Source organism: Pseudomonas sp. GCEP-101, assembly GCF_025133575.1.
GTDB lineage: Bacteria > Pseudomonadota > Gammaproteobacteria > Pseudomonadales > Pseudomonadaceae > Pseudomonas > Pseudomonas nitroreducens_B.
Genome location: NZ_CP104011.1, coordinates 5,550,033 through 5,606,146, shown reverse-complemented (window position 1 = coordinate 5,606,146; position 56,114 = coordinate 5,550,033). Strand labels below are relative to the sequence as shown.

Annotated in this window: 48 protein-coding genes and 2 pseudogenes (2 of these 50 cut by a window edge); 23 read left to right on the top strand and 27 right to left on the bottom strand. The window is 66.3% G+C overall.

Annotated elements, in window-relative coordinates; all coding sequences use genetic code 11:
* From N0B71_RS25255 to N0B71_RS25245, 3 genes are all read right to left on the bottom strand, one after another.
* On the bottom strand, window positions 1-737 hold the 5' portion of the coding sequence (locus N0B71_RS25255) for a carboxymuconolactone decarboxylase family protein (protein WP_121372510.1). 61 nt of this gene lie to the left of the window's left edge; 737 of the gene's 798 nt are visible here — the first part of the coding sequence; its start codon is at window positions 735-737; its stop codon lies beyond the left edge, outside the window.
* 38 nt (window positions 738-775) lie between these two features.
* Window positions 776-1,762: an aldo/keto reductase gene (locus N0B71_RS25250; protein WP_259759678.1), complete on the bottom strand. Its 987-nt coding sequence runs from the start codon at window positions 1,760-1,762 to the stop codon at window positions 776-778.
* A 235-nt stretch (window positions 1,763-1,997) separates the two neighbouring features.
* Window positions 1,998-2,984, bottom strand: coding sequence for an aldo/keto reductase (locus N0B71_RS25245; RefSeq protein WP_259755670.1), 987 nt, complete (start codon window positions 2,982-2,984; stop codon window positions 1,998-2,000).
* 267 nt (window positions 2,985-3,251) lie between these two features.
* Between N0B71_RS25245 and N0B71_RS25240 the strand changes: the two genes are divergently transcribed.
* Both N0B71_RS25240 and N0B71_RS25235 read left to right on the top strand, forming a co-directional pair.
* On the top strand, window positions 3,252-4,160 hold the full coding sequence (locus N0B71_RS25240) for a LysR family transcriptional regulator (RefSeq protein ID WP_259755668.1): 909 nt from the start codon (window positions 3,252-3,254) through the stop codon (window positions 4,158-4,160).
* Window positions 4,161-4,208: 48 nt separating this feature from the next.
* Complete coding sequence (locus N0B71_RS25235) at window positions 4,209-4,712, top strand: putative quinol monooxygenase (protein WP_259755667.1); 504 nt, start codon at window positions 4,209-4,211, stop codon at window positions 4,710-4,712.
* A 208-nt stretch (window positions 4,713-4,920) separates the two neighbouring features.
* Here the strand turns inward: N0B71_RS25235 and N0B71_RS25230 are convergent.
* The 6 genes and pseudogenes from N0B71_RS25230 to N0B71_RS25205 form a co-directional block, all read right to left on the bottom strand.
* Window positions 4,921-5,162 (bottom strand): annotated as a pseudogene (locus N0B71_RS25230) (antibiotic biosynthesis monooxygenase family protein); the annotation flags it as partial.
* Window positions 5,163-5,269: 107 nt separating this feature from the next.
* Window positions 5,270-5,881: a TetR/AcrR family transcriptional regulator gene (locus N0B71_RS25225; RefSeq protein WP_259755666.1), complete on the bottom strand. Its 612-nt coding sequence runs from the start codon at window positions 5,879-5,881 to the stop codon at window positions 5,270-5,272.
* Between the two features lie 23 nt (window positions 5,882-5,904).
* Window positions 5,905-6,501: an NAD(P)H-dependent oxidoreductase gene (locus tag N0B71_RS25220; RefSeq protein WP_259755665.1), complete on the bottom strand. Its 597-nt coding sequence runs from the start codon at window positions 6,499-6,501 to the stop codon at window positions 5,905-5,907.
* A gap of 143 nt (window positions 6,502-6,644) precedes the next feature.
* Window positions 6,645-8,318 (bottom strand): arylsulfatase, encoded by a 1,674-nt coding sequence (locus N0B71_RS25215; protein WP_259755664.1) that lies wholly within the window; start codon window positions 8,316-8,318, stop codon window positions 6,645-6,647.
* A 439-nt stretch (window positions 8,319-8,757) separates the two neighbouring features.
* Window positions 8,758-9,735, bottom strand: coding sequence for a polysaccharide deacetylase family protein (locus N0B71_RS25210; RefSeq protein WP_442964695.1), 978 nt, complete (start codon window positions 9,733-9,735; stop codon window positions 8,758-8,760).
* Between the two features lie 18 nt (window positions 9,736-9,753).
* Window positions 9,754-10,290 carry an ester cyclase gene (locus N0B71_RS25205; RefSeq protein WP_259755662.1) on the bottom strand — a complete coding sequence of 179 codons (537 nt, stop codon included), beginning with the start codon at window positions 10,288-10,290 and terminating at the stop codon, window positions 9,754-9,756.
* 106 nt (window positions 10,291-10,396) lie between these two features.
* Here N0B71_RS25205 and N0B71_RS25200 point away from each other — a divergent pair, with 106 nt between their 5' ends.
* Complete coding sequence (locus N0B71_RS25200; RefSeq protein ID WP_259755661.1) at window positions 10,397-11,311, top strand: LysR family transcriptional regulator; 915 nt, start codon at window positions 10,397-10,399, stop codon at window positions 11,309-11,311.
* Window positions 11,312-11,474: 163 nt separating this feature from the next.
* Here the strand turns inward: N0B71_RS25200 and grxC are convergent, their stop codons facing one another.
* Together grxC and N0B71_RS25190 are read right to left on the bottom strand one after the other, a co-directional pair.
* Window positions 11,475-11,729, bottom strand: a complete 255-nt coding sequence (gene grxC, locus N0B71_RS25195; protein ID WP_259755659.1) for a glutaredoxin 3 — start codon at window positions 11,727-11,729, stop codon at window positions 11,475-11,477.
* Between the two features lie 13 nt (window positions 11,730-11,742).
* Entirely contained in the window at window positions 11,743-12,261 is a 519-nt protein-coding gene (locus tag N0B71_RS25190; protein WP_259755657.1) for a carboxymuconolactone decarboxylase family protein, read from the bottom strand.
* A 129-nt stretch (window positions 12,262-12,390) separates the two neighbouring features.
* Here N0B71_RS25190 and N0B71_RS25185 point away from each other — a divergent pair, with 129 nt between their 5' ends.
* Together N0B71_RS25185 and N0B71_RS25180 are read left to right on the top strand one after the other, a co-directional pair.
* A complete protein-coding gene (locus tag N0B71_RS25185; protein WP_259755656.1) occupies window positions 12,391-13,215 on the top strand; it encodes an AraC family transcriptional regulator in 825 nt (274 codons plus the stop codon).
* A gap of 269 nt (window positions 13,216-13,484) precedes the next feature.
* A complete protein-coding gene (locus N0B71_RS25180) occupies window positions 13,485-15,761 on the top strand; it encodes a tetratricopeptide repeat protein (RefSeq protein ID WP_259759676.1) in 2,277 nt (758 codons plus the stop codon).
* 4 nt (window positions 15,762-15,765) lie between these two features.
* On the opposite strand, the gene N0B71_RS25175 is transcribed toward N0B71_RS25180, so the two are convergent.
* The 3 genes from N0B71_RS25175 to N0B71_RS25165 all read right to left on the bottom strand — a co-directional run bounded on the left by N0B71_RS25175 (window position 15,766) and on the right by N0B71_RS25165 (window position 18,873).
* Window positions 15,766-16,782: an AraC family transcriptional regulator gene (locus N0B71_RS25175; protein ID WP_259755654.1), complete on the bottom strand. Its 1,017-nt coding sequence runs from the start codon at window positions 16,780-16,782 to the stop codon at window positions 15,766-15,768.
* A gap of 56 nt (window positions 16,783-16,838) precedes the next feature.
* Entirely contained in the window at window positions 16,839-17,510 is a 672-nt protein-coding gene (locus N0B71_RS25170) for a DUF3313 domain-containing protein (RefSeq protein ID WP_259755652.1), read from the bottom strand.
* Window positions 17,511-17,571: 61 nt separating this feature from the next.
* Window positions 17,572-18,873 (bottom strand): OmpP1/FadL family transporter, encoded by a 1,302-nt coding sequence (locus N0B71_RS25165; RefSeq protein ID WP_259755650.1) that lies wholly within the window; start codon window positions 18,871-18,873, stop codon window positions 17,572-17,574.
* Between the two features lie 308 nt (window positions 18,874-19,181).
* Here N0B71_RS25165 and N0B71_RS25160 point away from each other — a divergent pair, with 308 nt between their 5' ends.
* The 9 genes from N0B71_RS25160 (at window position 19,182) to N0B71_RS25120 (ending at window position 30,828) form a co-directional block, all read left to right on the top strand.
* On the top strand, window positions 19,182-20,162 hold the full coding sequence (locus N0B71_RS25160) for an AAA family ATPase (protein WP_259755648.1): 981 nt from the start codon (window positions 19,182-19,184) through the stop codon (window positions 20,160-20,162).
* A gap of 10 nt (window positions 20,163-20,172) precedes the next feature.
* Entirely contained in the window at window positions 20,173-21,114 is a 942-nt protein-coding gene (locus N0B71_RS25155) for a DUF58 domain-containing protein (RefSeq protein ID WP_259755647.1), read from the top strand.
* Window positions 21,111-21,608 (top strand): DUF4381 domain-containing protein, encoded by a 498-nt coding sequence (locus tag N0B71_RS25150; protein WP_259755645.1) that lies wholly within the window; start codon window positions 21,111-21,113, stop codon window positions 21,606-21,608. The genes N0B71_RS25155 and N0B71_RS25150 overlap by 4 nt, the downstream gene beginning before the upstream one ends.
* On the top strand, window positions 21,595-22,605 hold the full coding sequence (locus N0B71_RS25145; protein WP_259755644.1) for a VWA domain-containing protein: 1,011 nt from the start codon (window positions 21,595-21,597) through the stop codon (window positions 22,603-22,605). The genes N0B71_RS25150 and N0B71_RS25145 overlap by 14 nt, the downstream gene beginning before the upstream one ends.
* Entirely contained in the window at window positions 22,602-24,176 is a 1,575-nt protein-coding gene (locus tag N0B71_RS25140; RefSeq protein ID WP_259755643.1) for a VWA domain-containing protein, read from the top strand. Before N0B71_RS25145 ends, N0B71_RS25140 begins: the two co-directional genes overlap by 4 nt.
* Complete coding sequence (locus N0B71_RS25135; protein WP_259755642.1) at window positions 24,173-25,495, top strand: hypothetical protein; 1,323 nt, start codon at window positions 24,173-24,175, stop codon at window positions 25,493-25,495. Before N0B71_RS25140 ends, N0B71_RS25135 begins: the two co-directional genes overlap by 4 nt.
* A gap of 14 nt (window positions 25,496-25,509) precedes the next feature.
* The gene (locus N0B71_RS25130) at window positions 25,510-26,508 is read left to right on the top strand and encodes an HAD family hydrolase (RefSeq protein WP_259755641.1); all 999 of its coding nucleotides are present in this window, start codon (window positions 25,510-25,512) and stop codon (window positions 26,506-26,508) included.
* Window positions 26,509-26,618: 110 nt separating this feature from the next.
* Complete coding sequence (locus N0B71_RS25125; RefSeq protein ID WP_259755640.1) at window positions 26,619-28,193, top strand: arylsulfatase; 1,575 nt, start codon at window positions 26,619-26,621, stop codon at window positions 28,191-28,193.
* A gap of 124 nt (window positions 28,194-28,317) precedes the next feature.
* Window positions 28,318-30,828, top strand: a complete 2,511-nt coding sequence (locus N0B71_RS25120) for a fused MFS/spermidine synthase (RefSeq protein WP_259755639.1) — start codon at window positions 28,318-28,320, stop codon at window positions 30,826-30,828.
* 98 nt (window positions 30,829-30,926) lie between these two features.
* Here the strand turns inward: N0B71_RS25120 and N0B71_RS25115 are convergent, their stop codons facing one another.
* The 3 genes and pseudogenes from N0B71_RS25115 to N0B71_RS25105 all read right to left on the bottom strand — a co-directional run bounded on the left by N0B71_RS25115 (window position 30,927) and on the right by N0B71_RS25105 (window position 34,790).
* Window positions 30,927-33,053 carry a NosR/NirI family protein gene (locus tag N0B71_RS25115; protein ID WP_259755637.1) on the bottom strand — a complete coding sequence of 709 codons (2,127 nt, stop codon included), beginning with the start codon at window positions 33,051-33,053 and terminating at the stop codon, window positions 30,927-30,929.
* Window positions 33,054-33,238: 185 nt separating this feature from the next.
* Window positions 33,239-33,337, bottom strand: a pseudogene (locus N0B71_RS25110) (SDR family oxidoreductase); the annotation flags it as partial.
* A 16-nt stretch (window positions 33,338-33,353) separates the two neighbouring features.
* The gene (locus tag N0B71_RS25105; protein WP_259755636.1) at window positions 33,354-34,790 is read right to left on the bottom strand and encodes an MFS transporter; all 1,437 of its coding nucleotides are present in this window, start codon (window positions 34,788-34,790) and stop codon (window positions 33,354-33,356) included.
* A 207-nt stretch (window positions 34,791-34,997) separates the two neighbouring features.
* Between N0B71_RS25105 and N0B71_RS25100 the strand changes: the two genes are divergently transcribed.
* The 4 genes from N0B71_RS25100 to N0B71_RS25085 all read left to right on the top strand — a co-directional run bounded on the left by N0B71_RS25100 (window position 34,998) and on the right by N0B71_RS25085 (window position 38,731).
* The gene (locus tag N0B71_RS25100; RefSeq protein ID WP_259755635.1) at window positions 34,998-35,849 is read left to right on the top strand and encodes a LysR family transcriptional regulator; all 852 of its coding nucleotides are present in this window, start codon (window positions 34,998-35,000) and stop codon (window positions 35,847-35,849) included.
* 203 nt (window positions 35,850-36,052) lie between these two features.
* Window positions 36,053-37,057, top strand: coding sequence for an acetoacetate decarboxylase (ADC) (locus N0B71_RS25095; protein WP_259755634.1), 1,005 nt, complete (start codon window positions 36,053-36,055; stop codon window positions 37,055-37,057).
* 32 nt (window positions 37,058-37,089) lie between these two features.
* Window positions 37,090-38,028 (top strand): NAD-dependent epimerase/dehydratase family protein, encoded by a 939-nt coding sequence (locus tag N0B71_RS25090; RefSeq protein ID WP_259755633.1) that lies wholly within the window; start codon window positions 37,090-37,092, stop codon window positions 38,026-38,028.
* 13 nt (window positions 38,029-38,041) lie between these two features.
* Window positions 38,042-38,731: a type 1 glutamine amidotransferase domain-containing protein gene (locus tag N0B71_RS25085; protein WP_259755632.1), complete on the top strand. Its 690-nt coding sequence runs from the start codon at window positions 38,042-38,044 to the stop codon at window positions 38,729-38,731.
* A 131-nt stretch (window positions 38,732-38,862) separates the two neighbouring features.
* On the opposite strand, the gene N0B71_RS25080 is transcribed toward N0B71_RS25085, so the two are convergent.
* The 8 genes from N0B71_RS25080 to N0B71_RS25045 form a co-directional block, all read right to left on the bottom strand.
* Window positions 38,863-39,093: a hypothetical protein gene (locus N0B71_RS25080; protein ID WP_259755630.1), complete on the bottom strand. Its 231-nt coding sequence runs from the start codon at window positions 39,091-39,093 to the stop codon at window positions 38,863-38,865.
* 91 nt (window positions 39,094-39,184) lie between these two features.
* A complete protein-coding gene (locus tag N0B71_RS25075; protein WP_259755628.1) occupies window positions 39,185-40,540 on the bottom strand; it encodes a DUF1329 domain-containing protein in 1,356 nt (451 codons plus the stop codon).
* 13 nt (window positions 40,541-40,553) lie between these two features.
* Entirely contained in the window at window positions 40,554-42,404 is a 1,851-nt protein-coding gene (locus tag N0B71_RS25070) for a DUF1302 domain-containing protein (RefSeq protein ID WP_259755627.1), read from the bottom strand.
* A gap of 114 nt (window positions 42,405-42,518) precedes the next feature.
* Entirely contained in the window at window positions 42,519-43,535 is a 1,017-nt protein-coding gene (locus N0B71_RS25065) for an MBL fold metallo-hydrolase (protein ID WP_259755625.1), read from the bottom strand.
* Between the two features lie 60 nt (window positions 43,536-43,595).
* On the bottom strand, window positions 43,596-45,497 hold the full coding sequence (locus N0B71_RS25060; protein ID WP_259755624.1) for an acyl-CoA synthetase: 1,902 nt from the start codon (window positions 45,495-45,497) through the stop codon (window positions 43,596-43,598).
* Window positions 45,497-46,450, bottom strand: a complete 954-nt coding sequence (locus N0B71_RS25055; RefSeq protein ID WP_259755622.1) for a fumarylacetoacetate hydrolase family protein — start codon at window positions 46,448-46,450, stop codon at window positions 45,497-45,499. The genes N0B71_RS25060 and N0B71_RS25055 overlap by 1 nt, the downstream gene beginning before the upstream one ends.
* A 145-nt stretch (window positions 46,451-46,595) precedes the next feature.
* Entirely contained in the window at window positions 46,596-47,699 is a 1,104-nt protein-coding gene (locus N0B71_RS25050) for a VOC family protein (protein ID WP_259755621.1), read from the bottom strand.
* A 79-nt stretch (window positions 47,700-47,778) separates the two neighbouring features.
* Window positions 47,779-48,393, bottom strand: a complete 615-nt coding sequence (locus N0B71_RS25045; protein ID WP_259755620.1) for a TetR/AcrR family transcriptional regulator — start codon at window positions 48,391-48,393, stop codon at window positions 47,779-47,781.
* A gap of 263 nt (window positions 48,394-48,656) precedes the next feature.
* Between N0B71_RS25045 and N0B71_RS25040 the strand changes: the two genes are divergently transcribed.
* Genes N0B71_RS25040 through N0B71_RS25020 form a run of 5 tightly spaced genes read left to right on the top strand, consistent with a single transcriptional unit; the run spans window position 48,657 to window position 54,701 of the window.
* On the top strand, window positions 48,657-50,285 hold the full coding sequence (locus N0B71_RS25040) for a bifunctional 3-(3-hydroxy-phenyl)propionate/3-hydroxycinnamic acid hydroxylase (RefSeq protein ID WP_259755618.1): 1,629 nt from the start codon (window positions 48,657-48,659) through the stop codon (window positions 50,283-50,285).
* Entirely contained in the window at window positions 50,282-51,928 is a 1,647-nt protein-coding gene (locus N0B71_RS25035) for an FAD-dependent monooxygenase (protein WP_259755615.1), read from the top strand. Before N0B71_RS25040 ends, N0B71_RS25035 begins: the two co-directional genes overlap by 4 nt.
* Window position 51,929: 1 nt before the next feature.
* A complete protein-coding gene (locus N0B71_RS25030) occupies window positions 51,930-52,310 on the top strand; it encodes a hypothetical protein (RefSeq protein ID WP_259755614.1) in 381 nt (126 codons plus the stop codon).
* A gap of 33 nt (window positions 52,311-52,343) precedes the next feature.
* Complete coding sequence (locus tag N0B71_RS25025) at window positions 52,344-53,417, top strand: amidohydrolase family protein (RefSeq protein WP_259755613.1); 1,074 nt, start codon at window positions 52,344-52,346, stop codon at window positions 53,415-53,417.
* Between the two features lie 54 nt (window positions 53,418-53,471).
* Window positions 53,472-54,701 carry an NADH:flavin oxidoreductase/NADH oxidase family protein gene (locus N0B71_RS25020; RefSeq protein WP_259755612.1) on the top strand — a complete coding sequence of 410 codons (1,230 nt, stop codon included), beginning with the start codon at window positions 53,472-53,474 and terminating at the stop codon, window positions 54,699-54,701.
* A 4-nt stretch (window positions 54,702-54,705) separates the two neighbouring features.
* Here the strand turns inward: N0B71_RS25020 and N0B71_RS25015 are convergent, their stop codons facing one another.
* Entirely contained in the window at window positions 54,706-55,362 is a 657-nt protein-coding gene (locus tag N0B71_RS25015) for a TetR/AcrR family transcriptional regulator (protein ID WP_259755611.1), read from the bottom strand.
* 64 nt (window positions 55,363-55,426) lie between these two features.
* On the bottom strand, window positions 55,427-56,114 hold the final stretch of the coding sequence (locus tag N0B71_RS25010) for a bifunctional 3-(3-hydroxy-phenyl)propionate/3-hydroxycinnamic acid hydroxylase (protein WP_259755610.1). It continues 893 nt past the right edge of the window; the window shows 688 of its 1,581 coding nt (coding positions 894-1,581); its start codon lies beyond the right edge, outside the window — the gene reads right to left on this strand; it ends in the stop codon at window positions 55,427-55,429.

Genomic DNA, 56,114 nt, shown 5'->3' with positions numbered 1-56,114 from the left:
ACGTGTTCGCCCAGCACTTGGCCCAGCTGGCGAAGTTGCTGTGGCGTAACACCCGTGTTCAGCGCGATGCGTATATGCGCCTGCAGTTGCGGCGTCACGCCTTCCAGCGCAGAAAGCATCGCGACAGTGGCGATTTCCCGGCTTTGCCAATCCAGATTGTCGCGTTCGAAGATGTCGCCAAAGAGGTGAGCGCGCAGGTATTGATTGGCGACCGGAGCAAAGTCGAATAACGCCCCCTCGACAGGTCCACCGGACAATCTGGTTTGGTTTGCAGTGCCCACCGCCAGCAACTCATCCCCTTTGGGAATCGATTTGCTGGGTTCGCGCCCCGGTTGGTCCACGATTCCTTGTTGCTTGCGAGCCTGTACCACCTTCATCAACTCGCCCAGGGCATTCAGGCTGCGGGGGAAACCCGCGTAGGCGTACAACTGCACCAGTACCTCGCGTGCTTCGCTGATGGTCAGTCCGGCATCCAGTCCCCGATTAATCGCACGGTTCAGGCCTGGGATATCGCCCGCTGCCGCGAGGGCTGCGATGGGAATGATGCTTTCCTGGCGATTGTCGAGCGTCTCGCCAGGGAGGGTTGGTTGGTCGTGCTCAGCCATGTAGTGGTTCTCCTGTACTGCTAATGTCGGTGTCGTGACGCCCAGCGCGGCAGCCAGGCCCAGAGCAATCCCAAGAATGCGGGCAGTCCCGCGCAGATTAGTCAGCCCGCTCAGCGTCGTATCACTGCTCATCGGTGACCTTCTCCATCCGTTCCAGATTCTTTCCACGCCTAGCTACGATCAAACTGGCTTTCGGTGAACGGGTCGGCGCGGCCACCGTGCAGGGCGATCCGAGCCAGGCCTGCATCGATCTCCTGCAACTCGTCGGCGGTCAGTTGGACACTTGATGCCCCGACGTTTTCGATCAGGTGCGGGTATTGCGTGGTGCCAGGGATCGGTACGATCCACGGTCGCTGCGCCATGACCCAGGCGAGGGCGAACTGAGCGGAGGTAGTGTTCTTGCGCCGAGCCCAGTCCCGTGCGAAATATAGAAGCGGCATGTTGGCTGCCAGGGCGTCGGGCTGGAAACGCGGCAGGTTATGCCGGCGATCAGTCTTGTCGAAACGCTGGCTTGGGTTGACTGCACCGGCAAGAAAGCTCCGAGCAGTTGGACAGTAGGGAACAAAGCCAATTCCCAGCTCCTCCAGCGTCGGGAAAATCCGACTTTCCGGCTCCCGCCACCACATGGCGTATTCGCTCTGAACGGCAGTGACAGGGAGCACTGCGTGGGCTCGGCGGATGGTAGTGGCACTGGCCTCTGAAAGGCCCCAGTGCGTAACCTTGCCCGCTTGGATCAGCTCCTTCACCGTACCCGCTACGTCCTCGATCGGCACGCTGGGATCGGGGCGATGCTGGTATAGAAGATCGATTCGGTCCGTCTTCAGGCGTTTCAACGAACCGTCTACGGCACGGCGGATATGCTCAGGGCGGCTATTGAGTGTTGTGGGTCGACCTTCCTCGACGCCGAAGCCGAACTTGGTAGCGATCACCACCTGGTCGCGGATGGGGCCCAAGGCTTCGCCGACGAACTCTTCACTCAGGTAGGGGCCGTAGACCTCGGCGGTATCGAAGAACGTGACCCCCTGTTCAAAAGCGGCGCGGATGAGCGAAACCATCGCTTTGCGGTCGCGCGGACCTCCGCCGTAGTAGCCCACCATCGGCAGGCATCCAAGCCCCATGCTGGAGACTTCCAGCGAGCCGAGTCTGCGCGTGCCCATGATTTGCTCCTCAACGGGAACTCCAACTGATGGCGCGCTGCCGCCCCCGGAACTTATCGTTTGTGCTAAGGCATTTTCAGGCCTCCAGAGCGCGCTTGCCGCCAGCAGCAAGCTGGTTCCAGTAACGATGAAATGGCGACGATCCATGGACACCGAATCGTCAGAGGAGTACGTGCCGGAAATGTTTTCACTCATAAGCTGAAAGGTTCCAGTGGCATGTGGGATGGAAAAAGGGCTACCAGGCGTACGCCTGGGGCGCCTCTCCGCCGGGGCCCGGCCAGATTTCTTCCAGGCAACGCACGGTGTCTTCTGACAGCGTGATCGTCGTCGCACGCAGCGCGTCCTGAAGTTGCTCCACGGTGCGGGGGCCGATCAGCGGGGCGGTGACGACGGGGTTGCGCAGCAGCCAGGCCAGTGCGATATCCGCGGGAGCCTCGCCCAGGTCCTCACAGAGGCTTTCGAAGGCTTCCAACTGCCCCCGATGTTGTTCGATGAGGCTCATGAATGCGGGTCTTGCGCGCCGGCCGCCGGTGGCCTTTTTCAGAACACCGCCCAGCAGGCCGCCGGCAAGAGGGCTCCACGGAATTAGGCCGAGCCCGAAATGTCTGCAGGCGGGAATCACCTCCAGCTCCACCGTCCGGGCTGCCAGGTTGTAGAGGCTTTGCTCTGCCACCAGCCCAAGGAAGTTGCGGGCACTAGCCATCGACTGCGCTGTCGCAATATCCCAGCCAGCAAAATTGCTGCTGCCGACATAGAGGACCTTGCCCTGCTGGACGAGAATCTCCATGGCCTGCCAGATCTCTTCCCAGGGCGTGTGACGGTCGATGTGGTGCATCTGGTAAACATCGATGTGGTCCGTCTTCAGCCGACGTAGGCTGTCCTCGCATGCTTTACGGATGTGGTAGGCCGACAACCGCCGATCGTTCGGCCCCGGCCCCATGGGCTGATAGAGCTTGGTGGCCAGGACGATGCGATCACGTCGGCCTTCCTGTTCAAGCCAGCGGCCGATGATCTTTTCGGAAAGGCCAGAGCCTTGCGGGATGTTCGGTGATTGTTCCGTCCCGTAGACGTCTGCCGTATCGATGAAGTTGATGCCTGCCGCGACCGCTTCGTCGAGGATGAGATGGCTCGTCGTCTCGTCGGTGACGTCGCCGAAATTCATGGTGCCCAGGCACAGGCGGCTGACCTTGAGACCTGTTCGGCCGAGATGCGTGTAGTCCATGCACTTGCTCCGTGACGTGATGGCGCCTGTCGGGCGGATTGCTCCGTTCGGCGCAGGTGACCAACGATAGCGCGCATCAGGGGGCTGAATTAGCGGGTTGCTCTTGCACGGACTTGTGAGAAATTCTCATGAGCAGACGTTGAAATGAGGCGGTTTAATGGTCACCGACTCACGGGCTTTGCCCGGCTGGATCCGGACCGAAAAATTGTCAGAGCGAATATCCTGATTGGAGCGCCAAGCTAGACACCCTCGATTTGGAAGGCCTTTATGCAAACCCATCGTGCTGATGTTGCCGATCTGATCTACTTCCGGGCCATTGCCCGCCACCGCAGCTTCAGCCGCGCGGCTATCGAGATTGGCGTCAGCGCATCGGCACTGAGCCACGCGTTGAAGGGGCTGGAAAGCAGGCTTGGGGTCCGACTGCTCAACCGGACGACCAAGAGCGTTACGCTGACAACGGCAGGGGAGGCGCTCATCGAAGCGATCGGTCAGCCGCTCGAAGCTATCGATGAAGCGTTGGAAACGCTCAACCGGTTTCGCGACACCCCTAGCGGACGGATTCGAATCAATGCAGCTGTCGAGGCGGCCAATCTGCTCCTTGCGCCGATCCTGCCCGGCTTCATGGACCGCTACCCCGACGTCGAACTCGATATCGTGGCCAGCAATCGCCTGGTTGACGTGACCGACGCGGGTTTTGATGCTGGCATTCGGTATGGCGGCACGGTGCCTGAGGATATGGTGGCGCGGAGGCTGTCGGCCGACATCCGTTGGGTGATTGCGGCTTCTCCCGAATATCTGGAGCGCAATGGCTCCCCTGAGCACCCGGACGATCTGCTCAACCATCGCTGCATCAGCAACCGTCTGGGCGATGACCGGGTTTATCGATGGGAGTTGGAGCGCGATGGAGAGGCGCTGCAGATCGCCGTGCCGACCTCCGTGACAGTCGATCATGCGGAGACCGGGTTGGTCGCCGTGCTGGGTGGTGCAGGCTTGATGTATTTCCCGGAGCCTTTGGTTGCGCCCTATGTGAACGCTGGGCGGCTTCGTCTGGTGCTGACTGAATGGGCCCCGCAAGAAGAGGGATTCCACATCTATTATTCAAGTCGCCGGCAACTGCCGACGGGGCTGAAGCTTCTGATCGAATACATTCGGGAAATCAAGCCGCTTGGCTATTAAATGCGCGCCTGCGCGACCCATCCTCCGTTGTAGACGGAAGATTCAAGCATGACCCGTTGTCCTCGTTGGGAAAAACGAGGCTGGAAGCAGATTATGTCGAGTCTATTCTTCGAGCGCCGCAGCGCAGCCATCTTTTTACTCGTCGTTTTGGTCGCGCTGCTACCGTTGGGTGATCTTTATGCGCAGGAGCCAAAAATGCTCGTCAGGATCTCTGAAATCGAGATATTCAATCAGCATCTGGAAGAATATCAGCGCATCTTGAACGAAGAGGCCGAAGCCTCCATGCGCCTAGAGCCCGGGGTTCTTTGCATTTTTCCGACCGCACAAAAGGACAATCCGACGCTCATCAGGATTCTGGAAGTTTATGCGAGCCACGATGCTTACGATGCGCATATAAAATCGCCCCATTTCCAGAAATATAAGAGCTCGACGTTGGCGATGGTGAAGTCGTTACGTCTGGTGGACATGGAAGCTATGAATGCAGAAGCGATGCCGCTGATCTTCAAGAAAATGAGCGAACGACCGTCCGCGCCGAACACTGTCCAGCCTTGAAGAGTTAATTGCTTTGCGTTTGATCGGTGCCTCAGGCAAGGGGCCGCCGAGTGGACTCCGAGCTCGTAATTGCCTGAAGAATAGACGTCCGCTTCTGGCCGATTGCAGCCCAAGAAAAGACTGCAATCCGCCGGGTACTGCAGCAGCCAAGCCGAGAAGATGGGAGCACCGTGGGTGAATCCCGCTCCCACGATGTGATGGAGCTCCCCGAGAAGTCGGCCTGCAGACCTTCCATGAACAGGTGATGGTCGTCACTCGCTCCGAAGCCGGGCGTGTGGTCCGCGAGTGATTGCCAGCGCACGATCAGGGTGAAGTGCCGTGGCGTTTCGATTCCCTGGCCAGCAGGTGCCCGCTAGCCTTTGCTCGGCGGAGCAGAGAGGCGACCTCGGCGAAGGCCTGCTTGAGGCGATCGATGTGCTGCGCATGAACGGCGCCCACGTGCGGTCGCAGTTGCCTCGGTATTTACCGATGTGGCAATGCGCGCAAGCTCGCAGCCAGCGTGGAAAAAACGTCATGGTTGGGGGAGGGCAGAAGGGAACGATCGAGCCAACCGCCGTTCAGCCCGAGCTGAGCTTGCTGCGTTTGACCATCCCCAGGAGGGTGTGCCGCAGCTCTTCTTTTGCATGCTCCGCCGTGATGTCTCCCACCACCGCGGCATCCGACAACGCGTCGGCGGCGCCCAGCAGCGCCCAGAGACTGGCGCTCGATAGACCCGGCGCCCCGGTGAAGGGTGCAAATATCTCCGCACATTTTTTGATGAGCGCCTTCTGGTACTGGCGCTTGACGACCGCCAGCTCCGGCGAGCCGCTCAGGGCAGCCAGGACGCCCTGGATCTCGCGACCCTGCGTCAGCACGCAGTCGACATACGCAGCGGCGAAGACGCGCGCCTTGTCCGCCAGGGTCTGCTTGGCGCCTTCGATGGCGGCATCGAACAGCGCTGTTTGCCGGATGTCGTAGTCTTCGTACAAGGCCGCGAGCAGGCCGTTGCGCGTGCCGAAGTGGTCGTATACGACGGGCTTGGTGATGCCGGCGACATCGGCCAGGCGCCCCAGCGTGAGGGCGTCCGTCCCCTCATCGCTGATCAGCGCCCAGGACGCATCCAGCAATTGGCGAGTGCGTGCCTCTCGGGTCAGGCGTCGACGCGAAGGCACAGGCGTAGGTGAGGTCATGCAGGGGATTGTCCCACTCTGCCTCAGTGCTGGGAAGCCGACACGTTAGCGCCTATTCCGAATGCGGTGTCCAGGTGAGCGGCCGGATAGCCTTCATCCGATGCGAGGAGAAACGTGGAGCTGTGCACGCGGGCGCCGCAGTAATCGAATATCCCGTGGTCGATCTGGGTCTTCATGGCAGGCGCGTAGCCGTGGCGCGTGAAGGTGCCTTCATCGGCTCCCCCCACCGCAACCAGGTGGACATTCAGACGTTGCAGCTTCTTCACCACCTTGCCGTTGCCGCTGTCCTCGTAGGCCCAGCCGATCGAAAACACACGATCGATCCAGCCCTTGAGCAGGGCAGGGAATGACCACCAGTAGATCGGGTAGACGATCACCAAGGCATCAGCGCGATCCAGGCGCTCCTGTTCGAACGCCACATCGGCGGGAACGCCTCCCTGGCCGGTGAAGAGCGCCTGATCCGCCTGGTTGAAGCGCGGATCGAAGCCTTCGGCCGCCAGGTCGGCGATCTCCGTGGTGTGCTGCGAGTTCGCAGCGGCGATGCCCTGCGCGACGTGTTGGGCGATGGCGTGCGTCAAGGAATGGGGGTTGGGGTGGGCGACGACAATCAGGCTGTGCATGGTGGAAGCTCCAGTGACGTGGCGAGCGGCCGTGAGGCCTCAGGTGAGAGCGAGTTGCTACTTACCGAAAGTAACTTACCATTGGTAACTTGTCGAGCGTCACGGAAAGCGGCTCAGCACGAAGTGATGTCGCCCAAGGGCAATCAGAGTGTTCTCGGCTGCCGGGTGACGAGGCGCACCAGCGCGCGTGCCACCTCACGGAATAGTCGGCCGGCGAAACTGAAATCACGCACACCGGTTTCATCGACATAGTCTTGCCAGTGTTGCTTCAGCGCTTGCAGCCGTGCGGGTTCCGCTTGCGCCAGATCGTGGATCTCGCCGGGGTCGCGGGTCAGGTCGTAGAGCTGCCAGCGCCCGGGGCCATCCGGCTTGGGGATGTACAACGCCTTCCAGTTGCCCTGGCGAATGGCGCGGGCGCGGAACAGTTCCCAGCCGGTGGTTTCGTCGGCGGCGTGCGGCGCCTGCGACTTGCCCTGGAGATAGCTCAGCAGCGAGCGGCCACGGATCGGCAGTATTTCGCGGCCCTGATAGTGGCTGACTGGGTGGGCGGTTCCGGCCAGCTCCAGCAGTGTCGGTACGATGTCCATCACGGTGGCGAAGTCGTGGCTGATGTCGCCTTGCCGATGCAAGCCTGGCCAGGTGATGAATGCGGGTACGCGAATCCCTCCCTGGCTGGTGAACAGCTTGTACTGGCGCGACGGCGCAGTGGCCGCCTGCGCCCAGCGCGGCCCGTACCAGACATAGGAGTTGGCGCGGCCGATATTCTCGACACGGTTGTCGTAGTGCTTGCCAATGAAGCGCTGGGCGCGTTTGCCGACGATGGGCAGCGCTTCGAGCGCGGCGCCCTCGGCACCGTTGTCCGAAAGAAAGATGACCAGGGTGTTTTCCAGCTCGCCCGTCGCGCGCAGATGGCTGACGACGCGGCCGACGTTCCAGTCCAGTCGTTCCACCATCGCCGCGTAGACTTCCATCGCTTTTGCGGATTGCCGCCTGCCGTCGTCGTCCAGCTCCTGCCAGTTCGGGGTGTCGGCGATGACAGGATGGGCCTCGACGTCCTCGCCGATCAGGCCCAGTTCCTTCAGGCGTCGCAGGCGCTGCTCGCGCAACGCATCCGGGCCGCTGTCGTAGCGCCCCTGGTATCGGTCGATCAGTTCGTCCGGCGCCTGCAGCGGGAAATGCGGAGCGGAGAAGGGCAGGTAGGCGAAGAAGGGGCAGTTGTCGTCCGGCTGGCGTTCGCGCAGATAGTCGAGCAGGCGGTCGGTGAAGGCATCGGACGAGTAGAAGCCCTCGGGCAGCGCCGTCAGCGGCTCGAGCCCCTCCCGGTAGGTGCCTTCTACGGTGTGCAGCAGGCGCGGCATCTTGTGCGCGGGCACCTCGGGCGACCAGCCATAGTGGTTGTGCGCGGCGCCTTCCAGGATGAAGGACCGCTCGAAGCCACGGGCCGCCGCCGAGGTCTCTGCGGTGCGCCCCAGGTGCCACTTCCCCGAGATCAGCGTGCGGTAGCCGGCGTCGCGCAACAGTTCGGCGAGGGTGACCACCCGCTGGTTCAGGTGACCTTCGTAGCCTGGGTGCTGGCGGATGGTTTCGTCGCTGAACTCCGCCATGGCCCCGATGCCGGCCAGGTGATGATCCGTGCCGGTGAGCAACATCGCGCGGGTGGGTGAGCAGGCGGATGCGGCGTGGAAATCGGTCAGGCGCAGGCCGGCGAAGGCCAGTTCGTCGAGGTGGGGCGTGTGGATCTCGCCGCCGAAGGCGCCGAGGTCGGAAAACCCCAGGTCATCGGCAACGATCAGCAGGAAGTTCGGGCGTTTGCTCATGGCGACTCGCGAAGAAAAGGGGATGGCCGGTGCTGGTGGGAAGCACATTAAGACCATTGCCGTACCGGCATGCCATTGCCTTCGGAGAATACTTTTCATGCCTTTGCGGCATGGCAACTGCGCTCAAACCGGGGGCCTGCCGATGGTTTTCTTCGGAGGGCGAAAGCCGATTCGCGGCGCGCGGCGGATCACCTTGTGCTGCAGCGCAACCGAAGGTGTCGCGATGGGTTGGACGTTGACCGCCGTTGCGACTACTCGACCTTCTGACACGCCCCGAGCGCCATGCCCTTGTGCTGAGCGGCGTGTTTAAGACAGGGTGACGGCGAGCGCGGTGCGCCCACCGTGACTTCTTCGCGAGATGGCGGTGGCGGGAAAGGACGCAGCCTCAGGAGCCTGCCACTAACGTCGCACTTGCGTCCTATGGCGCTCATCGCCCAGGTCAGATGACCTCCTGCTCCCGCAGGCTTGTGGCGCTCGACAGTGTGAAGCGGGCGATGTCGTCCTTGCGCAGGAATGCCACGCCCGGGTGCTGCTTGGCGTAGCCCAGGAACTCGTCCCACACCCGCGCCATCTGCGGCGTACCGCTGATACGGTCGTGTGCACTCAAGGACATCATCCGGCGACGGTTGCCCGCTTCCTCGTAGAGCTGGTCGAATTCCCCACGGATCTGTGCGAGGAACTGCTGCGGCGAGTAGTTGCGCCCCTCGACGAGGAGGATATCGTTATTGCGTAGGGTATAGGGCACCACCACGAAATCCTTGCCGTTGACCGACTCGATGAAGGGTTCGTCACGGCTGAGGTCGTCGATGTGATAGAGGTAGCCCAGCTCCTGCAACAACGACAAGGTGTTCGGCCCGCGCCGCAGCCAGTTGCAGTTGTAGCCCAGCGGACGTTGGCCAGTGACCTCTTCCACCATGTCCCGCGCGGCGATCAGGAAGGCGCGTTCTTCCTCCCGCGCCATGCCGTACTGCGCGCTCCAGCGCGGGCCATGGCCGGACGCTTCGTGCCCACGGCGGACGATCTCCCGCGCCAGTTCCGGGTGCTTTCGCGCCGCCTCGCCAATCATGTGTGAGGTGACCTTCACGCCGTGCTTGTCCCACACATCCAGCAGGCGTGGGATGCCCTCGCGGTAGCCATAGGCGAACCAGCTGTTCGCCGCCGCGTCGGCCTGCACGCTGGCGGGTAACTCGACCGCCGGGAACGGGCTGTCGGTGCCCTTGAGCGGCTGGCCGCCCGCCTCGAACTGCATCGAGATGGAAATCACCAAGCGGATATCGTCGGGCCAGAAGCCGCTCCTGCCCGACCGGGCCGAAGTGCCCCGCGGCGTGGCCGCACCCGCCACCGGAATTAGCGCAGCGCCTGCTGCCAGGGCGCCGACGCCGCCCAGGAAGGTGCGCCGGTTGAGGCCGGAAGTCATATCGTCCATACGTTCTCCTCAGCCCTTGATGGCGCCAAGCTGGCGCAGCAGGGTCAGGTTGTCTTCGAGGTGCCAGTTGTCGGCGATGCGGCCATCGACCACGCGGTAGATGTCGGTGGCGATGAAGTCCACCGCCTGGCCGTGGCCCTGGAGCTGCTCGAACCTGCCGCTGAAATGGCCACGGAAGCGCAGGTGCACGACCACGCGATCGCCGGCGACGAGCAACTGCTCGATGCGGCAATCAAGATCGGGAATTGCCGTGCGCATGACCTGGGAAGCCTGCAGCGGACCATCGAGACCTTGCTGGCGCCCCGCCGGCAGGGTGCGGTCGGTGAAGTTCCGGGCCAGCGCGGCGCGCGCCAGGGCAGGCTCCGAGGTACTCCAGAACGTGGCGTAGCGCCGCGCTGCCAACACCTGCGCGTCGCGCTGGGCGGCCGGCAGCGACGTGTCGGCGATGATCTGGGCGGGCTCGACGAGAGCGGTTTCAGCCTGCGCGTGCAGGACAGGTCCGCAAAGCAGGGCGAGGCTGGCGACGGCGAGACAGGGGATTTTCATGGCGGCTTCTCAAGGGTGGTTGGGACGCGGCCATTCTCTGTTGCCAGGATCATTGGAAATAGGCTATCTGGGTCGATGCATTCTTTCTGAAAAGCGAATAATCATCATGCTGGATAACCTCCCCGCCTTGGTCGCCTTCGACAGCATCGTTCGCACTGGCAGCCTCAGCGCGGCTGCCCGCGAGCTCGATCTGTCGCTCGCCGTGGTGAGCAAGCGCCTCGCGCAACTGGAGGCCAGCCTCGACGTGCGCTTGCTGCAACGCACCACCCGGCGGCAGACGCTGACCGACGAAGGCGTGCTGTTCCATGCCAGCGTGGTGCGCATCCTCGCCGAGCTGGAAAGCGCCGAGGCAACGCTCGGCCAACGCCGGCGGGTAGTCGGCGGGTTGTTACGCCTGGGTGCGCCGGTGGACTTCGGACGGCGCTGGATTGCGCCGATCGCCGCGGATTTCCAGCGCCTGCATCCGCAGCTTGAGGTGCAACTGGAGCTCAGCGACTCGGTGGCGAACCTGTTGCACGAGGGCCTCGACCTCGCCATTCGCGTGGGCAGCCTGCCTGACTCGTCGCTGATCGCCCGGCCACTGGCCGACAACTACCGGGTGCTCTGCGCCGCCCCGCGCTACTTGCACGAACACGGCGAGCCGCGCCATCCGGCCGAACTGGCCAGCCACCGGTGCCTGCTCAACAGCGGCCAAGCGGGCGGCGAATGGCGATTCAGCGGGCCGGATGGCGAAGGGGTTTCGGTGAAGGTGCGCGGTTCGCTGGTCAGCAACGACGGCGGCGTGGTGCAGGCCTGGGCGCTGGACGGCATGGGCATCGCCCTGAAGTCGATATGGGACGTGGGCGATGCGTTGGCGTCGGGCGAGCTTTGTCGCATCCTGCCCGACTACCGCGCCCGCGAGGCGCCGCTGCACGCGGTCTATCCCCATGCCGCGCACCTGGCGCCGCGGGTCAGGGAGTTCGTCGGGTATCTGCGTGAGCGACTGGTCAGCGCCTGGCGCTGGGACGCACAGAGCAGCTGACCTGACCACGGTCGCCCATCGAGCCGACCGCATCCGCCATCCACGTTGAAGGGCCCCCGACACTTGCTTAGGCGCCGCTTGAATGGCGGGGGCTCAGTTCACTGGCAGCGGATGACGGTGAATCGTGCTCCGGATAGGGCAGGTTCCGGAGCACGCTTGCGCGTCAGGCGTGAAGCAACACATCGAGCCTGCCCTGATGATCGAGACTGGCCAGGTCATCGAAACCGCCGACGTGCACATCGCCCACAAAAATCTGCGGGACCGTCCTGCGCCGGGATCGCTGCAGCATGTCCGCCAGATGCCGGGGCGACGCCTCGACATCGATTTCGACGGGCGTGACCCCTTTGCTCGCGAGCAGGCGCTTGGCATTCACGCAGTAGGGGCAGTGTTGGGTGGTGTAGATCGTCACCGGGTTCATGGTGGTGTCCTCTTCAGTGGGCCGACGGAGGAAAGTCGATGTCGGTCGTGGCGACGTTGTTCAGGTAGTTGGTCAGGGTCAACAACGTGACCTGGGCCACCACCTCCACGATCTTGCTGTCGCTCAGGCCGGCTTCGCGCGCCGCTGCGATCTGCTCGTCGCGCAACTGGCCGCGGCTTTCGGTGATCTGGCGCGCCAATGCGGCGACCGCACTGAGTGTGCCCTGACGGGCCTGGCTGATGGCCTCGTCGCTCAGGCCCGCCTTGGCGCCGAAGTAGCTGTGTGCGGCCAGGCAGTAGTCGCAGCCATTGATTTGCGACGTGGCGAGGGCAACCACTTCACGCTCGGCGGCGCTCAGCGAGCTTTTACCCAGGGCCTGGGCAAGGCCCAGGTAGCCGTTGAGTGCGGCCGGGGAGTGGGCCAGCGTCCCGAATGCGTTGGGGATGAAGCCGAGGCCTTTCCGGACGCCTTCGAGGGCCGCGCGTGAGGCAGCGGGGGCTTGGTCCAGCGAGAGAGCGGCAATGCGAGTCATGGTGATTCTCCAGTAGGTTGACCAACGGGTTTGTCGATCAGGTGTGGAGTTCATACTAGGGAGGCAGGCTTTCCTTTCGGCTTCAGATCGTCGAAGTTATGCAACAGATCGTCTAAACCTGAGCGCGCCATGGACCGACTGTCGACACTGCTCAAACACTTCAACCTGCACGCTTCCACGTTCCACCAGGGCGGGTTCTGCGGCACCGCCAGCCTCCAGGGGCAACACAGCGTCGGCCACGCGCATCTGCTGCGCTCGGGACGCCTGAGCGTCAAGGACAAGCGCGGCCAGCTCACCGAGCTGACGGAGCCCAGCCTGATCCTGGCCGTGCGCCCGCAGGAACATCAACTGGTGGCGAGCGAGGCCGATGCCGCCGAGCTGGTGTGCGCCACGCTGCAATTCGACGGCGGCGCCAACAATCCGCTGACCCTGGCGTTGCCGGATTTCATCATCAAGCCGCTGCGTGAACTGAATGGCCTGGATGGCACCCTCGACTGGCTGTTCAAGGAAGCCTTCGGTGACGAGTGCGGGCGGGACGTCGTCCTCAATCGCCTGTTCGAGCTGATGGTGATCCAACTGCTGCGCCACCTGCTCGCCAGCCGCAGCATCGCCTCCGGGATGATGGCAGGGTTGGCCAACGCTCAGCTGTCCCGCGCGCTCGTGGGGATGCACAACGAACCGCAGCGCAATTGGTCCGTGGCGGAACTGGCGGATCGTTCGGGCATGTCGCGGGCGAGCTTTGCCGCGCATTTTCGCCAGACCGTGGGCGTCACGCCGGCGGACTACCTGGCGAACTGGCGCATCAGCCTGACGCAGAAGCGTCTGCGCGAAGGCCGCCCCATCGCCCTGATTGCCGACGAGGTCGGATATGAAAGCCCGTCTGCGCTGGCCCGCACCTTCCGCCGCAAGGTCGGCGCAAGTCCCAAGCAATGGCTGCAGCAGAATGCGGGATAAGGCCCCGTCGACAGCGTGCTCGTTGCGGCACGCAGACCGGGAGCCAGGTGATCTGCTAGTCGTCGGCCAGGCTGGGCACGCTGGGCTGTTGTGCGTCGGTGCGTCGGTGCGAACGGCGAAAGTCATGCAGACCCCGCGGGCTGTAACTACGCTTAGGTCGCAATCAACGAAGTCGCTGGGCTGCAATGCCAAACAGCGCGAAATCGTCAAACCGCATAGCCCTCATGGCCGATGAGTAAGGAAACCGCGTGCTGCTGCGCTACGTGCTGATGCTGTTGCTGTTATTGGGCTGTAGTTCCTCGGTGGCCGCCACGTCAGGAGCCAAGCCCGGGCTGGCCAAGGATCGTGAGGGATACGCCGATGCAGCCAGTTGCATGGGCTGTCACAAGGAGCAGTCCGAGCAGTGGCAGGCGTCCGATCACGCATGGGCGATGCGCGACGCGACGGCGGGCAATGTCCTGGGCAACTTCGCCAACCAGAGTTTCGAGGAGGCCGGCGTCAGCGCCCGGTTTTATGAGAAGGGAGGGCGTTACTACGTCCGTACCGAAGGACGCGACGGCAAACCCGGTGACTTCCCGATCCAGTACACCTTTGGCCATTACCCGCTGCAGCAGTACCTCGTGGCATTCCCCAATGGTCATCTGCAGGCGCTGACCATTGCCTGGGACAGCCGGCCGAAAGAAGCCGGTGGGCAGCGCTGGTTCTCGCTCTATCCCGGGCAACGCTTCGCGCCGGATGATGCATTGCACTGGACCGGCCGCTTCCAGAACTGGAACGCCATGTGCGCCGATTGCCACTCGACCCGCCTGATGAAGCACTACGACGACAAGACCGATGCCTTCGCCACCACCTGGCAGGAGAAGACGGTCGGTTGCCAGGGCTGCCACGGCCCCGCCCAGGCGCATGTCGACTGGGCGAAGCAGAACAAGAGCCCAATCAAGACCTATGCCTCGGCGAAGGACATCGGCCTGCCGTTCGATTTCAAGTCCCTGGGTAGCAAGGAGCTGGTGGGCCAATGCGCCTTCTGCCATAGCCGCCGGCAGACGCTTGGCGTGGGCCAGCAGCCAGGGCACCCGCAGTTGGATGCGTCGTTGCCGGCGACCTTGCGCTCAGGGTTGTACCACGCGGACGGGCAGATCGATGGAGAAGTCTACGAGTTCGGCTCCTTCAGCCAGAGCAAGATGTACGCGGCCGGAGTGGCCTGCACGGATTGCCACAATCCGCACACCGGCAAGGTACGCATCGAAGGTAATGGCCTGTGTATGCAGTGCCACAACGCCAACCCGCCGGTGGCGCGTTTCCCCAGTCTGCAGGCGAAGAGTTACGACAGCCCTGAACACCATCATCACCCGGCGGGATCGCCTGGGGCCCAGTGCGTCAACTGCCACATGGCCAGCAAGACGTACATGGTGGTCGACCCGCGTCGCGATCATGATTTTCGTCTGCCGCGTCCTGACCTGGCCGAGCAGACGGGGGCTCCCGATGCCTGCACGGCCTGCCACCGCGACCAGAAGCCGGCCTGGGCGGCCAAGGCTATCGACGGCTGGTTTGCCTCGCCGAAGCGACCGAAGCACTATGGCGAGTCTTTCCATGCTGCACGCATGGGTGATCCCGCTTCGGTGAGCCTGCTGGGCGCGGTGATCGCCGATATCGGCAGCGCGCCTATTGTGCGGGCGACGGCAGCGCAGCGCCTGGCCGAACTGGGTCAGCCCGGGCTGACGACCCTGCGCTGGGCGCTCAACGATGACAGCGCGCTGGTTCGTGCCTACGCGATTCCCGGCTTCGCCCGCCTGCCGCCTGATGCCCGTGTCAGGCTGCTGCTTCCCCAGCTGGACGACAGCGCGCTGGCTGTCCGCGATGAGGCCGTCAAGGCGTTGGCCGACGTGCCGATCGAATCCATCCCCGCCGAGCGTCGCGCGGCGTTTTCCAGTCAACTGGCGGACTACGAGAAGCGTCTGCGCGGGAATGCCGACCTGCCCGGCGGGCGGCTGAACCTCGCGGTCTTCCTGCAGCGTCGCGGGGAGAGTGCGCAGGCCATCGAGCAATACCAACAGGCCTTGCGCCTGGACGCGCATTTCATCCCGGCGCGGGTCAACCTGGTGACGCTCTACAGCGGCTCCGAGCAGAGCAGCAAGGCGGAGCAGCTACTGCGTGAGGGGCTCTCCCTGGAAGGGTTGCCAGCCAGTGACCACGGCAATCTCGCCTACATGCTTGCGCTGTTGCTGGTGGAGCACGGCAACCCGGAGGAGGGCGTTAAATGGATGTCCACGGCGGCCGACGAGCTGCCGGGCAACGCCCGCGTTCGCTACAACCAGGGCCTGTTGCTGGCGCAGTTGCGGCGACCGGACGAGGCGGCGAGCGCATTGACCAAGGGACTGGAAAGCTCGCCCGATGACCCGGACCTGCTCTATGCGCTGATCTACCTGCATACCTCGGCTGGCCAGCTGGAGCAGGCCAGGGGCTATGTGCGGCGTTTGCAACAGGTTGCGCCGAACGACCCGCGTCTCGTACCGATCAACCGGCAGTGGGGTAACCCGGCGCAATGAGGGTTCAGCGGGGCGCGGATTTGAACCGAGGCTGCGATTGCAGGCGATGCTCGATGGGCGTCATGCCGAACCAGCGATGGTGGGCGCGGCAGAAGGACGTCGTCCGCCGATACCCCAGCTCCGCGGAAATCTGCGCAACGGTCAAGCCGGTTTCGCGCAGTAGCTGGGCTGCCTGCTGCCGGCGGATGCCATCGACGCGATCCTCGAAGTCCACTCCGCTGCTGGCCAGGCGTCGTTGCAGCGTTCGGGAGTTCATGCCCAACAGGTGCGCCACTGCCTCGAGCGAACAGCGACTCTTGGGCAGTAGCGCCTGGATATGGCGCTGTAGCTGAAGGAAGAGATTGTCCCCCGGCGTGCAGTGGGCATCCAGGTAAAACCTGACGATTTCATGCAGGGTGGCATCGGCCTGGTTGCAGGGTTGTTTGAGGTCCGAGGGGCGCAATACCAGGGCGTTGTGATCCTGGGCGAAGCTCACCGGGCAGTTGAAGTAGCGCTGGTAGGCTGCCAGATCCCCCAGCGGCTGATGCCGGAACAGGACCGCCTGCGGGCTGAACGACGCGCCGAGCAGTTCTGCAATCATCAGACGGCCATGCAGCACGGACTTTTCGACGATCTGCGGTATCTGCGTGCTGCAGGGCAGGGCGTTGTCGAAGTACAGCAGCGCGCGCCCGTTGCGCTGTTCCAGTCGGTAGTGAATCGATGGGCTATAGAGCCCCATGTAGCGCAATACCGCGACCAGGGCTTCGCCGACGGTTGCAGCCGTGCGGGCAAGGTGCTGGAGCGGGCCCAGCAAGGTCGAGCCTTGCCGGGTGGCCAGTTCCAGGCCAAGCGCGGGCATCTGCAAGGCATCTGCGCTGCCTTCGAAGATCTGCACCAGGCTCTTGTAGGAAAGGGTTTTCTCGTAGTCGCCGACCACATCCAGGCTGACCCGGTGCGGGGAAAGATGGTCGCGCAGTGACGCGCCTCGCTCGGCGAGCAGTTCGCCGAACTGCAGGAAGGCGGTTCCGCGGATGCTGTCCATGGCTGTCCCCGCAGCAGGGTGGTGCGAAACGGGCGCCCGTTACGGCGCCCTGTCCGTTACTTGTGCTTGAGCTGCTCGAAGGACTTGAGCATGTCCCGCGCCCAGCCATCGAGCACCGCCTTGGCGTCATTGGCGGACATGACCTGGGAGGAATTCTCCAGTTCGGTGCCGGCCCCCTTGCGCACCACTTCGGCGACCACGCTGCCGTCGCTCCCGCTGAGGAACGCGGCCTCGGTGGCGATGCTGGTGTCCTGGTCGCGAATCCCCGTGGCGGTGCTGACGCCGGCGGCGATCAGCGCGATGGGGATTACTTCATAGGGTTGCAGGCCTTTGGTCGAGGCGCTGACGGCGGTGATCGCCGGGCGCACGATCAGCACGCCCGGGCCGGGGCCGCTGGCCAGGGGCAATGCCTTGGCAAACTGGGTTTGCAGCGCCTGGTCATAGTATTTCGTGATGCCGTCCAGGGTGCTCTGGGGAATCTTCTGGGTGGGCTGCGGCTGCGGGTACAACTGGCTCGGTTCGACGTACACGCTGGTGAACTGGCTGACGTCGATGCCCGGTTTGATCCAGCGCATCACCGCGGCTCCCGAGGGCGACTTTTCTTCCTTGAGCACGCTGTAGTCCTTGAGGAAGCCCGAGTACTGTTCAGGCTCCACGTACTTGCTTGCACAGCCAGACAGCATCAGGGATGCCAGGCACAGCGAGACCGCTAACGACTTCAACTGCATGGAGTTGCTCCTTGTGTTCGAGACGGCGGGTAGGTTGGCTTATGGAATTTCTGCTCCGGCGCTAGAAGCGCCAGGTGACGCCCGCACCCAGTACGTGCAGCGCGGCATCCTTGTAGGTACCTGACAAGGTGTTTCCGGATCGTGACTTGGTCTGTTCGACATCCAGGTCGCCCAGCCACATGAGCGTGTAGGCGGCATGTACGTCCATGCCGTCACCCAGGTCGTAGTTGACACCCGTGGCCAGGCGCCAGATGGCCCCGGCGGGGTTGTCCACGGTGCGATCGCTGTCGTCGACCATGGCGCTGTCGTAGCCCACGCCCATGCTCCAGCGCAGTCGAGGGGTGGACTGGTATTGCGCGCCCACCGAGGCGTGCCAGGAGTCCTTGTACTGGCGGTCCACCGTGGTACTGGTTCCGGCGTTGTCGGTGTCCACTTCGACGCCGATCTTCCCGAAGTCGCTCCAGTCCTGCCAGCCCAGGCTCCCCAGCAGCGTCCATTGCGCGTCCAGCTCGTGGGCCACGCTGAACAGCACGGTCTGCGGGATATTCATGTCCAGCTCCAACTGATCGACGCTGGTACGACGCAGGGCCGCGTTGAGCAGGGGATTGGTGATGTTCTTGAGCTGCGGGCGATCCTCGAATTCGAACTTCACCTTGCTGGTATACGCAAGCCCCAGGCGTGTCTGGGCAGTGAGGTGGTAAAGCAGGCCGATGTTGAAGCCGGCGGCCACGTCGGTGTCCTTGTAGCGCAGTTGGCCATCCGGGCGATCCACCAGACCCAGCACGCTGTTGTTCACGGCCACCTCGGTGCGGTAGTAGCCATAGACGATGCGCGGGCCGATGCCGATGGACAGGTCGTCGGTGAACTTGTGCGCGAGGGTCGGCTGGAAGGAGACGCCGATCAGCGTGGACTCCTGGGTGAAATAGCGGCCAGCCCAGTCATCGTCATAGTCCACGGCCAAGCCGAAATTGCCGTAGGTGCCAAAGCCGATGGCGCTGCGCTCATCGATTTGGTGGCTGATGAAGAAGCTGGCGCCAGGCAGGTATTCCAGTGCATTGCCGCCTTCGTTGCCGCTGAACTGGTTGTCTGCATCGCGGGAGAATTGATAGTGGCCGAAGATCACCTGGCCATTGAGATTCACCTGGGTGCCCTTGAGCTCGGTGATGCCGGCGGGATTGCTCATCAACACGCTCGGGTCCCGCGCCAGGGCCGCGGCGCCGGCGTTGGCCAGCCCGTTGCCTTCCTGGCCGGCTTCATAGATCAGCAGGTCGGCGGCGCGAGCCTCGGCTCCTGCCAGCGCAAGAGCAGATAACGTGAGGGCTGTCGCGAGGGGGCAATAGCGTGATGCAGGCTTCCTGTGCATGGGCTTCCTCTGCCAAAGCGTGTGGGCGCTCGCGTGAAATCGCGTTCCACCATGGCGCTGTCCCCCGGCACCGCTGAACTCCCCGAGGCTTGCGCGGTGACGTAGACCAGCCTAGATGCTGCCTGCCGTTGTGCAACCGCGGTGCTGTCGTTCTCGCTGTCGTCCTGTTCATTTCACGACAAGTGCCATCATGGCGCGGCGTTTCACAGAAGCTACAGTTACCTCGCAGGCCGTGGCACGGCAGTGTGCGGGGTAGATCCAGCACGCCTACGGCAGGGAAACCGAAACGACGGAACAAGGAACAAGCCGTGTCCATCCGAGAACAGATTTCAGGTCTGGAAGCTGCCGTGTCGGCGCAGGTTCTGGGCCAGCGGGAGACCGTCCGGCATATTTTGCTGGGGCTCCTGGCCAATGGTCACGTCCTCCTGGAAAGTCTCCCCGGCCTTGCCAAGACCCGCACCGTGAAGGCGCTGGCAACGCATCTGGATGCGCGCATGAGCCGCGTGCAGTTCACGCCCGACCTGTTGCCATCGGACATCACCGGCGCCGAAATCCTCCAGCAGACCGAGCAGGGCAACCAGCTCAAATTCCAGCCGGGGCCGCTGTTCGGCAACGTCATCCTCGCCGACGAGATCAACCGCGCACCGGCCAAGGTGCAGGCGGCGTTGCTCGAAGCCATGGAGGAACGCCAGATCACCGTGGCCGGGCAGACCCACCGCATGCCGGGGCTGTTCATGGTGCTGGCGACGCAGAACCCCATCGAGCAGGAAGGCACCTATCCGCTGCCCGAGGCGCAGATGGACCGCTTCCTGATGAAGCTGCTGATCGACTACCCACGGGTCGAGGACGAATCCCGCGTACTGCAACTGGTGCGCGCCGAGGAGCGCAGCCAGCAGTCCGGCGGGGCGCGCGAGGCCATCACGCCGCTCGCGCAGGACGCCGTGTTCGCCGCGCGCCAGGAGGTGGGCGACGTGCATGTGTCCGAGGCCATCGACCGCTACCTCATCGACCTGATCCACGCCACGCGCCGTCCCGCCGATTACGACGCGGACCTCGCCCGCTGGCTGAAGGTCGGTGCCAGCCCGCGTGGCGGCATCAGCCTGGACCGAGTGTCCCGCGCCCACGCCTGGATGGCCGGCAACGACTACGTAACGCCCGACGACGTGCGCGCCGTCGTGCACCCCGTCCTGCGCCATCGCCTGCTGCTGTCCTATGACGCCGTTGCCGATGGCGTCGGGGCCGATCAGGTGATTGACCGGCTGCTCGACACAGTGGCGATCCCGGCCTGAGGAGATGCCCATGACCGATGCGCAGCCGGTAGCCGATGGGCATGTCTATGCGTCCCTGCAGCAGCTGATGCTGCTGGAGCATCGCGTGCGCGGCCTGAGCTTTCTGTCGCGGCAACCGTTGTCCAGCGTGCTCTCCGGCAGCCATGCGGCGCGTCTGCGCGGACGTGGGCTGAGCTTCGACGAGCTGCGCCAGTACAACCCCGGCGACGACCTGCGGCACCTCGACTGGCGTGCCTCGCTGCGCTACGGCAAGCCCTTCGTGCGCAGCTACACCGAGGAGCGCGACCGGCCGACCCTGCTGCTGGTGGACCAGCGCATGAGCATGTACTTCGGCTCCCGGCTCAGCTTCAAGTCGGTGCTCGCCGCGGAACTGGCTGCCCTCGGCGGCTGGATGGCGCTGCAGGCCGGCGACCGGGTCGGCGGCCTGGTGTTCGGCGACCACGACATCGAGTACGTCCGCCCCCTGCGCAGTCGGGCGCGGGTGGAGGCGCTGTGTGCGGCCGTAATCCGGCGCAACCGCTCGCTGCATGCCACGCGCAGCGACGAAGGCTCGCCCGGGCAACTCGACCGTGTGTTGCGCCAGTGCCTGGGCGTGGCCGGCCACGACAGCCTGGTGGTGATCATCAGCGACTTTGCCGGTGTGACCGAACAGACGCTGCAACTGCTGCGGCAGCTGAGCGCGCACAACGACGTGCTGGCCCTGCAGGTCTTCGATCCCATTGCCCTGAAGCTGCCCGACAAGGGACGGGTGACCGTTACCCAGGGCGAGCTGCAGGTGGAGTTGGAAGTCGGCCGGCGCCAGGTCCACCGGCCATTGGGCGAGTTTCTTTCCGGGCGGCTTAAGGACGTGGCGACCCTGCTGCGTCGCAGCCAGGTGCCGCTGATGATTTTCAGCAGCGGGCGCGACAGCCTGGAGCAGTTGCGTGGCGAGCTGGGACGGCTGGCGCGATGAGCGTGCCGAGCATCGATCAACTCCAGGAGCTGCCGCCGCCGCCTTCGTCGGTCAGCTATTGGCCGCAGACCTGGGCCTGGGTGTGGCTCGCAATCGTCCTGCTGCTGCTCTTGGCGGCATGGGGATTCTGGCGTTACCGGAAATGGCAACGTGATCGCTACCGGCGCGAAGCACTGGCCCTGCTCGATGAACTGGGCGTCGGCGCACGGGACCCTGCCCATCGATTGGCCGCGCTGCGCCAGGTGCCGGTTGTGGTCAAGCGTGTGGCCCTGTCGATGCCCGATGGCGCGGCGGCTGCGCCCCTGAGCGGCGCCGACTGGCAGGCTTTTCTCCAGGCGCGCAGCCCGGCAGCGCTGCCGGCTGATCTGGGGCGGCAGCTGACGCTGCTGGCGTACGCGCCTGACGCCAGGGTGGCGAGCATGGACGAGCAGGAAGTGCACGACCTGCTGTCGGCCTGCCGGCGATGGATCGAGGTGCACCGTGTGGCAGCTTGAGTACCCCTGGGTGCTGCTCCTGCTGCCCTTGCCCTGGCTGGCCTGGCGCTACCTGCCGGCCTACCGCGAGTCGCGTAGTGCGCTGCGGGTGCCGTTCTTCGCCGCCATGAGCCACGCGGTGGGCCAGGAGCCTACCCGCGGTGGTGGCGCGGGCGGTCGCTGGCAGCTGCCGCTGAATCTACTGGTGTGGGCATTGCTGCTGATGGCTTGCGCGCGCCCGATGCTGGTGGAGAAACCCATCCAGCGCGTGCAGCCGATCCGCGACCTGATGCTGGCCATCGACATCTCGCAGTCCATGGAGACCAGCGACTACCGCGATGCCGCCGGCAACCGGGTGGACCGCCTGAGCATCGTCAAGGGGGTGGTGCGCGACTTCATCGGCCAACGCAAGGATGACCGTATCGGCCTGATCGTCTTCGGCACCGGCGCCTTCGCCCAGTCGCCGCCGACCCTGGATCACGCCAGCCTGTTGATGTTGCTGGACGAGGTGGGCATCGGCATGGCCGGGCCCAATACCGCGCTGGGCGACGCCATCGGCCTGACCCTCAAGCTGGTGGAGAGCACGCCGGAACAGCAAAAGGTGCTGATCCTGCTCACCGACGGCAACGACACCGGCAGCGCCATCACGCCGAGTCATGCGGCGGTCATGGCCCGCGAGCGGGGCGTGGTGGTGCACACCATCGGCATCGGCGACCCTGAGGCCAGTGGCGAATCGAAAGTGGACCTGCAGACCCTGCGCGATATTGCTCGGACCACTGGCGGGCGCTTCTTCCGGGCGGGTGACCGCGAGGCGCTGCGGGAGGTCTACGCGACGCTGGACAGGATCACCGCGCACCAGGTGAAAACCCTCAGCCACCAGCCCAAGCGCGACCTGTTCTGGCTACCGCTGGGCGCTGCGCTTGCGTTGTTGCTGGTGGCGCATGGTCTGGCGGCCATCGCCGGCCGGCTGGCGGTGCCCGGCGCGGCGCAGGGCGGCCAGGAGGCGGAGGGCCGATGAACATCGATCTCAGCGCCTTCCATTTCCTCCGCCCGGGGTGGCTGCTGCTTCTGCTGCCGGGCCTTTTGCTGCCGTGGCTGTGGCGCCGCCGTCACGACCTGGCGCGGCGCCTGGACGGGATTATCGCCCCCCACCTGCTGCAGCACCTGGTGATCACCCCGGTCGACCAGCACCGCGTGCGCCCAGCGCAACTGCTGGGCGCCATCCTGGTGATGGGGGGCGTGGCCGCTGCCGGGCCGACCTGGAAGCAGGATCGCCCGGCCTTCCTGGAGAACCGCGCGCCGCTGATCCTGGCGCTGGACCTCTCGCCTTCGATGGCCGCCAGCGATGTACCGCCTTCACGCATCGAGGCGGCCAAGCACAGGCTGCACGACCTCATTGCCCGCCGGGCGGGCAGCCCCACTGCACTGATCGCCTACGCCGGCAGCGCGCACCTGGTGCTGCCCGCGACCGAGGACGCAGCGCTGCTCGACAGCTTCCTTCAGGCACTGGCGCCGGGGCTTATCCAGCGCAGCGGCAAGGATGCGCTGGGCGCTATCGGGATCGCCAAGCGACTGCTGGATGCCGAGCAGTCGCCGGGCACCCTGGTGCTACTGACCGATGGCGCCGACAAGGACCAATTCGACGCGATCGACAAGGCCCTGCGCGGCAGCGATCTGCAGGTACTGGTCTTGGCGGTCGGCAGCCAGGATGGCGGGCTGCTTGCCGGTGGCCAGCAGGATGCGGCGGGGCGCCCCTTGCTAGCCACCTTCGATGCCGAAAGCCTGAAGGGACTGGCGGACGCTGCGGACGCGCCACTGGGCAGCCTGACCTTGAGCGATGACGATCTGGACTGGATCGAGCTGCATGCCCAGCAGCATTTCGAGGCCGCCCAGGGCGATGAACAGCAACTGCACTGGCAGGACGCCGGCTACTGGTTGTGCTGGCCCTTGCTGCTGCTCGCCCTGCTGAGCCTGCGAAAGGGCTGGAAGGTCCACTGGCTGGGCGCGCTGCTGCTCGCCGCCAGCCTCGTTAGTGCGCCGCAGCCGGCGCGCGCCGGGGCGCTGGCCGATGCCTTCTTCACTGCCGATCAGCAGGGGCGCTGGGCGTTCGAGCACGGGCACTACGCGCAGGCAGCCGCGCAGTTCCGTGATCCGTTCTGGAAGGGCGTGGCTGCCTACCATGCAGCGGATTACCCCTTGGCCCTGGCCAGCTTCGCCCGGCTGGATTCGGCGCAGGCGTACTTCTATCTGGGCAATACCTATGTGCGCCTGTCGAAGTTCGACCAGGCCATCGGCGCCTATCGCCAGGCGCTGGCGCGGCAGCCGGAGTTCCCGCAGGCCACGGCAAACCTGGCATTGGCGCTGGCCTTGCAGAAAGATCGCGAGGACCAGCAAGAGGCCGGCCCGCCCGATGAGAAGCCCGACCAGGAAGTCTTCGACAACACCGCAGGCAAGGGCAAGGATGTGCCGCGCAACGACGCCCAGGCCGAGTCGGACGAGCAGTGGCTGGACAACCTGAGCACCTCGCCGGCGCAGTTCCTGCGCCGCAAGTTCAGTCTGCAGGATGCCGCAGCAGGAGCCGGCTCATGAGACGCGCCCTGATGTTGCTGTTGCTCTGCCTGCCGTTGTTCGGGCTGGCTGACGAGCCCGAGGTGAAGGTCCGTACCCGGTTGTTGCCCAGCGACAGCGTGATGGTCGGCGGTACGCTCCATCTCCAGGTCGATCTGCTGGTGGACACCTGGTTCAGCCAGCCGCCGCAGTTGCCGCCGCTCAAGCTGTCCGGCGCGGTGGTCTCCGAGCCGGCCAGCGAGGCCACGCACCTCACCGAGAAGGTCGACGGCAAGACCTTCTTCGGCCTGCGCTTCTACTACCAGATCACTCCACAGTCGGCACGCGGCTTCGACATCCCACCGCTGGATATCCGGGTGCTGCCGGGGCAGGGCAGTGGTCCGGTGCAGGTGCACAGCCAGCCGCTGCATTTCACCGCCAGCCAGCCCGCCGGCGTCGCTGCGGACGCGGCACAACGGCTGGTGGCGAGCAGGGTCAACGTCAGCCAAAAGCTCACGGCCTCGCACGATCCGCTGCGCGTGGGGGATAGCGTGACGCGCACAGTGCATATCCGCGCCGAGGACGCCCAGGCCATGCTGATCCCCGCGCCGGTATTTGCCGACGTCGAGGGACTGCGGCGCTATGTGCAATCGCCCACCGTGCAGCCGCTGAGCGACGGCCGTGGCGGCGTGTTGGGCGGCGAACGCATGGATGCGGTGACCTACGTGATCAGCCGGCCCGGCGACTTCCAGCTTCCCGCCATCGAGGTGCACTGGTGGGCGGCTGACAGCGGCACGCAGCAAACGGTGTCGATCCCGAGCCTCACTCTGTCCGCCACCCAGGCGGCGGTTTATGACGCGCCATTTTCAATCAGCGACGATCTGCGCGAGCTCGGGCGCAAGGCGCAGGTGCGCATCGCCAGTCACTGGCTGGCGCTGGCCGCCGCGCTGGTGCTGCTGGCGGCACTCGCCTATGCCGTGCGTGCCTGGGGCGGAGCAGTGCGCGCCGTTATCGTGAGCGCTGCCAGGCGTCGTCGCCAGGCTTGGCGCGCATCGCCGGCTTACGCCTGGCGCCAGGTCCGTGGCCAGCTCAAGGACGACTCACCACAGCTGGGCGCGCTGTATATCTGGCTTCGTCGGACAACCGGTTGTCGTGAAATGAGTACGGCAATTTTTGAGCGTTCCGTCAAATCCGGCAAACCTTTGCTAGCGTTTCTCAGGGCGCGCTACGAGCGCTCGGCCGGGCAGCCGGTCGGGGGGGTAAAACCCGTGATACGGGCATTGCCGCACCTTCGCCGGGAAATGGACCAGAGCAAGCCGGCCAGCGTGCCTGCCCATGCCCTCAAACCGCTGAATCCGTGATCCAGGGATGTGACATGCATTCGAACCTCGCTCAACCGATAGTCCGCTGGATGCTCCTGTTGCTCGTGGGCATACCGCTCTTGGCACAGGCTGCGGACGAACTGCCGTCGTGGAACAACGGAGCCTCGCGCGAGGCGATCATCGCCTTCGTGAAGGCGGTGACCGAGGAGGGCGGCAAGGACTTCGTGCCGCCGGCCGAGCGCATCGCCGTGTTCGACAACGACGGCACGCTGTGGAGCGAGCAACCGATGTATTTCCAGGTGCTGTTTGCCCTTGACGAGGTGAAGCGGCAGGCGCCGCAGCATCCGGAATGGAAGCAGAAGCAACCGTTCAAGGCGGTGCTCGAAGACGATCACAAGGCCCTGGCCGACAGTGGCATGCGGGGCATTCTGACGATAGTCGCCGCCACCCATTCAGGTGTGAGCACCGACGAGTTCATCGCCAATGCGCGCCGCTGGCTGGCCAGCGCCAGGCATCCACGCAGCCACAAGCCGTACACCGAGATGGTGTTCCAGCCGATGCTGGAGCTGCTGGGCTACCTGCGCGCCAACGGCTTCAAGACGTACATCGTCTCCGGCGGAGAAGTGGCGTTCATGCGCGCCTTCGCCGAAGAGGTCTATGGCATTCCGCCCGAGCAGGTGATCGGCACCACCCTGGGCAGTCGCTTCGAGGATCGCGACGGTCAGCTTTCCATCCAGCGTCTTTCCAAGCTGGTGCACAACGACGACGGCCCCGGCAAGCCGGAGAGCATCGACAGCATCATCGGCCGCCGGCCCATCCTGGCGTTCGGCAACTCCGACGGCGACCTGCAGATGCTGCAGTGGACCGCTGCCGGCAAGGGCCTGCGCTTCGCCGGGCTGGTGCACCACACCGACGACAAGCGCGAGTGGGCCTACGACCGGGAGAGCAAGGTCGGGCGCCTGGACAAGGCGCTCGACATGGCGAAGAACAAGGACTGGGTGGTAGTGGACATGGCAAGGGAGTGGAAGCGGATCTATCCGTTCGACCAGTAAGACACCAACAAGCAACACCGCAGGGACACGGGGATTTCCAGCCAGGCAGTCGGCATCTCCAGTGAACGTAGTCGTGGCATACGACCAGTAACTGGAATGGAGAAACACCAATGAAGCGCACGGGAAGATGGATATCGCAGTTCGCCCTCGCGGCGACGGCGATAGTGGGGTGCTCGGTCGCCACTGCGGCGGACAAGCCGAACATCCTGGTGATATTCGGCGACGATATCGGTCAGACCAACATCAGTGCCTACGCGTTCGGCGTGGTCGGCTACCAGACGCCGAACATCGACCGCATCGCCAAGGAGGGCATGATGTTCACCGACTACTACGCGGAGAACAGCTGCACCGCCGGCCGCTCGACCTTCATCACCGGGCAGTCGATCCTGCGCACCGGTCTCTCGAAGGTGGGCATGCCGGGCGTACCGGTGGGCCTGCAGGACCGTGACGTGACCATCGCCCAGGCACTCAAGGCTCACGGTTACGCCACCGGGCAGTTCGGCAAGAACCACTTGGGTGACCGCGACGAGTACCTGCCGACCAAGCACGGCTTCGACGAGTTCTTCGGCAACCTGTATCACCTCAATGCCGAGGAGGAGCCGGAGCGCCCGTACTGGCCCAAGGATGACGAAGCCTTCATCAAGGCCGCCTCGCCGCGCGGGGTGATCCATTCCACCGCCGACGGCAAGATCGAGGACACCGGCGCCCTGACCAGCAAGCGCATGGAGACCATCGACGACGACACCACCCAGGCCGCGATCAACTTCATGGACAAGCAGGTCAAGGCCGACAAACCCTTCTTCGTCTGGATGAACACCACGCGCATGCACGCCTTCACCCATGTGCGTGATTCGATGAAGGGCCAGAGCGGCATGGCCGGCAACGACTATGCCGATGGCATGCTCGAGCACGACGGCGACGTCGGCAAGCTGCTCAAGGCGGTGGATGACCTGAAGATCGCCGACAACACCATCGTCATCTACACCACCGACAACGGGCCGAACCAGTGGTCCTGGCCGGATGCGGCGACTACGCCGTTCCGCAACGAGAAGAACTCCAACTGGGAGGGCGCCTACCGGGTGCCGGCGATGATTCGCTGGCCGAACCATGTGAAGCCAGGCTCCGTCTCCACCCAGATGTTCTCCGGGCTGGACTGGTTCCCCACCTTGCTGGCCGCCATTGGCGACACCGATATCAAGGAGCGCCTGCTCAAGGGGGCGGATATCGGCGGTAAGAACTTCAAGGTGCACCTCGACGGGTACAACCAGCTGGACTATCTGACTGGCAAGACCGACAAGAGTGCACGCCGCGAGTTCTACTACTTCAACGATGAGGCCGAGTTGGTGGGGATGCGCTTCGACGACTGGAAGATCGTCTGGTGCGAGCAGCGCGCCCCTGGCGGCTTGCAGGTCTGGAGCGAGCCCTTCACCTGCCTGCGCGTACCCAAGCTGTTCAACCTGCGCATGGACCCCTACGAGCGGGCGGACGTCGTCTCCGACCAGTACTACGACTGGCTGACCAAGAACGACTACCTGCTCTTCCAGGGTACGCGCAAGGCCGCGGCCTTCCTGCAGACCTTCGTCGATTATCCGCCGAGCCAACGCCCGGCCAGCTTCAGCATCGACCAGATCCGCAAGGACGTGGATGCGAAGATCGAAGCGAAGATGAAGCAGGGCGCCAAGTAGTGAGCGATAACCAGGGCGCCCGGATCGGGGCGCCCGACTTCTCCCCCGCGATGGCCTGGCTGTCGCGGGGGCTTCACTGTCACACAAGGTTGATTCGATGCCTCCAGCGGTCAGCTCGTCCCCGATGAACTCCCGTCGCGCCACCCCGACCCAGTCGCGTTCGCAGTCCCGGCTGGCCGCCAGGGTGCCGGCACTGCTGTTGTTCGCCTCGGGCGGGTCGGCGCTGGTGTTTCAGGTGTTGTGGGTCAAGCAACTGTCCCTGGTGGTGGGAGTGGAGGTGTACGCCGTCACCACCGCCATCAGTGCCTTCTTCGCCGGGCTGGCCTTGGGCGGCCTGGCCTTCGGCCGACTTGCGGACCGCCTGGGGCGGCCACTGCGGCTGTATGCCGGCCTTGAGTTCCTGGTGGCGCTGCTGGGCGTCGCCGCTACCGTTGCGCTGGCCCATGTCGCCAGCGCCTTCGCGTTCCTGGAAGAAGCGTTCGGCGCCCTGGCCTGGGTGCTTCCATTCGGGCTGGTTGGCGTGCCGGCGTTCTTCATGGGCGGCACGCTGCCGGTGCTGGTGCGCGCGCTGGAGCCCGCCGAAGGACAGATGGGTCGCGCCGGTGGGGGCCTGTATGCGGCCAACACGGCGGGCGCCATCGCCGGCACGCTGCTGGTTGCCTTCGTGTTGTTGCCCTGGTTGGGCGTGCTGGGCAGCGCCTGCGCCGCGGCTGTGTTCAACCTCTTCGCCGCCGCCGGGGCGCTGCTGATCCGCCAACAGGCGGCACGGTCCATCGTCCACGACGCACCTACAGCCAGCCCGCGCAGCCGTGCGGCACGCCTGGCCATCGCGTTGTATTGCCTTGCCGGTGGCGTGGCACTGGGGTACGAGGTGGTCTGGACGCAGTCCATCGTCCAGTTCATGAGCACCCGCACCTTCGCCTTCGCCGTGGTCCTCGCCACCTATCTCTGCGGCCTGGTGCTGGGGAGCGCCCTGTACGCCCGGCGCGCCGACCGCATCCGCGATCCCTGGGGGCTGTTCGGCCTGCTCATCGCCGCCGCCGGGCTCCTCGCCATCGCGCAGATCGCCGGTTTGGGCGACTGGTTGATCGGCCTGCAGACCCGCGCCGAATGGCTGGTCCTGCAGGCTGGCGGCAGTGACCTGGCGGGCATGTGCGCACGCTTCGCGGTCGCGGCGCTGTGCGTGGTGTTCCTGCCGACGACCCTGCTGGGCGCAGCGTTCCCCATCGCCCTGCGCCTGTCGGTGGACCACGACCACGTTGGCCGCGACGTCGGCGTCGTGGTGGCGCTCAACACCCTGGGCGGCATTGTCGGGGTCATGCTCACCGGCTTCGTGCTTATCCCCGGCCTGGGGCTGGTGCGTACGCTGGCCGTGCTCGGCACGCTGGCCGCGGTCATCGGCCTGCTGGCCGTCTGGCGCGGCGAGGGGGTGAGTCGGAAGCTGCGCATCGGCGTCGCCGCCGTGGCGGTGCTCGCCGTGGCCATCGGCGCTCTGACGCCGCCGCAGCACCTGGCCGAGCTGATGCCGGGCGCGCGCAACGGGCGGATCGGCTTCTATGCCGAAGGCCGGGGCGGCACGGTGGCGGTCATCGAGCAGGGCAGGGGCGACAATCGCTTCAACCGCCTGTATATCCAGGGCGTCTCCAATACCGGCGACGCGATGCCCTCGCTGCGCTACATGCGCCTGCAGGCGCTGCTGCCGTTGCTGATCCATAACGGCGAGCCGCGCTCCGCGCTGGTGATCGGCTTCGGCACAGGGATCACCGCCGGCTCCATGCTGCGCTACAACGCCCTGCAACACCCGGTGGTGGCCGAGTTGCTGCCCGAAGTGCTGGCCGCCGCGCCGAGCTTCAAGGGCAACTTCGACGCCATCCACGATCCGCGCCTGGACATCCGCCTGCGCGATGGCCGCCGCGAACTGCTGCGCAGCGCCGAGCGCTACGACATGATCACCCTGGAACCGCCGCCGCCTTCGGCCGCCGGGGTGGTCAACCTGTACTCCCGTGATTTCTACCAGCTCGCCGCCTCGCGGCTGGAGGAGGGCGGCGTGGTCGCCCAGTGGCTGCCATTGCCGACGCAGAACGATGAGGAAAGCCGTTCGCTGGTGCGAAGCTTCATCGACGTCTTCCCCTACGCCACGCTGTGGACCACGGAATTTCACGAGATGCTGCTGGTGGGCTCGCTACAGCCGCTGCGCCTGGATGTGACGACCATCCGCCAGCGCTTCGAACAACCGCAGGTCGCGGCTGCGTTGGGGGAGGTCGGGGTCGACTCAGTCGAAGCGCTGCTGGCCACCTGGGTCACCGACCGGGCGGGGCTGGAACGTTACGCAGGCGATGCGCTGCCGGTGACCGACGATCACCCGCGCATCGAGTACGCGCCCTGGGTCCGCCAAAGGGAAATCGCCCGCGTGCTGCCAACCCTGCTTGCCCTTCGCACGGCGCCTCCGCTGGAGAACGCGCTGCCGTCGGTCCAGGCCTCGGTCAACGACTACTGGCTGCGTCTGCGGCGCTTCTACGACCTCAGCCTGCATGCCTACCGCGGCGACCGCCAGGCCTGGGCCCGCGATGCCCGGCAGGTGGCGCTGGATGACGGTGACAATCCCTATTACCGCTGGTTCCTGGGCGCGCCTTGAGCGTCCGCAAATGGCTGATTCTGCCCCCTGTGAGAGGCAGCTGCCGCCCCGGAGCGGCCGTTCTGTCGCCTGCCCATAGCGCGAGCGGCGTCATTGCCTCACTGACTGGCAATCACGACCGCGGCGCGCCTTCTGCCCTTGCGCGCATTGATCAGGGGCACGCACTGCTGGTCGTCCCGGTAGATCACTTCGCATTCGTAACACTGGATGCACTCGCGGTAGTTGATGCGTCCGTCCGGCTCGATCGCGCCGATGCCGCAGCGGCGCGTGCAGAGCTGGCAGGGACTGCCGCACTCGGCGCGACGCGGCAGCCAGCGCAGCAGGTGAAAGTGGCCCAGCACCGCGAAGCAGGCACCCAGCGGGCACAGGTAGCGGCAGAAGAACTTGTGCACGAACAGCCCGGCGAGCAGAAGCGCCGACGCATAGAGCACGAACGGCCAGTCCCGCACGAAGCCGAGGGTGATCGCGGTCTTGAAGGGCTCCACCTCGGCGGCGCGCTCGGCCCCACTGATCGACCAGAAACTGGTCGCGACCAGCCCGGCCAGGATCAGGTATTTGAGGCCCTGGAGCCTGCGGTGCAGGCGGAACGGAATGCGCCGCTGGCGGATCTTCAACACGCGCGCCAGTTCTGCCGACAGTTCCTGCAGTACGCCGAACGGGCAGAGCCAACCACAGAAGTAGCCGCGCCCCCAGAGCACCAGCGTGAGCAGCACGTAGCACCAGAGGATGCAGATCACCGGGTCGAGCAGCAGCACCGATGCGCTGACGTCGCCCGCCATCACCTGCAGGATGGCGAAGACGTTGGTGATCGATAACTGCCCCTGGGTGATGTAGCCAATGAAGATCAGTGTGTAGAGCAGGTACCCCCAGCGGATCAGCCGGAAGCGGCGGGCGTTCTGCGTCACCCGGCGGTGCGCCAGGATGATGGTCGTCAGCAGCGCCAGGCCCAGCAGCAACACCGCGATGCGGCCGAGATTCTCCTGCCATATCTGCAGCCACAGGGGCGCCTTGGGCTCGTCATGGCTCGCCTCGATGCTGAACAGGCGCGCGGGCAGCCGGTACTCCTGGCCGAAGCGACGAATCTCGTCGGGTCGCAGATACCCTTGCGGGCGGGCCACCACCAGCGACAGGGTCCAGCCCGACGCCGGGTCGAGGCCGGCGCCGGCCTTCACGCGGAACAGCACGAACTCGTTGAAGCGGGGCATGCCGGCATGCGGCAGCGAGTCGAGCTCGTCCTGCTCCAGGGCGTTGAAGAAGTCCATGTCGCGCAGCTCGATCTGCACACCGCCCTGATCCAGCGCGAGTCGGTCCGAAGGCGTGCCGCGGGTGAAGTCATCGCCCAGCACGGAGTAGGGGCCCTGGTTCATCACCGCGATCACCTGATCGCCCGGCTCAAGGTTCTCCATCAGGCGCTGGTCGAGCCGATCGCCAAGCAGATAGCGGCCGATGGTCGGCACATTCAGGTAGGCGAACTGCAGGTTGGCGAAATACGCCCCGGCCTCGTATCGGTGCGGGATCGGGGTGTCGCCGGCATTGCCCTTGAAGGCCGCCTCCACGCTTGCTTCCGGGATTTGCACCGACCCCACCCAGTGCTGTTCGAGCAGTTGCTGCCAGTCCGTCGTTTCGAGCAGATCCTCGCGCACCCGCGCCGGCGGTTTGCGTCTGGCGATGATGCCGGTCTCCTGTGCCACCTGCAGGGCCGATTGGATGACCGTCTCGTTCAGCACCACCGCCGACACCGTGGCCTTGCTGATGCCATCGATATAGACGTTGCTGCCGCTATGCTTGTCGTGCACGGCGGCGCTGGTGAGTTTGATCGAGTGGCGCAGGTCCAGCCCCAGGTACTGGCGGGTGAATTCGTGCATCGGCCCGGTTCCCAGCCCGTGCAGGAAGATCGGTTCATGTTGTTCGAGCACCTGCACGCCGCGGAACCGACCCTCACGATCGATACCCACCAGCAACTGGAACGGGGCACCGGAGAAGCCGGGCAGCTGCACGTAGTCGCCGGACAGGAAGGCATAACCCACCAGCTCCGTGACCTGGTACACGGGCCACACGCGGGGATGTTCGAGCTGCGGCATGATGTCGGTCGCTTCCGGGAAGATCGACTGGATCAGCGCCGGGAGGTCCTGCTCCGCACCTTCGATGTCGCTGGCCCCGGCGAGGCCGGAGACCAGCACTATCCACACCAGCGCCAGCAATGACGTCCTGAGTGACTTGAACATTCGTCATGTCTCGGTTTGTCGTTCCGGATCGATCGATCCTGACACCAAGCCGAGACGCTGACCAAGGGTCGATAGTCGTGGTCGGACTGCTACTTTCGAGCGAGGCGTGGGCCACCAACAGTCGGCCAGTTTTGCTCGCCACCACGCGAGCAAAACTGGCCTAGAACAGGTGCCTGCCGAGGGGGGCCTCCATCCACATAGAGCGTCTGCCCGGTGATGAAGGCACTGCGCTCATCCAGCAGGAAGGCCACTGCCGGCGCCACCTGCTGCGGTTGCCCCAGCCTGCGTGGCCGATGCCGATCACACGGCCCGGTCGGGCGCCGATGCGTAGAGCACCAGCAGTGCGGCCAGGCCAAGGCTCAGGGCGATGCCCAGCAGCGCGGCGATAAAGCCGTGGGCGAGCGAGGCCGGGTTGAGGGCCGGCGCGGCGACGGCATAGAACAGGCCGCCGAGCAACGCCACACCAAGGGCGGCGCTGATCTGCAAAGCCGAGTTGACCAGGCCGGAAACCATGCCGGAGCTACCGGCTGGGGCGCGGTCGATCACGCTGCGGATCAGGGTGGGCAACGCCCAGCCCTGGCCAAACCCCAGCAGGCCGACGCCCAGGACCAGCGGCACCAGCGCAGGGCGCTCACCCGCCGAGGCGCCGCCCACCGCTGCGCTCAGGACCAGGCAGCCCAGCACCTCCAGCAGCATTCCCAGCGCCGGCACCCAGCGGCCGACACAGCGGATGGCCAGGGGAGTGGTCAGCGGGCCGATCAGAAAGCCCACGCCAAAGGGCACGAACATCAGGCCGGTGGCCACCGGTGTCGCGCCCAGAGCACCTTGCAGGTACACCGAAAAGGTCAGGAAGAACGCCGATACCACGTAGAAAAACAGCGCGCTGAGCAGGCCCGCCAGCACGCGCGGCGACCGCGCCAGCCGAGGGCTGAGCAGCGGTGTGCCGCCGCGCCGCTCAAGGGCCGCTTCATGACGCCAGAAGCCCACGGCGACCAGGGGCGCGCCCAGCAGCATCAGGCACAGCCACCACGGCCAGCCCAGTTCGCGGCCCTGTACCAGCGGCACCACCAGCAACCCCAGCGTCAGGGCGCAGAGCAGTACGCCGAGGCGATCCAGCGACGCCGGCGTCGCGCTGCGGGTGTCCGGCAAGAAGGGCATGCCAACGAGGAAAACGGCGGCCACGATGGGAAGATTGATCAGAAAGATCGCCCGCCACTGCAGCCCGAACAGGTCGGCCGCAATCAGCACGCCGCCCAGGACCTGGGCGAGCACGGCGGCAAAGCCCAGTGCCGCTCCATAGACCGCCAGCGCCCGTGAGCGCTCCTGCTCGGGAAACAGGGCATGGATGGATGCCAACCCCTGCGGCGCCATGGCGGCGGCGCTCAGCCCCTGCAGCACCCGCCCCACGATCAGCACCGCTGGCGAGGCCGCCAGCCCACAGATCAGCGACGCCATCCCGAAGCCTGCCATGCCCGCCAGAAACACCCGCCGCCGGCCGAACAGGTCGCCCAGGCGCCCACCCGTAATCAGAAACACCGCATAGGTGGCCGCATAGCCGGAGATCACCCACTCGATCTGCGCCGGCGTCGCCTGCAGCCCCTGGGCCATGGACGGCAGGGCGACATTGACGATGAAGAAATCCAGCGGCGGCAGGAACGCACCGGCCAGCAGGACGGCAAAAGCCAGCCAGCGTCGCGACGACGGGGCAGTGGCTGTGGCGGCGATGGAAAGGGTCATGGCAACACCTCCGGGAAACGACACGTGGCCGCCAGGTTCGAACAGCCCCTGGCCGGGTCAGAGCAACGCTACGTACACTATTGAACGGTGTGGAATTGGCCTGGCGACGCTGCCAGGCTGGACTGAGCGCAGTTTGAAAGCCGGAAGGCGTGGGCGGGACTGCCATCGCTGCACATTGCGCGTTCATTTTTGTAAGGGGGTGGCGGGGTGGATTGGGATGACTTGCGGTTTTTCCTGGCGATCGCCCGTGCCGGCTCCCTGGGCGCGGCGGCCAGGCAGCTGGGTGTCAGCCACCCCACCGTGGGCAGGCGATTGCAGGCGCTGGAGCAGGCCAGCGGCCAGGCATTTTTCCGGCGCACCAGCCAGGGCCTGGTGCCGACCGCGATGGGCGAGGGCATCCTCAACCTTGCCGAGGAAATGGAGAGCAGCGCCCTGGCCATTGCCCGGCGCATCGATGGCAGCGAGCAGCCCGAAGGCATCCTGCGCATCTCGTCCGCCGACTGGTTTGCCGGCTACGTGCTGGCGCCGGTGTTGAGCGAGCTGGTGCGCCGCTACCCGGCCGTGGTGCCCGAGGTGATGGCCGGGCAGCGCCTATCGGACCTCACCCGCCGCGAAGCGGATATCGCCTTTCGCATCGTGCCCTTCGACCAGCCGGACATCGTGCAGCGCCGGCTGATGATCATGCCCTACGGCCTGTACACCAGCGCCGCCGTGCCCTTCGAGCCGGGACGGGATGGCGCGGGCTGCAAGCTGATCCTGATGAATACCGCACAGGCCTACTACCCCGATGTGCTGTGGCTGCAGCGCATGCTGCCCGCCGCGCCCACGGTGTTCACCAGCAGCAGCCGCACCGTGCAGGCGCAGATGTGCGCGCGGGGTTTGGGGGTGGCGGTTCTGCCGCGTTCGCTGGGCGACCAGCTGCCGGCCCTGACCCGCATCGAACTGAGCGAAGCGCCGCCCTCGCGGGATATCTGGATGGGCTACCACCAGGACATGCGGCGCCTGGACCGCCTGCGCGCGCTGGCAGAACTGGCCGGCGACATGCTCGGCAGCGATTGAGCCGCGCCCCCGCGGCGATCCGCCGGGCGAGCCACATTCATCGCCCTTATCCCTGCCCACCGCGCCGTGAATAAGCCTCGGGCCTTGTTGACCTTGAAGCTAACTTTAACCTTAGGGTTCCGCACAGACACCGCCCCCTGATTCGGTGTGCAGACGCTGTTCCCCCACGCAGGGGGGCAGCCCACGACGCGGAGACCCTCGATATGAAACTCGCTTCACTTGCTCTTGCTTCCGGCCTTCTCCTGGGCGCAGCCGTTGTGCCGTCCTGGGCTTCCGAGCCCGCCGAGCCGACCACTGCCCAGGCCACCACGACCATCGCCGGGCAAGTGATTCCTGTCGTGGCGGGCGGGTTGTACGCCCGCTACCACTCCAATCCGCCGCTCTCGGTGATCGCCCAGGAAGCCCCGCAAATCGACCTGAGCTGGTTCAGGACGCTGACCAAAACCCGGGTCGACATGGGCTTCGAATCCTATTCGCCGAATTTCTACTACAACAACAGTCGGGTCACGGCGGTTTTCACGGCCGACCTGGACAGGCTCCGGGCGCTGATGCCGGCCAAGGTGCTGGAGCAGGTGCAACCGCTGCAGATCTGGCCGGGGCGCGGTGTGGTCGCGCTGACGGCCTACGCCTATCACTACTGCGACAACGACAGTTACAACGAGATCGCCCTGTCGATCGTCACCAACAAGCCGGGCGCCAGCAACCTGGGTCCCATCAGCCTGATCAGCCAGTCGATGAGCAAGGACCTGTGGGGGTACGTATTGAAACTGCCGGTGAACACCGAACTGGCCAGGGTGCGCGGCGTGGTGGGCTACAACCTGCCCAAGTGGCTGACCCCTATCGACTACCGTGAGACTGACACCTCGGTGGTCGTGAGCATCAGCGATAGCCAGACCGGCAAGGTCGACGTGACCCTGGAGACGGCAAAGCTCGACGACCTGTCCCAGGACGTGGAGCTGGTCACCAACAGCTTCACCAACCTCGACCACAAGGCCGAGCTCAGCTACGGCTACGCCGTTTCCCGGCAGTTGCGCCACGCCTCCACGACGCGCTCGGACGCCGTCAAGCTGACCTTGGGCGACGGCAGTCTGTCGACCTATATCCAGTCGCTGAAGCTGGGTTCGCTGCTGAAGTACGAGTACGTGCCGCAGTTCCAGAGTGCGCTGTATGCGCCGGCGCCGCTGCAAACGATGCTGGTGCGCGAGTGAGCGGGGCCGGCCCGGCCGAATGAGGAGAACGCATGCAGACCATCTTGGGCGCCACCGGCCAGATTGCGGTGGAACTGGCGCGGGAGCTGAACCGTGCCTACACGACCGACCTGCGCCTGGTGAGCCGCAACCCCCGCAAGGTCAACGATGCCGACGCCCTGGTGACGGCCGACCTGCTCGATGCCGGCCAGACCGCCAGGGCGGTGGAGGGCAGCCGCATCGTCTACTTCACGGCGGGCCTGCCGCCCGATACGCAGCTGTGGGAGGAGCAGTTCCCGACCATGCTGAGGAATGCCCTGGAGGCGACCCGGGCAGCGAAGGCCAGGTTCGTCTACTTCGACAATACCTACATGTACCCGCAGGATGATCGCCTGTTGACGGAGGCCACCGAGTTCGCCCCCGTTGGGCGCAAGGGCAGGGTGCGTGCGGCGATGGCATCGATGGTGCTGGAGGAGATGGCGCGGGGCGAGATCCCCGTGCTCATCGGTCGCGCGCCGGAATTCTACGGTCCCGGCAAGACGCAGAGCATTACCAACACCCTGGTCATCGACCGGATCAACGCCGGCCAGACGGCCCGCGTACCGGTGCGCGACGACACCCGCCGCACGCTCATCTGGACGCCGGATGCCAGCCGTGCGCTGGCGGCGCTGGGCAATGCGGCGGACGCCTTCGGGCAGACCTGGCACCTGCCCTGCGACGACGCTCGCCTGACCTACCGGGAGCTCGTCGCGCTGGCCTGCGAACAGGTCGGCCGTGAACCGTCCCATCAGGTGCTCGGCAAGTGGACGTTGGTGGCCTTGGGCCTCGTCTCCCGCCAGGTACGTGAACTTCGCGAGCTGCTGCCGCGCTATGCCCACGACAACCTGTTCGACTCGGGCAAGTTCAAGCAGCGCTTCCCGCAGTTCCAGGTGACCACCTATCGCCAAGGGCTCGAGCAGATGTTGGCCGAGTCCCGCCGCAATCACGTTTGAAAGGGAGGCCGCCATGCCCCGTCGTATTCTCCATGTCGTCTCCAACGTGGCTCACTTCGATAACCCCGCCGAGCCCACCGGGCTGTGGCTATCGGAGCTGTCGCACGCCTACGATCTTTTCGCTGCCCAGGGCTACGAGCAGCAGCTGGTCAGCCCCAAGGGCGGGGAAGTCCCGCTGGAGCCCCGCTCCCTGAAATGGCCGAACGCCGATGCATCGGCCAAGGGCTGGTTGGCCGACCCGGCCCGCATGGCGCTGCTCGCCAACACGGCTTCGCCGGAGGCGCTCCACGGCAAGGATTTCGATGCCATCTACTTCACCGGCGGCCATGCCGTGATGTACGACTACCCCGATGACGCGGGCCTGCAGCGACTCACCCGCGAGGTCTACGAGCACGGCGGCGTCGTCGCCTCCGTCTGCCACGGCTACTGCGGCCTCCTGAACACCCGCCTGTCTGACGGCGCGTTGCTCGTCGCAGGGCGACGCGTCACCGGCTTTACCTGGATGGAGGAGATCCTGGCCGGCGTGGCCAAGCAGGTGCCCTACAACGCCGAGGACGAAATGAAACGACGTGGCGCCCGGTTCGAAAAAGCGCTGGTGCCCTTCACGCCCAAGGCGGTGGTCGACGGGCGCCTGGTGACGGGGCAGAACCCCCAGTCCGCCAAGGTCACGGCCAAACGGGTCATTTCGGTTTTGAGCGCCTGACGCCAGCCGACGTGCTGGCCGTGGGGCCATGATTGAAGGTTCGGTTGCCGGTCAACCCGAGGTAACCGAACAGCGTGGCGTCCATGCCCCTTCGAAGGCGTGAACGCTGCCGTTGCCTTCGCGTGGCGCCTTCAGCGCAGCCGAATCCGCACGATGTTGACCGAGAGCAGCGGCAGGTCCGTGTTGCCCACGTAGCTCCTGATCCAGCGCTGGGTCCGCTCGACGTCCACGCACGCGCCGGCGGCGAACAGCTGGATCGAACCCTGCGAAATCCGGTACGGACCGCAGCGGGCGCAGACCACCCGCAGCAGGTGGCCGGCTGGAAAGCAGGTGGCCGGCGCTCTGCAGACGTAACACTCCATCACGCTTCTCCCACGGTTCGGTACGCCCGCTGGCGTCGCCTGCCAACGCGGGCAGAGCGCAGCCTGCCCACGTATCGCCGGCGACGCCGGATCAGCGAATCCCGGCATTGCGAAGGGCGGTCGGCGTGTAGTCGACGCTGCTCGCCTTCACGCCGAATTCCACCTGGGACTTTTCCTGGTTCGTCAGGCCTGACACCAGGTAGCGGCCATTGATGAGGTCGTAGATCGCTTCCACGCCCAGCCAGGGGATCTGCTTGTCGTACAGCGGCGTCATGAAGCTTTCGCCGACGCGCCAGAGGGTGCCACGGCCGTCGTAATGGTCGACGAGCACGGCCTGCCAGGTGTCCTCGTCGAGGAACAGCACGCGGCGTGCGTAGATGTGCCGCTCGCCGGCGCGCAGGGTGCCTTCCACTTGCCAGACGCGGTGCTTCTCGTAGCGCACCAGGTCCTGGTTGAGGTGGCCGGGCTTGATCAGGTCGTCGTAGCGGTGGGTGGTGGAGTCGAGCGCGAAGGTGTTGTACGGCACGTAGATTTCCTTCTTGCCCAGCAGCTTCCACTCGTAGCGGTCCGGCGCTCCGTTGAACATGTCCAGGTTGTCCGCCACGCGCAGGCCGTCCGAGGCCGGGTAGGGGCCGTCGTAGGCGATCTGCGGGGCGCGCCGCACGCGTCGCTGGCCGGCGTTGTAGATCCAGGCCATGCGCGGCTCGCGGACCTGGTCGAGGGTCTCGTGGACCAGCACCACATCGCCCGCCAGGCGCGCGGGCGCAGTGACCAGTTGCTTGAAGTAGAAGAGGACGTTGTTGTCCTTGTCCGGGCTGTAGTCGGTGAGCTGGTCGCGGTAGCTGAACTGCTGCTGGAAGTAGGTGGGCGTGTAGGTGCCGTTGGCGGTGGGCGTCGCCTGCACGTGCAGGCGCTGGGCGCTGCCGCCCCGGTAGCGGGTGATGTGGTTCCACAGGGCCTCGATGCCACTCTGCGGGATGGGGAAGGGGATCGCCGTCTGGAAGTCCTTCAGGCCGTTGCCGCCCTCCGCGAGGCTGGCGCGCCGCGCATTGCCGGCCACCGCCTGCAGCACGCTGGCGGGGTAGGTCGCCGAACGGTGCGTGGGGTAGACGGTGAGGTGGTAGTCCGGGTAGCGCTGGAGCATCGCCTGCTGGCCGGGGGTGAGGTTCGCCGCGTACTGCGCCCTGTTCTGTGCGGTGATGGTGAACAGCGGCTTGTCGGCGGCGAAGGGGTCGCTCAGGCGGCCGTCGGCGCCGCGGCTACCGGCGTTGGTGGGCAGGCCGCCGTCCCAGGCGGGGATGCTGCCGTCGGCGTTGCCGGCGCGTTCCGCGCCCAGGGGGGTGAGGCTGCTGCCCAGTTTCGCCGCTTCGGACTCCGGAACGGCGGCCTGCAGGCTGAAGGGCAGGGCGAGGAGCAGCAGGGATGCGCACGCAAGTTTCTGGTTCATGGGTTTTCTCCGCTTAGAACGACACGCCAAGGCTCAGGGCCACGAAGTCCCGGTCGGTGTTCACGTTGTAATCGCCACCGAAGAAGTTCGTGTAGGAAAGGCTCATGTTGTAGGTGTTGAGGTAGGTGCCATCGACGCCGACGCTGATCGCCCGCGCGCCCTGGTTGAACCCCGGCTCCGGGGCGTAGCCGTGGACGTCGTGGGACCAGGCCAGGTTGGGGCGCACGGTGGCGCCGTCGATGAGGTCGGCGTACTCCCAGATGGCGCGCGCCTGGTAACCCCAGGCGTTGCTGGTGACGAAGCCGGAATCGTTGCAGTACTGCGGCGTCGCGCTGTTGCCGGTACACAGGCTGTTGTCCGGGTACAGCGCCCCCTGGCCGAACACCGGGCTGCGGCCGTAGCGCAGTTCATCCTTCCCGCCCAGGCCGCCGACGTGGGTCAGGCCGACCTCGCCGATCAGGGTCAGGCGGTCGGCGCCCATCACCTGGTCGAAGAAGTGCGTGGCGGTGACCTGCGCCTGGGTCACCTCCTTGCGCCGATAGCCCTTGAGGATCGCGTCGTTGGCTGGGGCTGGCGCATCGCCGTACACCGGGGTGAGCGCGGGGATGCCCAGGGTGGCGGTGACCACGTCCACCGGGTTGATCTGTACCGGCATGTTCGGCCGGTAGCTGATCTCCCCGGCCAGGGTGGTGCCGGTGGGCAGGCTGGTGCTGAAGCTCAGGCCATAGAGCTGGATATCCTCGGGGTAGTCGGCGAAGTATTGCGCGCTGCCCAGGCGGTAGGCCTGGGTGAGCTGCTGGCCGGCGCTGCTGCCCATTACCGCGCCGCAGAGACCGTTGGGCAGGCCGAGGTTGCCGCACAGCTGCGGGGCGAAGCCGAGGTCGGCGATGTGCGGCCCGCCGCGTACGCTGAGGTAGGGTTGGCGGCTGTGGTAGTTGATGAAGTATCCGGCGAATTCGCTGTCCAGCTCCGGGGCGAACCAGCGCAGCGCCGTCCCCCACTGGCCGCCGTCGCGCGCCTCGCGGTCCTTGCCGCGGGGAATGACGATGCCCTCGTCGGTGAGGTTCACCCCCAGCGGCGCGAGCGCCTGCACGGCCAGCGCGTTCTGGTTGATCACCGGGCCCGCCGCCAGGCCGTTGCAGCCGTCGGCCATGACATCGGTGGTGGAGAAGAAGGTGCCGCAGTTGTCGATCACCGTCTTCTGCCACTGCAACTGGTAGAAGGCCTCGGCGGAGAGGTGATCGCTGAAGTTCTGCGAGACGTAGAACATGTTCACCGGGATCAGGCCTTCCTTGATCTCCGACCCTGGCCGGCGGAAGGCCGCGACGTCGATGGGGTTGATGGCATTGATGCCGCCCTGGATGAAGGTGCTCTCGCCCCAGCTCACCACCTGCTTGCCCAGGCGCACGGTGCCGGGCAGGTCGCCGATGCTGTAGTTGTGGTAGAGGAAGGCATCGAGGAACTCGGCGCCGGACGCCTTGGCGCCTTCCTCGCGGCCGTGGTCGTCGATGTTTCGGAAGTGCAGGTCGTCGTCCTTGAGCTTGAAGTCGTACCAGTACTTGCCGCGGACGAAGGCGCCGCTGTCGCCGTACTTCAGCTCCAGGTCGTGGATGCCCTTGAACACCTTGGAGAAGGTCTCGCCTTCGCGGAAGTTGCGCTTGCCGTCGTCGGAGCTTGCGCTGTGCAGCAGGCCGGCGTCGGCGTTGCGCATGGCCCAGCTGGCGCCGACCGACAGGCTGGAGTCGAACTGTCCCTCGATCTCGCCGAGGGAGAAAGTGAACGCCTGCGCGCCGGCGCCGTACAGGGCCAGAGCGATGGCGGCGGGTAACGCGAGAAGACGCAAGGCGGGTAATCTGCGGTTCATCTGACACGACCTCTTGTTGTTGTTCTGTCGTCTGCCGGCCCTTTTTCGGGCACAGCGGGTCCCCGCTGGCCCGCGTGGCGCAGGCCAGTTGCTGAAGGTGGTGGCGTGGAGGCGCTAGAGGCTCAGGTCGAGGGCATCCTCCCCGAGCGTGATCTCGCCCGAATACTCATCGGCCATGCCGCTGACGAACAGGCGCCGGGTGAGGACGTTGTCCGGGGCGGGAATCAGGTGGGTGAGCACCAGGTGACGCACGCCCGCTCGCTGGACCAGGCGCGCCAGTTCGAGCGTGTCGGCGTGGTAGTCGAGCACCCGCAGCGCCTGCTCGCCGCGAACTGGCTGGCCGGTGCGGGCGAGGGCGGCGGCGCCCTGGTGGATCAGCTGCGTATTGATCGCCTCGTGCACCACCAGGTCGGCGTCCTGCAGGGCATCGAGGTAGCGCTCGCTGACGCGGGTATCGCCGCTGATGAAGAGCTTCTTGCCCTGGTAGCGCAGCACATAGCCATAGGCCGGTTCCACGGGGCGATGGTCGACCCGGTAGGCGTCGATGGTGACCCCGGCCTGGTCGTAGACGCGCACCGATTCCGTGCCCTCGGCAATCTCCACCCGGCGAGGCTCGGCGAAGGCCAGCTGGCGCGGCGTCGTCGGCAGGGCGTGGGCGCTGCGGTAGGTGGCGTCCGCGGCATAGGCCATGGCCAGTCCCTCGACGACCTGCTCGACACCGGGTGGGCCGTAGACCAGGAAGGGAGTTTGCCGGCCATTGATCCAGCTGTGGTTGATCAGCGCGCCGAGGCCGTTGAAGTGGTCCGAATGCCAATGGGTGATGAACACCTGGGAAAGCGCCTCGACCGGCACATGGCTGCGCTCCAGGTTGCGCATGGCGTTCTCGCCGGCGTCGAAGAGGAACAGCCGGCCCCCGGCGGCGACCAGGGTGCAGGCCAGCCCACGGGTGGCATTCACCTGCGGCGAGCCGGTGCCGCAGAGAATCACGCGCAGGCCTGAGCCGGCCTGCAGCAGGGACCGGTCGGTCTGGTCGCGCACCATCGCATCCAGCGCGGCCTGCTGGATGCGTTCGCAGCCGGGCAGGGCGAGGACGAGCAGCAGGGCAAGGGCTCGTGGCAATCGGGTTCGCATGGCACTTCCTTCGTCTTATTGTTGTTTCGGGTGCGAGCGTTGTGCGTGTGGCGCCAGGGGTCAGCCGTGCCAGTCCACCGCGAAGCTGTAGCGTCCCAGTGCGCGGGCCAGCGCCTCGCGTCCGGCACCGGCACGCACCTGCGCCACCAGCCCGCGGCGAGCGTCCTGCACCACCTCCACGGCGACGCCGGGCAGGCCCTGGTTGTCCGCTTCCTGGTGGATCACGCGGGCGATTTCCCGCTGTTGCAGGGCCGGCTTGAAGATCTTGCCCACCGGCGTGACGGGCAGGGCGTCGAGGATCTCGATGCGCTTGGGCACCGCGGCTCGCTCGCTGATCCGCTGGTTGGCAAAGGCCAGCAGCTCGCTGCCCTCGGCGCGCTGGCCGGCGGCGAGCTGCACGTAGGCCACCGGTATCTCGCCGGCGTGCGGGTCCGGGCTGCCGACGGCCGCAACCAGCGCCACCGCCGGATGCGCCTGGAGCGCCTCCTCGATCTGTTTCGGGTCGATGTTGTGCCCGCCGCGGATGATCAGTTCCTTCTTGCGCCCGGTGAGCCAGAAGTAGCCGTCGGCGTCCTGTCGTCCCAGGTCGCCGGTGTTCAGCCAGCGCTGCCCGTCGATGTCGATCCACAGGCCCTTGTTGTGGTTCTCGTCCAGGTAGCCCAGGAACACGTTCGGGCCGTGGATGGCAATCACGCCGACTTCGTCGGCCTCGGCGTCACGCAGGTACGCGCCCTGGTCGTCGAGGATCACCGCGCGCATGCCCTGGTAGGCCAGGCGCAGGCCGATGGAGCCGATGGGGCGCTCGCCGGCGGGCGGGTTGCTCGACGACACGCAGGCGCCCTCGGTGAGCCCGTAGCCCTCCAGGATGCGCACGCCCACCCTGCGCTCGAACTCGCGGAACAGCTCCACCGGCATCGGTGCCGCACCGCACAACGCATACTGCAGGCTGGACAGGTCGTGGCCCGCCGTGGGCTGTTGCAGCAGGGCGGAATAGACCGTCGGCACGCCGGAGAAGAACTGGATTCCGAAGTGCTCGACCATGGCCCAGAAGTTCGCGATCACCCCGTCGCCGCGGTACCCCTGGGGCGTGCCGATGATCACCCGGTCGCCGTGGGTCCAGGGCATCAGGCCGGTGACCAGCTGGCCGTTGACGTGGAACAGCGGCAGGCCGCAGAAGATCACCTGCCCGGCCTCGCGCGGCTGCAGGTTGGCGGCCATGGCCCAGGCGTTGAAGACTTCCGAGCCGTGGCTGCGGCGGGCGATCTTCGGCAGGCCCGTGGTGCCGCCGGTGCAGAAGTAGGAGGAGGGTTCCTCGGCGCGAATCTGCCGGCCGCTCTTCAGCCGCTCGGCGCTTTCGCGGCGCATCAGCTGGCGCAGGTCGTGAAGTTGCAGGCGCTTGTGCCGGCTGCGCTCGCGCCGTGCCATCCAGCGCAGCGCGAGACCCGGCAGGGTGCCCACATAGGGCGCCATGCTCACCCAGACCACGTCGCGCACGCTGGGCAGGCCATCGAGCTGGCTGGCGAGCTTCGGCCACAGGTCGCTGCCCGGCGTCGGCGCCAGGGTCACCACGATGCGCGCGTTGGCGGCGCGCAGCAGGTCGGCGATCTGCGGTGCTTCCAGCAGCGGGTTGATCGCCAGCACGACGCCGGCCGCCTCGCCGCCCCAGATGACGAAGTGGGTTTCCGGCAGGTTCGGCAACAGGAAGGCGACCACGTCCCTGGCACCGAGGCCCAGGCTGTGGAAGGCGTTGGCGGCGCGGGTGATGTCGGCGAACAGCTCGGCGTAGGTCCAGTCGTGGGTGTGGCGGAAGTGCTTCGCCTCGAGGAAGAAGCTCAGCGCCGTCGAGCGGCCGTGTTCGCTGGCGCAGCGGCGCAGCGCCTCGTAGGTGCTGGCCGGCAGCCCGCGCTGCGCCAGCGGCACGCCCTCGAGCGCCTGGATGTCGGCGAGGTCCTTCACGGCCATCAGGCTTGCTCCACCACGCGGTTGCGCTGCACACCCAGGTCGATCACGCCGTCGGCGCTGCGGATGCTGGCTTCGACCACGTCGCCTGCCTTGAGGTATTGGCTGCGACCTTCCTGGGCCTTCATGAAGGCCTGCCACTTGACCCGTTCCGGCAGCAGCGCGGCGATGCGCTGCTTGGCCGGCGACGGAATCGACAGCGCACAGCCGGCCGGGGTGCCGGTGGCGATCAGGTCGCCGGCGGCGAAGTCCTGCACGCCGGAGAGTTCGCTCAGGGTCGCCGCCGGGCCGTGCACCAGGTTGGCGGTGCTGTCGTCCTGGCGCACCTGGCCGTTCACCGTCAGGCGCAGGCGCAGGTCCTTGAGGTAGTGCATGTCCGCCTGGCCCAGCAGGCACAGGTACGGCCCCACCGGGCCGAAGGTGCGGAAGCTCTTGCCCTTGTAGAACTGCATCTGCGGGATCTGGATATCCCGCGCGGAGTAGTCGTTGACGATGACCACGCCGGCGATGAACTCGTGCAGGTTGGCGTCGGTCACCGCGACCTTGCCGGTGATCTCGCGGCGCAGCACCAGGCCCAGTTCGATTTCGTAATCGAGGAAGCGCACCTGGCGCGGTTTGATCAGGTCGCTGTCGGCGGCCACGATGCAGCTCTGCGCCTTGGTGAAGATCATGTTGAAGTGCTTGGCGTCCGGGTCCATGCCCGACTCGATCATGTGCTGCCGATAGTTGGCGCCCTGGCAGACGAACTGCTGGTCGCGGGTGATCGGCGAGAGCAGCGTCACCTCGTCGAGGGCCAGTTCGCCGCCCTGCAGCTTGGCAAGTTCCTCGACGCGGGCCTGGCGGATCAGCTCGCCGGTGCTGGCGAAGCGGCCCGGAATGAGGCTGATGCGCCCCTGGCGGAGTACGCCCCAGTGGCGTTCGTTCTGGTGTTCGAAGTGGACTACGTGGACGGGCATGGAAGCGACTCCTGGTACAGCGGTTGGCCGCGTGGGCGCGGCGATTGTCGTTATCGGGCGAGCGGCGCCTGGGCGGGCCAGCAGCGCCCCGGCCATGAGCAGGGCGGCGCGGGCGAGCAGACGGCGGCGGTGCACGCTGGCGGCCCTAGCCGAACATCCGCGCCAGCGTGACCAGCTTGCGCAGCGTGAGGTCGGGGCTGTGGCGCAGGTTGTGCAGCAAGGCGCGCAGGTTGCGCAGGTTCATCGGCGGCTTGGTGAAGCTCCTGGGCATGCGCTGGCCCCACTGCGCCATGGCGTCGGGGCTGACCGCGTGCAGCCCGGTGGGGCGCTCGGCGGTGAACAGGTCGCCATCGCAGTAGTGCTCGTGCTTGTCGCCCCAGGGGTCCTGCCAGTAATCGAAGATCTGGCTGCCGAGGATGTGCCGGCCCATGCCCCAGGCATGCCTCCAGCCGCGTTCGCGCAGCACCCGCTGGCCCATGCCCACGGCGTCGGCATCGACCACCTCGTAGGCGCTGTGGCTGTACGCGGCCATGAAGCCCTGGGCGAGGGCGAGGGTGTGGTGGTCGGCCGGCGTGTCGCCCAGGTCCAGGCGCAGGAAGGCCACGGCCGGGGAGCCGTCCGGCAGCACCTGCACGTCGCTGGGGATGAAGCCGAAATGCTCGGTGTACCAGGCGCAGGTGGCCTGGTAGTCCGCCACTTCCAGCACCACGTGGCCGAGCTTGATGATGTCCGGCGGCGCCACCGGCGGGCGTTGGGTAGCGTTGATGCGCAGCGCCTCGTCGACCTGGTTCAGCGGCAACGCCGGGCGGTGCACCAGCGCGCTGGCCGGCTGCTGGCCATGGATCGCCTCGACGACGAAGCCGGAAGGGTCGCGCAGGGTCACGCTCTCGCCGCCTCCTGGCGACTCCAGAGCCCGGATCGGCGAGGCGCCCGGCAGGCCTGCCAGGCGTTGCAGGTCCTCGCGGCTTTCCACCGCCAGGCCCAGGCCGACGAAGCGCGCCTGCGCCGCCTGCTGCACCCGATAGCAGTAGGGCGCCGGGCCGGTGCCGCGCAGGTACAGGCAGTCGGCATCGCGGCGCGCGAGCGTCAGGCCGAAGTCGCCGAGAAAGCGTTTGGCCTGCTCCAGGTCCGGGCGCTCGAAGATCAGGTGGGCCAGCGCGCGAGCCCTGACCGTCGGCCGCGGATGGCGCGCCGGTTGCGGCGTCGCCAGGGCAGTGGTGCGAGGGGCGGAGGTGGGCTGACGGCTCATGTTTGTTGTTCTCCGTGGCTTTCGTCAGGCAAGGCTTCGCCATCGCCCCTGAGAAGGAGCGTTGGCAGGTTCGGTTGGATCAGTCCGCTGGCGGCAGCATCGGTAGCTCGCCGGTGGACAGGCTGCGCGCTTCCTCCGGCGCCACGCCGAGGCCGCGCAGGATCAGTTCCGCTGCGTCGCTGCCGGCCTGGCGCCAGGTCCGGTGGCCCTCCAGGACCAGGAACATGGAGCTGAGCACGGTGCCGGCGATCATCGAGATCACCGACGGCAGCTGCTCCTGGCGGAAGCTGTAGCGGCCGTTGGCGAGCCCGCTGAGCAGGTCGGCGGTGGGCGGGCCGAACCACATGCCGCGCAGCGAATCCTCGCTCATCGAGAAGCGGCTGATGAAGGCGCCCCAGTGCGGTTCCTCATGGGCCCGGCGGATGAAGAAGCGGATGCCGTTGGCCAGGCGCAGGGCGGGATCGGCGGTTTCGCCGAAGCTCTTCACCACGCGCTGGTGCATTTCCACCGAGAGGTGGCTGGCCACGTGCTGGAAGAGGTCATCGATGGACTGCAGGTTGTTGTAGACGGTGCCCCGGGCCACGCCGGCTTCCTGTGCGAGGTCGCTGATGTTCACCTGGCTGGCGCCCTTCTCGGCGAACAGGCGCAGGGCGGCCTGGTGGATGCGGCGTTGTACGGGGTTGAGGGTTTCCATGAAGAGATGGCTCCAGGGTCAAGCGTGGGGTGATTGAACACGTGCGTTCAAAATAAGTCAACAGGGTGCATGCGAGGTCAATTTGCCTGCCTTTTTCCCGGTTCTCCCCGTTCTACGGGCCTTTCCAGCCCGCGCGCGCTGTCCGGGAAAGGCTCTGCGCGGCGGGTTTGGCCCAGCCGATAGATTAAAAATTGATCTCCAGTTGACCGAATTGAACACTAGTGTTCAAAATGATTCGGCAATGTCTTCCACTGGAGCAAGCAATGCAACCGTCCACCACAACAAGAACGACAACCTGTGACGTGATCATCGTCGGCCTCGGTCCCACCGGGGCGGTGCTGGCCAACCTGCTGGGCCGCTATGGCTGGTCGGTGGTCGGCCTGGAGCGCGACGAGGACCTTTACTACGCCCCGCGTGCCGTGCATTTCGATGACGAAATCATGCGCATCTTCCAGTTCGCCGGCCTGGCCGACGACATCGGCCGCACCAGCGAGTCGTTCACCGACATGGAGATCATCCTGCGCCCCGGACGCAAGCCGGTGACACGCTCGCGCATCGGCAGCCAGGATCGCCGCTACGGCCATCCCGGCGCCTGGTGGTTCCACCAGCCGACCCTGGAGCGGCACTTCCACGACGGTCTCAAGCGCTATCCCAACGTCACCCCGGTGTATGGCTGCCGCGTCACCGGCGTCGAGCAGGACGCCGAAGGCGTGCGCGCCACGGCCGTGCAGCGCGATGGCAGCGAGCGGGTGTTCCAGGCGCGCTACCTGATCGGCTGCGATGGCGGCAAGAGCTTCGTCCGCCGCGAAGCCGGGCTGCGCCTGGAGTCGGCGGACTTCGACGAGGCCTGGGTGGTGGTGGATACCAAGACCCGTTCCGGGCAGAAGGACGCCTTGCTGCCAGCCAACCATTCCCAGGTGTGCAACCCGGCCCAGCCGGTCACCTACGTGCCGATGGCCGGCCCGTACTACGAGTGGCAGTTCATGGTCACCGGCGGCAAATCCGAGCGCGAGGCCACCGACCCTGCGCTGGTGCGCGAACAGCTGCGCGACTTCGTCGATCTCGACAAGATCGAGATCACCCGCATCGCCTACTACAAGTTCCACGGCCTGTGGGCCAACGACTGGCGCAATGGCCGGATCATCCTGGCCGGCGACTCGGCGCACCAGATGCCGCCATTCCTCGGCCAGGGCATGTGCTCGGGCGTCCGTGACGCCCACAGCCTGTGCTGGCGCCTGGACCTGGTGCTGCGCGGGACGGCGCGGCCGGCGCTGTTCGACGATTACGTGGCCGAGCGTTCGGCCCATGTGCGCGAGATCATCAACGGCGCCATGTTCCTGGGCAACGTCATCCAGACCCGCCATCGTGGCGTGGCCTTCCTGCGCGACTGGCTGCTGTTCCGCATCGCCGGGCTGGTGCCGTTCGCCAACAAGGCGTTCACCGACAAGGCCAATCGCAAGAAGCCGCTGGCCGCCGGTTTCTGCGGTTGGGGGCACCGGCTGTCCGGTCACCTGGCGCTGCAGCCGAAGGTGACGCGAGGCGAGGAGGGCGAGCGGGTGCTGCTCGACGAAGCCCTGGGCCACGGCTTTGCCGTGCTGGCCCGGCGCGGTCGCCTGGCCAGCCACGGCGCTGTGCTGGAGCGACTGGCGCAGCAGGTGGACCTGCGCGTGCTGGAGTTCGCCGAGGACCCGGACGGCCCGGTACTGGGCGACCCCACCGGCGCGTTGCAGGACTGGTTCGATGGCGCCGGCATGGACTTCGTGCTGATCCGCCCTGACCGCTACGTTTTCGATGCAGGCCGCGCCGACCAGTTCGATCGCGTCGCCGCGCGCTTCCTCGCCGGCCTGTCGCTGGTGCACCACAGCAACCAACTTCAAGGAGTGGCGGCATGATCGACGTCCCTGTACTCATCAGTGGCGCCGGCCCGGTCGGCCTGACCCTGGCGCTGGCGTTGAGCCGCCTGGGCGTGCGTTCGGTGCTGCTGAACGACCGCAAGGAGACCACCCGCCATCCCAAGCTGGACGTGGTGAACTGCCGCTCGATGGAGATCTTCCGCCAGCTCGGCCTGGCCGAGCGCATCCGTGCCGCGGGCAACCCGCTCACGGCCAACCAGTATTCCGCCATGGCGGCCTCGGCCAGCGGTCCGTTCTACACGGTCATGGCCGACCGGCACCTGATCTACCAGCCGGTGCAGCAGGCACAAGCAATCATCCGCGCCTGCCGCGATGGCAGCCTGCCGCTGGAGTCGATGCAGCGCATCGCGCAGATGCACCTGGAACCGGTGCTGATGGCCGAGGTGGAGGCCGACCCCAACATCGAGCTGCGCATGGGCTGGCGCCTGTACGGCTTCGAACAGGGCTCCACCGGCGTGGTGGCCATGGCCCATGAGGTGGATAACGGCGAGGCGCAGCAGTTCTTCGCCCAGTACCTGATCGGCTGCGACGGCCCCAACAGCCGCGTGCGTAATTTCCTCAACATCGATTACGACGGCACCCGCGACCTGGTCGGTGAACTCTTCATCATCCACCTGCGGTCGGACGAGATCGCCGGGCTGTTCCCCGGCAACCAGCCGTACTGGCACACCTGGCTGACCCGTCCGGGCTTCGCCGGGCTGCTGGTTTCGCCCGATGCCAGCCGCAACGACTATGTGCTGCACCGGCCCTTCGCACCGCGTCCGGGCGAGTCGCTGGAAAGCGTGATCGACGCGGCGCTGGGGGTGAAGCTCAACTACCAGATCGTCCAGTCCGGGCCATGGCGTCCGCAGTTCCTGGTGGCTCGCTCATTCGGCCGGCAGCGCGTGTTCATCGCCGGCGATGCCACGCACCAGTTCATGCCCACCGGCGGCCTGGGCATGAATACCGGCGTCGCCGAAGCGCACAACCTGGCCTGGAAGCTCGCCGCCTGCCTGGCCGGCTGGGGCGGGCCGAAACTGCTGGAGAGCTACGAGGCCGAGCGCCTGCCCGTCGCCCGGCGCAACCGTGACCACGTGAAGAAGTGCGCGGCGGCGACTTTCGAGGCGCAGATGCACAGCACCGATGCGTTGCTCCTCGACGGGCCGGCGGGCGAATCGGCGCGCCGGGCCATCGGTGCGGAGTTCGAGCGCAAGGTCTCGCGGTTGTACGAATCCCTGGGCATCGAGATCGGCTATCGCTACCACGGCTCGCCGGTGATCGAAGCCGACCACGCGAGCGAGCCCGCCTACGATGAGATTCGCTACACGCCCACCACCTGGTCCGGTGCGCGCCTGCCCAGTGCGTTTCGTGACGACGGCACGGCGGTGTTCGACCAGTTGCCGATGGATCGCTTCACCCTCCTGGCGTTCAACGCCGACGCCGACGATTACGCGCCGCTGCAGGCGGCCGCCGACGAATGCCGCGTGCCGCTGGCGGTGCTGCCGCTGCACGAGCGCCACCTGGCCGCGCTGTACGAGCGGCGTTTCGTCCTGGTGCGCCCGGACCAGCATGTGTGCTGGCGCGGCGACAGCCTGCCGATGGATTGCCATTCGCTGTTCAACCGCCTGCGTGGAGCCCGCTGACATGAGCGCCTTCTTCGATTCCCTGAAACTGCGGCTGCTGATGCTGGCCTCGATCCCCCTGCTGCGCCGTGCCGAGCGCCGTTCGGCGCGCTTCAAGGAACTGCTGCACGAGGAATCCTTCGTGCTGCAGGTACTCTCCGCCGACGGCGTCGGCGGCTACTACCAGCTGCGCGGCGGCGTGCTCAGCCTGCATCGCGGCGTGCATCGGCGGCCGGACTTCACCCAGCACTGGCGCAGCAGCGGCGATGCCTTGCGGGTCATGCTCAGTCGCGACGAAACGGACATGCTGCGCGCCGTCGAGGCCGGCCAGTGCCGGCTGCAGGGCCGTTTCGCGGTGGCCCTGTGGTTCAACGAAGCCATGAAGATCGCGCGGACCGCCTAGGCCCGCCCCCGGATCAGCACAAGGACAACCACCATGACGATCCAGCACGGACGAATCGACGTGCACCACCACATCATCCCGCCGGCCTTCGTCGACACCATGGCGAAGAAGGGGCTGACCATGGTCGCCGGCGCGCCACTGCCGACCTGGACGCCGCAGAAGTCCATCGAGGTGATGGACCTCAACGGCATCCAGACCGCCATCACCTCGCTGTCGGCGCCGGGCGTGCATTTCGGCGGCGGGGTGGAGCAGGCGCGCGAGCTGGCCATGCGCTGCAACGATTTCGCCGCGCAGATGCGCAGCGACCATCCCGGCCGATTCGGCAACTTCGCCGTGCTGCCGACACCCTTCACGGAGGCCGCCTGCCGCGAAGCGGTCCGCGCGCTGGACGAACTCGCGGCCGACGGCGTGGTGCTGCTGGGCAGTACCGACGGCGTGTTCCTCGGCGATGCGCGCTTCGACGAGCTGATGGCCGAGCTGGACCGCCGGGCGGCCATCGTCTTCGTCCACCCGAACATGCACGAGAGCAGCGAGAAGCTCGGCATCGCCGCACCGGGTTTTCTCGTCGAGTTCCTCTGCGACACCACCCGCGCGGCGGTCAACCTGATCCTCACCGGCACCCTGGAGAAGTACCCGCGCATCCGCTGGATCCTGGCCCACGGCGGCGGTTTCCTGCCCTACGTGGCCTGGCGCGTGTCGCTGGCCAATGCCCTGCCGCAGTTCCAGGACAAGGCGCCGCAAGGAGTGATGAACTACCTCCAGCGCTTCTATTACGACACCGCACTGTCGCCCTCGCGCTATTCCATGGCGGCGCTGAAGGAGCTGGTAGCGCCGTCGCAGATTCTCTTCGGCAGCGATTTCCCCTTCGCCCCGGCGCCGGTCACGACCCTGACCTGCCAGACCCTGGAAGCCAACCCGTTGTGGTCGGCGGAGCAGCGCTACGGCATCAATCGCGGCCATGCCCTGCGCCTCTTCCCGCAGTACCGCGAGGCGCAGGAGCAGGTGGTCGCGGCGCCGGTCTTTCGGGGCGAATCCTTCGGCAGCCGGCTCAAGCGCAGGCTGACCCGGCCGCTGGGCGCCTACGTCGAGCGGGTACGCAGCCGTTGACCCAGGCCGTCACCACCTGCAACGCCCAGCCACCGAATCCGAAGGATTGAACCCATGAGCACCCTGTTCGAACCCTTGCACCTGCCCAACGGCCAGGTGATCCCCAACCGCATCGCCAAGGCCGCGATGGAAGAGAACCTGGCCGATGCCGACCATGCGCCGGGGGAGTCGCTGACCCGTCTCTATCGCCGCTGGGCGGAGGGCGGCGCGGGGCTGATCATCACCGGCAACGTGATGGTCGATCGCCGCGCGCTGACCGGGCCGGCTGGCGTGGTCCTGGAAAACGACCGGCTGCTGCGCCGCTTCAGCGCCTGGGCCGAGGTGTGCCGCAGCCACGGAGCCCAGGCCTGGATGCAGATCAATCATCCGGGCCGTCAGCTGATGGCGGCGCTGGGGCAGCCGGCGCTGGGGCCGTCAGCCATCGCCGTGGACATACCGGGCCTGAAGAACCTGTTCGCCCAACCGCGGGCGCTCGCCGAGGCGGAAATCACCGGGCTGATTCAGCGCTACGTGGAGGCCGCCCGGCTGGCCGAGCGAGCCGGCTTCACCGGCGTGCAGGTGCATGCCGCGCATGGCTACCTGTTCAGCCAGTTCCTCTCGCCGCTGAGCAATCGGCGTGACGACCAATGGGGCGGCAGCCTCGACAACCGCGCGCGCATCCTGCTGCGCACGGTGGAGGCGATCAGGGCCCAGGTGGCCCCGACCTTCTGCGTGGCGGTGAAGCTCAACTCGGCGGATTTCCAGCGCGGCGGCTTCGAGGCGCACGACGCCGAGGCGGTGGTGCGCATGCTCAACGAGCGCTCCGTCGACCTGGTGGAGATCTCCGGCGGCAGCTACGAGAGCCCGGCGATGCAGGGGCAGACGCGGGACGGCAGTACCCTGGCGCGCGAGGCGTACTTCCTCGAGTTCGCCGAGCGCATCGCCGCGGCGGCCGCCATGCCGGTGATGGTCACCGGCGGCATTCGCCGACGCGAGGTGGCGGAGCAGGTGCTCCAGGGGCCGGTCTCGATGGTGGGCATGGCCACCGCGCTGGCGGTCGACCCTGCGTTGCCGCGGCGCTGGCGCAATGGCGAAGGGGCGTCGATCGAGCCGATCCGGGTGCCGTGGAAGAACAAGGCATTTGCCTCCGCCGCCACGCAGTCGATCGTCAAGAAGCAACTGACACTGCTCAGCCAGGGCCGACCGACGAACCCGCGCATCTCGCCGTTGCTGGCGCTGATCGGCAACCAGCTCAAGACGAGCCGGCAGTCGCGCCGCTATCGACGCTGGGTGGTCCAGCCCTGAAGCGTCAGTCGCCCTGCGGCAGGGGCAGGGCGGCGATCTTCTTCGCCTTTGCCGCTGTCGCGCCGAGGGCGAGGAGGATCATCTCGGTGACCCGCACGTCGTGGTCAGGAATCGCCCGGCCATCCAGGGTCGCGCGCATGGCGCCGGTGGCGGCGGACACCACCAGGTCCAGCGCGATGCCTTCGTCGGTATAGCGGAGCGTTCCTTCCGCGAGCCCCGCGCGCAGGTCGTTGAGCACATACCCGGCGAGCTTGGAATGCATGGCGCGGTCGAAGTGGATCACCCGCACCAGGGCGCTGGCCCATTGCGGGTCCGCCTGGGCCTGGCGAATGAACATCCGCACACCGATGGCCAGGCGCTGGGCGCCGCTGGAGACGCCCTCGCTGAGTTCCGTGATGGTCTCGGAAAACTCGCTGGCCAGCGCCAGGCCGACCGCCTCGGCCAACTCCTCGCGCGTGCGGAAGTAGTTGTAGATGGTGCCCGTCGACACCTCCGCCTCGGTGGCCAGTTCCTGCAGCGCCGTGGCCGCCACATCCTGCCGGGAGAACAGGCGCAGTGCCGCGTCCAGCAGGCCCTGGCGCGTGCGCGCACGCTTCTTGTGGCCACGCGTCAACGGCTCGACGGGAGACTCTGGGCGGGGCGAAGCAGGGCGATCGGTCATGGGGCGAACCTGGCAGCGGAACTGCGCCGATAATAAGGGAAGCCCGCTGCCATGGGGTACTGCTTCAGGCGCGCAGCAGCGCCTGGCAGCGCTGCAACAGGTCGTCGGCGCGGTGGGCCGGCGCCTGGTGCATGATGATGCGGTCCGGGCGCACCACCGCGAGGGTCGGCGCGGCCCAGGCGCCCAGCAGGTTGCCGTCCAGTTCCTCGGCGAATTCCGCAGCGCCGCCGCTGCGTTCCAGCCCGATCTGCAGGAAGCCGCCGCCCATTGCCTCCCACTGCTGCTGTTGGTGCGTGTCCAGCCAGCTGCGCGGGTTCGTGCCCAGGCCCACCAGTTGCAGGCGGTCGCCCAGCAGGTCATCGCTCAGGCAGACCCGGCCCTGGTGGCGCACCCAGCCCTGCGGGAAGAGGGCGCCGTTGGCTGGGCCCTTGCGGCGTTTGTCCGGCGTGAACAGGCCACGCTTGAAGCGGTTCTTCGGCTTGATGTCGAGGTCCTCGAAATGCCGGCGCGCGGCCGGGATCAGGCGCAGCGCCTTCATCAGGCCGTGGATCGTGGCGGCTGCCCAGGCGTTGCCGGGCATCACCAGGCGGCCCATGAGCTTGGCCAGCGCGATCATCTCGCGGGCGTGAGGGCGACGTTCCTCATCGTAGGTGTCGAGAATCGCCTGCGACGCCCGGCCCTGGAGCACCCAGCTCAGCTTCCATGCCAGGTTGGCGGCATCGCGCAGACCAGCCACCAGGCCCTGGCCAACG

Excerpts from the sequence above, each read along its gene's own strand:
- N0B71_RS25105 (WP_259755636.1), bottom strand. The coding sequence starts at position 34,790 with ATGACCCTTTCCATCGCCGCCACAGCCACTGCCCCGTCGTCGCGACGC.
- N0B71_RS25150 (WP_259755645.1), top strand. The coding sequence starts at position 21,111 with ATGAGCGTGCCGAGCATCGATCAACTCCAGGAGCTGCCGCCGCCGCCT.
- N0B71_RS25070 (WP_259755627.1), bottom strand. The coding sequence starts at position 42,404 with ATGAACCGCAGATTACCCGCCTTGCGTCTTCTCGCGTTACCCGCCGCC.
- N0B71_RS25115 (WP_259755637.1), bottom strand. The coding sequence starts at position 33,053 with ATGTTCAAGTCACTCAGGACGTCATTGCTGGCGCTGGTGTGGATAGTG.
- N0B71_RS25220 (WP_259755665.1), bottom strand. The coding sequence starts at position 6,501 with ATGCACAGCCTGATTGTCGTCGCCCACCCCAACCCCCATTCCTTGACG.
- N0B71_RS25120 (WP_259755639.1), top strand. The coding sequence starts at position 28,318 with ATGAACTCCCGTCGCGCCACCCCGACCCAGTCGCGTTCGCAGTCCCGG.
- N0B71_RS25180 (WP_259759676.1), top strand. The coding sequence starts at position 13,485 with ATGCTGTTGCTGTTATTGGGCTGTAGTTCCTCGGTGGCCGCCACGTCA.
- N0B71_RS25015 (WP_259755611.1), bottom strand. The coding sequence starts at position 55,362 with ATGACCGATCGCCCTGCTTCGCCCCGCCCAGAGTCTCCCGTCGAGCCG.
- N0B71_RS25045 (WP_259755620.1), bottom strand. The coding sequence starts at position 48,393 with ATGGAAACCCTCAACCCCGTACAACGCCGCATCCACCAGGCCGCCCTG.
- N0B71_RS25240 (WP_259755668.1), top strand. The coding sequence starts at position 3,252 with ATGCAAACCCATCGTGCTGATGTTGCCGATCTGATCTACTTCCGGGCC.
- N0B71_RS25190 (WP_259755657.1), bottom strand. The coding sequence starts at position 12,261 with ATGACTCGCATTGCCGCTCTCTCGCTGGACCAAGCCCCCGCTGCCTCA.
- N0B71_RS25170 (WP_259755652.1), bottom strand. The coding sequence starts at position 17,510 with ATGCAGTTGAAGTCGTTAGCGGTCTCGCTGTGCCTGGCATCCCTGATG.
- N0B71_RS25090 (WP_259755633.1), top strand. The coding sequence starts at position 37,090 with ATGCAGACCATCTTGGGCGCCACCGGCCAGATTGCGGTGGAACTGGCG.
- N0B71_RS25215 (WP_259755664.1), bottom strand. The coding sequence starts at position 8,318 with ATGAGCAAACGCCCGAACTTCCTGCTGATCGTTGCCGATGACCTGGGG.
- grxC (WP_259755659.1), bottom strand. The coding sequence starts at position 11,729 with ATGAACCCGGTGACGATCTACACCACCCAACACTGCCCCTACTGCGTG.
- N0B71_RS25155 (WP_259755647.1), top strand. The coding sequence starts at position 20,173 with ATGACCGATGCGCAGCCGGTAGCCGATGGGCATGTCTATGCGTCCCTG.
- N0B71_RS25050 (WP_259755621.1), bottom strand. The coding sequence starts at position 47,699 with ATGAGCCGTCAGCCCACCTCCGCCCCTCGCACCACTGCCCTGGCGACG.
- N0B71_RS25060 (WP_259755624.1), bottom strand. The coding sequence starts at position 45,497 with ATGGCCGTGAAGGACCTCGCCGACATCCAGGCGCTCGAGGGCGTGCCG.
- N0B71_RS25140 (WP_259755643.1), top strand. The coding sequence starts at position 22,602 with ATGAACATCGATCTCAGCGCCTTCCATTTCCTCCGCCCGGGGTGGCTG.
- N0B71_RS25030 (WP_259755614.1), top strand. The coding sequence starts at position 51,930 with ATGAGCGCCTTCTTCGATTCCCTGAAACTGCGGCTGCTGATGCTGGCC.
- N0B71_RS25250 (WP_259759678.1), bottom strand. The coding sequence starts at position 1,762 with ATGGGCACGCGCAGACTCGGCTCGCTGGAAGTCTCCAGCATGGGGCTT.
- N0B71_RS25025 (WP_259755613.1), top strand. The coding sequence starts at position 52,344 with ATGACGATCCAGCACGGACGAATCGACGTGCACCACCACATCATCCCG.
- N0B71_RS25200 (WP_259755661.1), top strand. The coding sequence starts at position 10,397 with ATGCTGGATAACCTCCCCGCCTTGGTCGCCTTCGACAGCATCGTTCGC.
- N0B71_RS25080 (WP_259755630.1), bottom strand. The coding sequence starts at position 39,093 with ATGGAGTGTTACGTCTGCAGAGCGCCGGCCACCTGCTTTCCAGCCGGC.
- N0B71_RS25095 (WP_259755634.1), top strand. The coding sequence starts at position 36,053 with ATGAAACTCGCTTCACTTGCTCTTGCTTCCGGCCTTCTCCTGGGCGCA.
- N0B71_RS25085 (WP_259755632.1), top strand. The coding sequence starts at position 38,042 with ATGCCCCGTCGTATTCTCCATGTCGTCTCCAACGTGGCTCACTTCGAT.
- N0B71_RS25165 (WP_259755650.1), bottom strand. The coding sequence starts at position 18,873 with ATGCACAGGAAGCCTGCATCACGCTATTGCCCCCTCGCGACAGCCCTC.
- N0B71_RS25065 (WP_259755625.1), bottom strand. The coding sequence starts at position 43,535 with ATGCGAACCCGATTGCCACGAGCCCTTGCCCTGCTGCTCGTCCTCGCC.
- N0B71_RS25035 (WP_259755615.1), top strand. The coding sequence starts at position 50,282 with ATGATCGACGTCCCTGTACTCATCAGTGGCGCCGGCCCGGTCGGCCTG.
- N0B71_RS25075 (WP_259755628.1), bottom strand. The coding sequence starts at position 40,540 with ATGAACCAGAAACTTGCGTGCGCATCCCTGCTGCTCCTCGCCCTGCCC.
- N0B71_RS25020 (WP_259755612.1), top strand. The coding sequence starts at position 53,472 with ATGAGCACCCTGTTCGAACCCTTGCACCTGCCCAACGGCCAGGTGATC.
- N0B71_RS25040 (WP_259755618.1), top strand. The coding sequence starts at position 48,657 with ATGCAACCGTCCACCACAACAAGAACGACAACCTGTGACGTGATCATC.
- N0B71_RS25175 (WP_259755654.1), bottom strand. The coding sequence starts at position 16,782 with ATGGACAGCATCCGCGGAACCGCCTTCCTGCAGTTCGGCGAACTGCTC.
- N0B71_RS25055 (WP_259755622.1), bottom strand. The coding sequence starts at position 46,450 with ATGCCCGTCCACGTAGTCCACTTCGAACACCAGAACGAACGCCACTGG.
- N0B71_RS25135 (WP_259755642.1), top strand. The coding sequence starts at position 24,173 with ATGAGACGCGCCCTGATGTTGCTGTTGCTCTGCCTGCCGTTGTTCGGG.
- N0B71_RS25225 (WP_259755666.1), bottom strand. The coding sequence starts at position 5,881 with ATGACCTCACCTACGCCTGTGCCTTCGCGTCGACGCCTGACCCGAGAG.
- N0B71_RS25245 (WP_259755670.1), bottom strand. The coding sequence starts at position 2,984 with ATGGACTACACGCATCTCGGCCGAACAGGTCTCAAGGTCAGCCGCCTG.
- N0B71_RS25130 (WP_259755641.1), top strand. The coding sequence starts at position 25,510 with ATGCATTCGAACCTCGCTCAACCGATAGTCCGCTGGATGCTCCTGTTG.
- N0B71_RS25185 (WP_259755656.1), top strand. The coding sequence starts at position 12,391 with ATGGACCGACTGTCGACACTGCTCAAACACTTCAACCTGCACGCTTCC.
- N0B71_RS25205 (WP_259755662.1), bottom strand. The coding sequence starts at position 10,290 with ATGAAAATCCCCTGTCTCGCCGTCGCCAGCCTCGCCCTGCTTTGCGGA.
- N0B71_RS25210 (WP_442964695.1), bottom strand. The coding sequence starts at position 9,735 with ATGACTTCCGGCCTCAACCGGCGCACCTTCCTGGGCGGCGTCGGCGCC.
- N0B71_RS25235 (WP_259755667.1), top strand. The coding sequence starts at position 4,209 with ATGACCCGTTGTCCTCGTTGGGAAAAACGAGGCTGGAAGCAGATTATG.
- N0B71_RS25125 (WP_259755640.1), top strand. The coding sequence starts at position 26,619 with ATGAAGCGCACGGGAAGATGGATATCGCAGTTCGCCCTCGCGGCGACG.